The organism is Shinella zoogloeoides, assembly GCF_020883495.1.
GTDB lineage: Bacteria > Pseudomonadota > Alphaproteobacteria > Rhizobiales > Rhizobiaceae > Shinella > Shinella zoogloeoides.
The window spans coordinates 3,934,210-3,988,335 of sequence record NZ_CP086610.1; the positions used below are offsets into that span (position 1 = coordinate 3,934,210).

Below are 54,126 nucleotides of genomic sequence, written 5' to 3' on the forward strand. Positions count from 1 at the left end.
AGGCCACGGCCGACGGCGGTGCGGCCACGCCGTTCTCGATCTCGCTGCAAGGTTTCGGCACGGCCCTCGACCGCGTGGCGGCACTGGCACGTTGAGGGCAAACGAACCCTCACGGCGAGCACCGCCTTTCATATCCTCCCAGGGATGGCTTCCGCGATCCGCCTGCTTCGGTCGGCGTCGCGGGAGCCGCCGCTGACGCCATTTCGGAGGCGGTCATGCGGCGCCTCAACAAACTCTCGGAGACATGGCAGTCGCCGTCACGGCTCGGCGCACGCATTCCGATGATCTCCCTCATCCAGACGCTCGCAGTCGCCGAGTATCTGAACTTCCGCCATGCCGCGAATTTCCTCGGCGTCAGCGCCTCCAGCGTCAGCGCGCGGATCAAGACGCTGGAAGAAGATCTCGGCATCCTCCTCTTCGAGCGCCACGCCCGCGGCGTCCGGCTGACCGAGGCGGGCCGTCATTTCGTCGATGGTGTCTCCACAGGCATCGACCATCTCGAACATGCCGTCAAAACCGCCGGGGCCTTCGCGCAAGGCGATCTCGGCCTCCTGCGCGTCGGCGTCTATGCGCTGACCTTCGGCAGCTTTCTGGACGAGCTGCTCACCCGTTTCCGCAAGGAACATCCCCAGGTCGCCATCGAGATTACCGAGGGCACCGCGCGCGACATCATCGTCCAGCTTCGCGCCGACCAACTCGACATCGCTTTTGTCGCCGGTGCGCCCGATCTCCCCGACTGCCACTCACGCCGTATCTGGTGCGAGCCGCTTATCGCCGTTCTGCCCGCAGATCACCCGCTGACGGAACAGGACAGCGTGACGTGGGACGACCTCACGGGCGAATCCTTCCTCGTTCGCCACGGCGGCACCGGCCCGCAAGCCTATGACCATATCGTCTTGCGTCTCGCCGGCCGCTGGCAGGCCGCACCGTCGATCCTGCGTTGCGACGTCGAGCGATGCACCTTGTTGCAGATGATCGCGCAGGGGTTCGGCGTGTCGATCGCTGGACAGGCGACCGCATTGGCCGAGATTCCGGGCGTCGCCTTCCGTCACTTCCATGACGAGCCAGAACCGGTCCCATTCTCGGCCGTGTGGTCGCCCTATAACCAGAGCGCCACGCTGCGCAATCTGCTCGACCTCGCCGGCGTCATAGGCCGGTCCTTACCTCGCGCCTGATCGCTTCAGCGCCTCGGCAGCCAATCTCGTGGCGCCCGCAACTGGACGTAACGCCGATCTGCCTAGAGCGGCCGCTCGAACAGGATTTCACGGGAGTCGGCGTCGGTGACGCTCCAACCAGCGCGCCGATAGAAGGCTTCCGCCCGCGTGCTCGCGCCTGTCGAGAGTCTGGCCCGGACATGTCCGCCCGCCCTCAATATCTCGCAGGCTTCGGCAAGCAGCGCCTTGCCAATTCCGCGCCCCTCATATTCGGGCAAAACGAACAGCGCCCATATGCTGCCGTCTCGCGGATCGGCGGCCGAAAAGCCAACGATCCTGCCTTGGTCTTCCCATTTGTGAAGACCGGGATTGCTGATGAACCATTCGTAATGGGCATCCGTGACCTTGGACGGGTCACGTAGAATATTCTCGGAGACCGCCCCTCGGACATGCTTCAGCGCCGGAATATCCGCAATGGCTGCTTTCGATAACAAACGGCGCCTCCCCATCGCGGCGGATCATGCTCCGTTGGACCTGTTCCCCGCCGCCACGTCTTACATTCGGCGAGCAGGTTTGTGAAATCTCTCGATGGCAGGAGGAGCTGTTCTCTCCCCTCCTATCCAGAGCGTTGCAGCAGTTCGCCAGGCTCGACGCCGAGCGCATCGGCGATCTGTCCGAGAACCGTGACGCTGGCCGATACGGCGCCGCGTTCGATTGCGCCGATATAGCGCATGCTCAGGCCGGCACGATCGGCCAGCTCTTCTTGCGTCAGCTTTTTATCATGACGTATCCGACGCAGATTCGTCGCCATGATCTCCTTAAGATCCATAACGAAAGCCGAACCAGTATAGGAACGATCATTCTAGGAACGATCATTCCCATTCGTTGACTCCGGTGCTATTCTTGCGCTCGTCGGCATTGCCGGCATTTCTTGCATCGCCTTGTCCGGAAGGATGCGTTCATGCGCGTGCAGCCCGAGCTTGATCCCGACGTGGCGGACGAAGCGCCGACCGGTCCCGACATCACCCTCTACGACGAAGTGCATTTCATCACCTACCTTCGCCTGCTCGACGCCGAGGCGGACGGCGCGGATTGGACCGAGGTGGCGAGGATCGTCCTGCACCGTGATCCGGCTCAGGACGAGGTGCAAACCCGGCACTGCTGGGCGAGCCATCTCGCCCGCGCGCAGTGGATGACCAAGATCGGCTATCGGCGCATTCTCGAACAGGCAGCGCAGGACGAGCGACGCAAGCGCCTGCACTGATCCGCGACCGTCCTATTCGCCGCCGTTTCTATCCGACGGCCCTCCGTCATCGGCTTGGCTGTTGCCCTTCCCAAAAAGCCCCATTCTCTGATCGGCTCCGACATTTTTGCCGATTGGGAGCCTGTATGCGTGGAGGCCGGATTCTCTGGGGTCAGATCGTTGTTGTTCTGACCATTGTTCTCATCACGACCTGGGCGGCGACCCAATGGACCGCGTGGCGGCTCGGGTTTCAGCCGCAGCTTGGCGAGCCGTGGTTCGAGCTGGCGGGCTTGCCCGTCTATCATCCGCCCGTCTTCTTCTGGTGGTGGTTCTCCTATGACGCCTATGCGCCGGCGATCTTCACGGAAGGCGCAATCATCGCCGCGTCCGGCGGCTTCATCGCCATCGCCGCCGCCATCACCATGTCCATCATCCGGTCGCGCGAGGCGCGCAACGTCGCGACCTATGGTTCGGCGCGCTGGGCCGAGGACAAGGAAATCCGCAGCGCTGGCCTCCTCGGCCCCGATGGCGTCCTGCTCGGAAAATATGACCGCGACTATCTGCGCCATGACGGTCCCGAGCATGTCCTGTGCTTCGCACCGACCCGTTCGGGCAAGGGCGTCGGCCTCGTCGTGCCGACCCTGCTCACCTGGCCGGGCTCGGCCATCGTCCACGACATCAAGGGCGAGAACTGGACTCTGACCGCGGGATTCCGCTCCCGTCACGGCCGCGTGCTGCTGTTCGACCCGACCAATGTGAAATCCTCCGCCTACAATCCGCTGCTGGAGGTCCGGCAAGGGGAATGGGAAGTCCGCGACGTCCAGAACATCGCCGACATTCTGGTCGATCCGGAAGGTTCGCTCGACAAGCGCAACCACTGGGAAAAAACCTCCCATTCGCTGCTGGTCGGCGCGATCCTGCATGTCCTCTACGCCGAGCCGGAGAAGACGCTGGCGGGGGTCGCCAACTTCCTCTCCGATCCGCGTCGCCCGGTCGAAGCCACCCTGCGCGCCATGATGGAGACGCCGCATCTCGGCGAGGCCGGCGTGCATCCTGTTATCGCCTCGTCGGCGCGCGAGCTGCTGAACAAATCCGACAACGAGCGCTCCGGCGTCCTATCGACCGCCATGTCGTTCCTGGGATTGTATCGCGATCCCGTCGTGGCTCGCGTCACGGCGCGCTGCGACTGGCGCATCGCCGATCTCGTCGGGGCCAAGAAGCCCGTCAGCCTCTACCTTGTCGTGCCGCCGTCCGACATCAACCGCACCAAGCCGCTGATCCGCCTGATCCTCAACCAGATCGGCCGCCGGCTGACCGAGGAACTGACTTCATCGGGCAAGCGCCATCGCCTGCTCCTGATGCTCGATGAGTTTCCGGCGCTCGGCCGTCTCGATTTCTTTGAATCAGCGCTCGCTTTCATGGCGGGCTATGGCCTCAAGGGCTTCCTGATCGCCCAATCGCTCAACCAGATCGAGCGGGCCTATGGGCCGAACAACGCCATCCTCGACAACTGCCATGTCCGCGTCAGTTTCGCCACCAATGACGAGCGCACCGCCAAGCGCGTGTCGGATGCGCTGGGCACCGCGACCGAGATGCGCGATTCCACCAACTATGCCGGCCACCGCCTGTCGCCCTGGCTCGGGCACCTCATGGTCTCGCGGCAGGAGACGGCCCGGCCGCTGCTGACGCCCGGGGAAATCATGCAGCTCCCGCCCAATGAGGAAATCGTCATGGTGGCGGGCACCCCGCCGATCCGCGCCACCAAGGCCCGGTATTTCGAGGACGCGCGCTTGCAGGAGCGCATCATCGCGCCGCCCGAGCTGGTGGCCGTGCCCGCGAACGCCCCCGCAACCGATGACTGGTCAGGCCGCGTCGTCGCGGCGGCGGGCCAGATGGGCGGAGCCGGCGGCGGTGATGACGGCGGAGATCCCGCCAACGCCGGCATCCGCCGCGAGCCGGAATTGCCCGAGCATGAAGAAATCCTGCCGCCACCACCGTCGGCCGCACAGGAATTCGACTTTCTGGACGACGAACCCGACGTGGACGCCGCCAAGGCCAACGCCATGCGCGCCCGGATGCGGATGACGGCGCGGCAAGCCGCGCTCGACCCCGGCGATGGCATCGAGCTTTGAGGAACCGCCCATGACTCCGCGTACCCGCATGAACGTCTATTTCGATCCGGCGCTGCTCAAACAGGTTGAGGCGCTGGCGCTGCGCCGGAACATCTCCAAATCCGCCATCGTCGAGGCGGCCGTCGCATCCTTCCTCTCAGGCGACACGACCGAGAAGCTGGAAGCCGCCATGTCCCGCCGTCTCGACCGGCTCGGCCGTCAGGTCGGGGCGCTCGACGAGGATCTCGCCGTGCTCGGCGAAACCCTAGCGCTCTTCGTCCGCTTCTGGCTGACCTTCACCCCGCCGATGTCGGATACCGCCCAGGCCGCGGCGCGCGCCAAGGGTGCGGAGCGGTTCGACGGCTTCATGCAGACACTCGGCAAGCGATTGGCGACGGGTGACAGGTTCCTGAAAGAGCTTTCGCGCGACGTCGACTCGCTAGCTGGAGACGACCAGATGGAGGCTTCAAAGCCGAGTGGCGACCCTGCCTGAATATCCGGGTCCGTCCTATTCGCCGCCGATAGCCGCCGACCGCCGCACGGCCTTCGATACTTGTTGAACAGGCCCGATTTCGGGCTCTTTTAATCGACCCCGATCGGGGAACTCTCTGCTGCGTCCCCTTGGCTTGGGGACGGTATGACTTCTTCTTCTCATCAGAAACCGGAGGCGATCCAGCGCGGTGCGCGCATGTTGCGCACCGCGCTCGGTCCCGCCATCGCGCGCTTTCTCGAAGACCCCGCCGTCGTCGAGGTGATGCTGAACCCGGACGGGCGCATCTGGATCGACCGGCTTTCCCAAGGACTGTCCGATACCGGCGAAACCCTCTCGCCCGCAGACGGCGAGCGCATCGTGCGCCTGGTCGCCCACCATGTCGGCGCGGAGGTTCACGCCCGAAGCCCGCGCGTCTCGGCCGAACTGCCCGAGACGGGAGAACGGTTCGAAGGGCTTCTTCCTCCCGTCGTGGCCGCGCCAGCCTTCGCGATCCGCAAGCCCGCTGTCGCTGTCTTCACCCTCGACGACTATGTGGCCGCCGGGATCATGTCGGCGGATCAGGCCGTGACCCTGCGCGAAGCCGTCGCATCGCGGGCCAACATCCTCGTCGCGGGCGGCACCTCTACCGGCAAGACCACGCTGACCAATGCGCTCCTGGCCGAAGTCGCCAAGAGCGGGGATCGCGTCGTCATCATCGAGGACACGCGCGAGCTGCAATGCACCGCCCCGAACCTCGTCTCCATGCGCACGAAGGAAGGCGTCGTCACGCTCTCCGATCTCGTCCGCTCGTCGCTGCGCCTGCGCCCCGACCGCATCCCCATCGGCGAGGTGCGCGGTTCTGAGGCGCTCGACCTCCTCAAAGCCTGGGGCACCGGCCATCCCGGCGGCGTCGGCACCATCCACGCCGGCACCGGCATCGGCGCACTGCGCCGTCTCGAACAGCTCATCCAGGAAGCCGTCGTCACCGTCCCGCGAGCCCTGATCGCCGAGACGATCGACCTCGTGGCCGTCCTTTCCGGCCGCGGCTCCGTGCGCCGGCTCGCCGAACTCGCCCGCGTCGAAGGGCTCGGCCCCGACGGGGACTACCGCGTCACCGCAGCCACCCCCAGCAACACAGGAGACCCTTCATGATCCGCATGTCCATGCGCGTCCGTCGCACCGTCGCGACCGCCGCCGCCTTCGCCTATGTCAATCTCGTCCTCGTTCCCGCCGCACACGCGTCCGGCTCCTCCATGCCGTGGGAAGCGCCGCTTCAGAAAATCCTCCAGTCGATCGAAGGCCCGGTCGCGAAGATCGTGGCCGTCATCATCATCATCGCGACGGGCCTGGCGCTCGCCTTCGGCGACACGTCGGGCGGCTTCCGCAAGCTGATCCAGATCGTGTTCGGCCTGTCGATCGCCTTTGCCGCATCGAGCTTCTTCCTGTCGTTCTTCTCGTTCGGCGGCGGAGCGCTCGTCTGATGGCGGTCGCTTTCGAGCAACTCGACGTGCCGGGATTCACCGTCCCGGTTCACCGCGCGCTGACCGAGCACATCCTGCTCGGCGGTGCGCCGCGCTCCATCGCGATCCTGAACGGGACGCTCGCCGGGGCCGTTGGCCTCGGCCTGCGCCTCTGGCTGGTCGGCCTCCTCATCTGGGCCGTCGGTCACTTCGCGGCGGTCTGGGCGGCCAAGCGCGATCCGCTCTTTGTCGAGGTCGGAAGGCGCCATCTGCGCGTCCCCGGCCATCTCGCGGTCTGAGGGAGGCGACGCACATGATGAACCTCGCCGAATATCGCCGCACCGCCAGCAGGCTTGCCGACTATCTGCCCTGGGTCGCGCTCGCCGACGAAGGCGTCGTGCTCAACAAGGATGGCTCGTTCCAGCGCACCGCGCGCTTTCGCGGTCCCGATCTCGACAGCGCCGTCGCCGCCGAGCTGGTCGCGGTCGCCGGCCGCATCAACAACGCCTTCCGCCGTCTCGGCTCCGGCTGGAGCATCTTCGTCGAAGCGCAGCGCCATGCCGCCGAGACCTATCCGGCGAGCGAGTTTCCCGATCCGGCCTCCGGCCTGGTCGACGCCGAGCGCAGGGCCGATTTCGAGGAAGCCGGGGCGCACTATGTCTCCGGCTATTATCTGACCTTCCTCTATCTGCCCCCGGCCGAGGAAGCCGCCCGCACTGAGGCCTGGCTCTACGAGGGCCGCGAGCGCAGCGGCGTGGACCCGGACGAGATCCTGCGCGGCTTCATCGACCGCACCGGCCGCGTGCTGGCGCTGCTCGACGGCTTCATGCCGGAATGTGCCTGGCTCGATGACGCCGAGACGCTGACCTATCTGCACTCCTGCGTTTCCACGAAACGCCACCGCGTCCGCGTGCCGGAAACCCCGGTCTATCTCGATGCGCTGCTCGCCGACCAGCCGCTCACCGGCGGGCTGGAGCCGCGCCTTGGCGATCAGCATCTGCGCATCCTCACCGTCATCGGCTTTCCGACCGCGACCACGCCGGGCCTGCTCGACGATCTCAACCGGCTAGCTTTCCCCTATCGGTGGAGCACCCGCGCGATCCTGCTCGACAAGACCGACGCCACGAAGCTGCTGACCAAAATCCGCCGCCAGTGGTTCGCCAAGCGCAAGTCGATCGCCGCGATCCTGAAGGAGGTGATGACCAACGAGGCGTCCGCCCTCGTGGACACCGATGCCGCCAACAAGGCGGCCGATGCCGACATGGCCTTGCAGGAGTTGGGTCAGGACGTGGCGGGCATGGCCTATGTCACGGCCACCATCACCGTATGGGACGCCGATCCGCGTCTTGCCGACGAGAAGCTGCGCCTCGTCGAGAAGGTCATCCAGGGCCGCGACTTCACGGCCATGATCGAAACCGTCAATGCCGTCGATGCCTGGCTCGGCTCACTCCCCGGACATGCCTACGCCAATGTCCGCCAGCCGCCCATCTCGACGCTCAATCTCGCCCACATGATCCCCCTCTCTGCCGTGTGGGCGGGGCCGGAACGGGACGAGCATTTCGGTAGCCCCCCCTTGCTGTACGGCAAGACCGAAGGCTCGACCCCGTTCCGGTTATCCCTTCATGTCGGCGACGTCGGGCACACGCTCGTCGTCGGCCCGACAGGCGCGGGCAAGTCCGTGCTGCTCGCCCTTATGAGCCTGCAGTTCCGGCGCTATGAGCGGTCCCAGGTCTTCGCCTTCGACTTCGGCGGCTCGATCCGGGCCGCGGCACTCGCCATGGGCGGCGACTGGCACGATCTCGGCGGCGGGCTGACCGAAGGCTCGGACGCTTCGGTCTCGCTCCAGCCGCTCGCTCGCATCCACGATTCCTACGAACGCGCCTGGGCCGCCGACTGGATCGTCGCGATCCTGAACCGCGAGGGCGTGCCCGTAACCCCGGAGGTGAAGGAGCATATCTGGACAGCGCTAACCTCGCTCGCCTCGGCCCCGGTCGAGGAACGCACCATCACGGGCTTTGCAGTCCTGCTCCAGTCCAACGACATCAAGCAGGCGCTCCGGCCCTACTGCGTCGGCGGGGCCTATGGCCGGCTGCTCGATGCCGAAGCCGAACATCTCGGCTCCGCTGCCGTCCAGGCGTTCGAGATCGAGGGGCTGGTCGGGACCGGCGCGGCTCCCGCCGTTCTTGCCTACCTGTTCCATCGCATCGGCGACAGGTTGGACGGGCGGCCGACGCTGCTCATCATCGACGAGGGCTGGCTGGCGCTCGACGATGAAGGCTTCGCGGGCCAGCTCCGCGAATGGCTGAAGACGCTGCGCAAGAAGAACGCATCCGTCATCTTCGCCACGCAGTCGCTTTCCGACATCGACAATTCGAGCATCGCGCCGGCCATCATCGAAAGCTGCCCGACGCGCCTGCTGCTCCCGAACGAGCGCGCGATCGAGCCGCAGATCACGGCCATCTATCGCCGCTTCGGTCTGAACGACCGCCAGATTGAGATTTTGGCCAGAGCGACACCGAAGCGCGACTATTACTGCCAGTCCCGGCGCGGCAACCGCCTGTTCGAGCTGGGCCTTAGCGAAGTCGGCCTCGCGCTCTGCGCCGCATCCTCCAAATCCGACCAGACCTTGATCGCCAACCTCGTCGCCGAACACGGCCGCGAAGGCTTTCTCGCGGCCTGGCTCAAGGTACGCGACGCCGGCTGGGCCGCCGATCTCATCCCGACTTTCCCTACCCCCCAAGCTGAAAAGGAGACTTTGTCATGAAAACCCGTCTTATCCGCTCGCGCGGTGCGGTCCTGGCCGCAGCCATCTTCGCCGTGCCGCTCGCCGTCTCGCCCATGCTGGCGACGCAGGCCCATGCCCAGTTCGGCTTTGGCCGCATTGTCTACGACCCGACCAACTATGCGCAGAACGTGCTGACCGCCGCGCGCACTCTGGAGCAGATCAACCACCAGATCACCTCGCTTCAGAATGAAGCGCAGATGCTTATCAATCAGGCCAAGAACCTCGCCAGCCTGCCGTTCTCTGCCCTCCAGACCTTGCAGCAGAACGTCCAGAAAACCCAGCAGCTTCTCGGCCAGGCGCAGAACATCGCCTTCGACATCCAGAAGGTCGATCAGGCGTTCCAGAGCCAGTATGGCAATGTCTCGCTGTCGGCGACCGACGCCGAGATGGTCAAGGGCGCGCGCGACCGCTGGAAAAACACCGTCGGCGGCCTTCAGGACGCGATGCGCGTGCAGGCGGGTGTCGTCGGCAACATCGACACGAACCGTTCGCAGATGTCGGCGCTGGTTGGCCAGAGTCAGTCGGCGTCCGGCGCCCTGCAGGCGACGCAAGCGGGCAACCAGCTTCTCGCTCTCCAGTCCCAGCAACTTTCCGACCTCGTCGCGCTCCTCGCCGCCAACGGCCGCGCGGGCGCGCTCACCGAGGCCGAGCGTGCCGCCGCCGCCGAACAGGGGCGCGAGCAGCGCCGCCGCTTCTTGACGCCGGGGACCGCCTATTCGCCCGGCAACGCGCGGATGTTCGGCAACGGCAACTGAGGCCGGAAGGGAGGAACGTCATGGACGGCAAGATGCTGGCCCGGTTGGGCGCCATCGTCTTCGTCGCGGTCGCCATCACGGCGACCGCGATCGAGATGACCCGCAAGAAAGAGGCTCCGGCGCCCGCGCCGGCCAGCCTTCAGGAGCCCGCGCGCGATCCGCTGCGCGAAGGACAACGCCGGTGCCAGCAGCTTGGGCAGAAGGCGGCCGAGGATAGCGAGTGCATGCGTGTCTGGGCCGAAACCCGCGACCGCTTCCTTGGCCGCGCGTCCGCGCCGGCCGCCCCCGAAGGGCGGTGAGCCATGGGCGGCGCAGGCGTCATCGACAACTTCCTCGGAACCTTCACCCGCTACATCGACTCAGGCTTCGGCCTGCTCGGCGGCGAGGTGGCGTTCATCGCCACCACCCTCATCGTCATCGATGTGACGCTCGCCGCCCTCTTCTGGTCCTGGGCCGCCGATGACGACATCATCGCGCGGCTCGTCAAGAAGACGCTGTTCGTCGGCGTCTTCGCCTATCTCATCGGCAACTGGAACAATCTCGCCAAGATCGTCTTCGAGAGCTTCGCCGGCCTCGGCCTGAAGGCGAGCGGCACCGGCTTCACCGCGCAGGATCTGATGCGCCCCGGCAAGGTCGCACAGACCGGTCTCGACGCCGCCAGGCCGCTGCTCGAATCCATCTCCGACCTGATGGGCTGGGTCGCCTTCTTCGAGAACTTCATCCAGATCGCCTGCCTGCTCTTCGCCTGGGCGCTGGTCATCATCGCCTTCTTCATTTTGGCGATCCAGCTCTTCGTCACCTTGATCGAGTTCAAGCTGGCGACGCTGGCGGGTTTCGTGCTGATCCCGTTCGGCCTCTTCGGCAAGACCGCCTTCATGGCCGAAAAGGTGCTCGGCAACGTCATCTCGTCGGGCATCAAGGTTCTCGTCCTCGCCGTCATCATCGGCATCGGCTCGACGCTGTTCTCGCAGTTCACGCAAGGGTTCGGCGGTCAGACCCCGAGCATCGACGACGCCATGGCCGTCGTGCTCGCCGCGCTCTCGCTGGTCGGTCTCGGCATCTTCGGCCCTGGCATTGCCAACGGCCTCGTCTCCGGCGGCCCGCAGCTCGGCGCTGGCGCGGCGATCGGCACCGGCCTTGCGGTCGGCGGCGCGGCCATGGCCGCCGGCGGCGGTGCGATGCTGGCCGCAAAGGGCGGCGGCGCCATGCTCTCCGGCGGGGCCGCGGCCGCTCGTGGCGGCGCGACCGCGGCGGGCGCAGCCTCCTCGGCCTATTCGCTCGGCTCGCTCGGCAAATCCGGCGCGGGCGGCGTCGCCTCAGGCATGGGCGCGGTCGCGCGCACAGCCGGGTCGGCCGCCGTCTCGCCCTTGCGCCGCGCTGCCGCGCAAGCGTCCGAAAGCATGAAATCCAGCTTCTCCGATGGCGCGAAGGCAGGCTTCGGCGCGACCGGCGGTTCCTCGACCATGGGAACGATCGGCGGCGGTGCGGAAGCCGCATCCACCCCGACGGCCACGGCCACGACGGGCGGGGCTCCGGATTGGGCCAAGCGCATGAAGCGCGGCCAGCATCTCTCCCACGGCGTCAGCGCCGCCGCCCACGCCATCCGCTCCGGCGACAGCCACGGCTCCGGTTCCTCCATCAACCTTTCTGAAAGTGACCGCTGATGAACCCCTTCAAAAGACCCGCCGCCCATTACGGCAAGCCTCCCGAACCCGAGACGCCCTACCAGAAGGCCGCCCAGGTCTGGGACGAGCGCATCGGCTCGGCCCGCGTCCAGGCGAAGAACTGGCGCTACATGGCCTTCGGCTCTCTGATCCTCTCGGCGGGCTTCGCCGGCGCGCTCGTCATCCAGTCGGCGCGCGGGACCGTCGTGCCCTGGGTCGTTCAGGTCGACAAGCTCGGCCAGCCGCAGAGCATCGAACCGGCGACGGCCGAATATCGCCCGACCGATCCGCAGATCGCATGGCATCTCGGCCGCTTCATCGAGCAGGTCAGGAGCATCCCCGCCGATCCCATCGTCGTCCGCCAGAACTGGCTTCGCGCCTATGAATGGACGACCGATCGCGGCGCTGGCGCGCTCAACGACTATGCCCGCACCAACGATCCCTTCGCCAAGGTCGGCACGCAGCAGATCGCCGTCGACGTCTCCAGCGTCATCCGCGCCTCGCCGGATTCGTTCCGCGTCGCCTGGACCGAGCGGCAGTTCGAGAATGGCGCGCTCGCCTCGACCCAGCGCTGGACCGCGATCCTGACGATCGCGCTTCAGCCGCCGCGCGACGCCGAGCGCCTGAAAGCCAATCCGCTCGGTATCTACGTCAACGCCATCAACTGGTCGCGGGAGATGGGCCAATGAACCCGGCAATCCGCAAATCCGCCGCCTTGGTGGTCCTCCTGTCCGCGACGGCTCTGGCGGGCTGCGCCACCTTCAAGCCCCCGGAAATCAGCTACGACGCCAGCGTCCCGCCGCTGCCGGAAGTCCCCGTCACCGTGACGGACGAACGGCCCAAGCCCCTGAACGTGCCCCCGGGCTGGACCGTCGCGCGCGGCGGCGAGACCGCCGGCACCCCGACCGGCCGCGTCGAGAACGCCAATGCCGCCGCTCGCGTGCAACCGCGCCGCGAGGGCTATTACAACGCCATCCAGGTCTATCCGTGGTCAGAAGGCGCGCTCTATCAAGTCTATGCCGCTCCGGGTCAGATCACCAGCATTGCGCTCGAACCCGGCGAGGCCCTGACGGGCGCCGGGCCGATCGCCGCCGGCGATACCGCGCGCTGGATCATCGGCGATACCGAATCCGGCTCCGGCGTGAGTCGTCGCGTGCTGGTTCTGGTGAAGCCCTCGCGCGCCGACATCACCACGAACCTCGTCATCACGACTGACCGGCGCACCTACATGATCGAGCTGCGCTCGGGCGAGAAGCCCTATATGCCCGCCGTCTCCTGGGCCTATCCGCAACCGGCAGGCGGCGGGCGGCAGACGCTTCCGGCAACGCCGGTCATTCCGGCCGTGGCCGCGCGCAACTATCGCTACGGTCTCACCGGCGACACGCCGCCATGGAAGCCGGTCGCGGTCTATGACGATGGCCGCCGCGTCTATGTCGAGTTCCCGCGCGGCATCGTGCAGGGCGAAATGCCGCCGATCTTCGTCATCGGCCCCAATGGCGAAACCCAGGTCGTCAACAGCCGCATCCATCAACACATCCTGATCGTCGATCGCCTGTTCGGCGCGGCCGAGCTGCGTCTTGGCGCGGGCGACCGCCAGCAGACCGTCAGGATCGTCCGCACCGACGGGAGACCGCAATCATGAGTGAGACCGAGACCAGCACCAACCCCATGCGCCTGCGCGCCGAAACGCCGCGCGTCACCCGCCTGTCGCGCAAGATGCTCGCCGGCGTCGCCGCCGTCGCCATGGTCGGCATCGGCGGGGCACTCATCTATGCACTCCAAACCCGCGGGCCGGGCGATGGCGGCGAGGAACTATACTCCACCAACAACCGCCAGACCGCCGATGGCCTCGCAGGCCTGCCCAAGGACTATGCCGGCCCGGTCCTCGGCCCGGCTTTGCCCGGCGATCTCGGCGGCCCCATCCTGAGCGCGCAGAACGCCGGCCAACCGGTCGTGTCGCCCGTCGTGCCGACACCCGGCGTCGACGAGGCAGAACAGCGCCGCCGCGCCGAGGAAGAAGCCGCGCGCCTCAGCACCGTCTTCTTCCAGTCCCGTCAGGGATCGACCGCCCCGGCGACAGCGGGCGCGATGCCGGGCCTCGATCTCGGCGGTGCGGGTGGACAAGCCTCAACCGCGCAGGACAAGCAGCTCGCCTTCCTCAACGCGGCGGCCGACCGGCGCACGGTCACGCCCGATCGCGTGACGCCGCCGGCGTCGCCCTTCGTGCTTCAGGCCGGCGCGGTGATTTCAGCCGCGCTCATCACCGGCATCCGTTCCGACCTTCCCGGCCAGATCACCGCGCAGGTCACGGAGAATATCTACGATAGCCCTACGGGCCGCATCCTCCTCGTGCCGCAGGGCACGCGGCTCATCGGCCAATATGACAACAGCGTCCAGTTCGGGCAGCGCCGTGTCTTGCTGGTCTGGAACCGCCTCATCATGCCGAACGGCCGCTCTATCGTTCTCGAGCGCCAGCCGGGCGCCGACACGCAAGGCTATGCCGGTCTTGAGGATGGCGTCGATTACCACTGGTGGGATCTCGCCAAGGCCGCCGTCCTTTCGACCTTGCTCGGCGTCGGCACGGAACTCGCTACCGACGACAATGATCGCCTCATCGCTGCCATTCGCGGCGGCGCACAGGACACCGTCAATCAGGCGGGGCAACAGGTCGTCCAGCGCCAGTTGCAGGTCGCGCCGACGCTGACCATCCGGCCGGGCTTTCCGGTCAGGGTCATCGTGACCCGCGACATCGTATTCGAGCCCTACAGGAGCTGATCCGTGACCAAACTCAAACTCGGCCCCATCGCCAACGACAAGCCCGTCAGGGTCGCGCTGGAGTTGCCCGCTGCACTCCATCGCGACCTGATCGAATACGGCCGCCTTCTCGCAGAGGGCGGCGCACCGATCGAGCCCGCAAAGCTCATCGTGCCGATGTTGGAACGCTTCATCGCCACCGATCGCGGCTTCGCCAAGGCGCGGCGCACGACGGGCTGACCGCTCAAACCGGCAATGTCCTCCAGGCCATCCAGCGGGCGCGTTAATCGCCGCATTCAGGGCGAAGCCGGCTTGGCTGGGGTGCCGCGCGCGAGTGAGCGTGAATTCGGCACGCTACCGGCCACCGATCTTTCGCCATGGTTCGCCAGACGCCGGGAAAGCAGCCACGTCGCTGCTCCGGCCGCGTTGAAGAAACGAGGTTTGGCATGAACATATCGAATGGCGGGATCGCACGCGGCGGGGATGGACGATGAACCAGCCGCCCCCTCTCAGCAAACGCACCATCCGCAGACACCAGCTTCGCGAGATCGTCCCTCTGGCCGACACCACCATCTACGATATGGAGCAGCGGGGCGACTTCCCGCAACGCTTCTACCTGACGGCCCGAACAGTCGTGTGGGATCTAGCAGAGGTGGAGGCTTGGCTGGATGAACGCCGCCGAGCCTCCAAAGCGAAAACCATCAAGCGGGCGCCGTCCCCTGACGTGGCGCTCCGGAAAACCCGGCCCATCAAAGGTTAGGCTCGGGGACCAGCAGGTCCATTGAGGCCGGATAGAGCGTCGGGGTGTATTTCTGACCGGCCACCCATGCGTCGATGAGTTTGGCCCATTCCTGCATCATATGGCGGCGCTGGTGCTCATACTCCGCCTTGTTGTAGATGCCACGCGACGAACGCCCATCCTCATGCGCCAGGCACTTCTCGATCCAGTCGCTGTTGAACCCCAGCTCGTTGAGCAGTGTCGATCCTGTGCGGCGCAGGTCATGCACCGTGAACGGTTCCAAGGGCAGTCCCGCCTTCTTGGCCTGCTCGACCACCGCATAGGTGACGCGATTGAAGGTCGCGCGCGACATCGGCGCATCCGCGTCGTAGCGCGACGGCAGTAGATATCGCGAATTGCCGGCGCAGGTCTTGAGCGCGATGAGGATGTCGATCGCCTGTTCGCACAGATAGACGTTGTGCGGCTTGGAGCGCTTCATCCGTTCTTTCGGAATCGACCACACCGCATTTTCGAAGTCGATCTCATCCCAGGTCGCGTCCTGCAGCTCGCTCTTGCGAACCATGGTCAGCAGGAACAGCTTCATTCCGAGGCGGATCGTCGGCAGCGTGGCCACATGCTCAAGCTGCCCAAGCATGACCCGGATTTCGGCGGGCGATAGCGAGCGGTCCTTGGGAACGAACGTCGCGATCGAGGAAGGTCCGACTTCATCAGCCGGGTTCGGCACCTTCTCCCCGTGCAGGATCGCGAAGGAATAAACCAGCTTCACGATGTCACGGACATGGACCGCAGTGGCCGGCGCTCCACGGGCCTTCACCTTCGCGCACATCGCCCGGAGATCCTCGGGGCTGATTTCCGTCAGCAGCCGATTGCGAAACGTCGGATGGATATCCCGCTCGTAGATCGTGCGGCGCATCGCGCGGGTGCTTTCGGCCATCCGGTGCTCTTGCAGCCAGCGTTCAGCAAACTCGCCGAAGCTCTTTGCTTCCTTGATGCGACGCTTCTCACGCTGCTTTTCCTGGGCGGGCGACCGCCCTTCCTGAATCGAGCGCTGCGCGTCGATCAGTTTCTCCCGCGCACGCGCCAGAGACAGGCCGGCGGACCCGTACCGACCGAGCGTCAAGGTCTCTCGCCGGCCGTTCATGCGGTAGTCGTACCGGAAGACAACCGACCCCGAGGGCTGGACCACGACGTACATACCGTCACGGTCAGCAATCTTGTATAATTTATCTTTTGGTTTCAGTGCCTTAATGGCGGCGTCAGTAAGCATTGGACCCTCCGAAATCGTTCAAAAAACGCGAGAGAGCCACCAAATATACCGTCAGGCCAAAATCAGCCTCTCTTGACGGCAAATTTCCTTTTATTCTCAATGGAATAATGTCGAAAAAAATACCGTCACAAGCTCTCTTAGCCCTGACGGTATATGCAATCTGACGATGTCACAAGAGTCCCCATACCGTCAGCCATACCGTCGATCGCGAGGCTTGCCCGGCGATAGACGGCGATAGCTTCGGTTTGGATTATTGTTTGTTTTCAGTGTATTATGGAGGGTTATAGAGGGCAATCGGCGGCGTTCGGATAGGCCTGAATCATTCCCACTCGATCGTGCCCGGCGGCTTCGACGTCACATCATAGACGACGCGGTTGATGCCGCGGACTTCGTTGATGATGCGGGTGGCGGCGCGGCCGAGGAAGTTCATGTCGTAGTGGTAGAAATCCGCCGTCATGCCGTCGACGGAGGTGACGGCGCGAAGGGCGCAGACGAATTCGTAGGTGCGGCCGTCGCCCATGACGCCGACGGTCTGGACGGGGAGCAGCACGGCGAAGGCCTGCCAGATCTTGTCGTAGAGGCCCGCCTTGCGGATCTCGTCGAGATAGATGGCGTCGGCTTCGCGCAGGATCTCCAGCTTGTCGCGGGTGATGCCGCCCGGGCAGCGGATGGCAAGGCCCGGACCCGGGAAGGGATGGCGGCCGATGAACGAGTCTGGCAGGCCGAGTTCGCGGCCGAGCACGCGCACCTCGTCCTTGAAGAGTTCGCGCAGCGGCTCGACGAGCTTCATGTTCATGCGCTCGGGCAGGCCGCCGACATTGTGGTGCGACTTGATCGTAACCGAGGGGCCGCCGGTGAAGGAAACGCTTTCGATGACGTCCGGATAGAGCGTGCCCTGGGCGAGGAATTCCGCGCCGCCGAGCTTGCCGGCCTCTTCCTCGAAGACCTCGATGAACAGGCGGCCGATGATCTTGCGCTTGGTCTCCGGGTCGGAAACGCCTTCCAGCTCGCCGACGAAGCGGTCGACGGCGTCGACATGGATGAGATGCAGGTTGTAGTGCTCGCGGAACATGGCGACGACGTCGGCCGCCTCGTTCTTGCGCATCAGGCCGTGGTCGACGAGGATGCAGGTGAGCTGCGCGCCGACCGCCTCATGGATGAGGAGGGCCGCGACGGAACTGTCGACGCCGCCCGAAAGGGCGCAGATGACGCGCTTGTCGCCGACCTGCTCGCGGATCGCTTCCACCGCGCGGGCGCGGTAGGCGGACATCGACCAGTCGCCCTTGATGCCGGCGATCTTGTGCACGAAGTTGGAGAGCAGCTTCGCGCCGTCCGGCGTGTGCACCACTTCCGGGTGGAACATGGTCGTGTAGTAGCGCTTCGCCTCGTTGACGCAGATGGCGAAGGGGGCGTTTTCCGAAACGCCGATGATCTCGAAGCCTTCAGGTGCGACGGTGACGCGGTCGCCGTGGCTCATCCAGACCGGGTATTTGTTGCCCACTTCCCAGAAGCCTTCGAAGAGCGGGCTCTCCTTCAGGATTTCCACATCGGCACGGCCGAATTCGCGGGCATGGCCACCCTCGACGGTGCCGCCGAGCTGGGTGGCGAGCGTCTGCTGGCCGTAGCAGATGCCGAGGATCGGCAGGCCGGAATCGAAGACGATCTGCGGTGCGCGGGGGCTGCCCTGATCGAGGACCGAGGCGGGGCCGCCGGAAAAGATGATCGCCTTCGGCTTCATGCGGTGGAAGGCTTCTTCCGCCGACTGGAAGGGGATGATCTCGCAATAGACGCCTGCTTCGCGCACGCGCCGCCCGATGAGCTGGGTCACCTGGCTGCCGAAATCGATGATGAGAACGCTGTCGGGATGAGCTGTCTGGGTCATGGCGAGCCTTTAAAGAATATCCGCGCGGCGCGCAACGGGGGAAAGCCGGATTTTCAGCCGTTGCGAACCACGGTCCCGCTGGCGATGGCCGCCTCCAGGAGATCGACGGCGGCGGCGAGCTTTTCGTCGATCACATGCAGGTATTCCGTCCAGTCGCCGATATGGGTGAGCTCGGCCTTGCCGTCGGAAATGCCGCGAAGGCCGATGAGCGGGACGTTGAAGGCCTGGCAGGCGCGCAGCTCCGCATAGGTCTCCATCTCCACCATGTCGGCGTCGATATCGGCATAGGCCGCGCCGGAGACGATGTTGGCGCCCGTCGAGAGCCGCGCCGCCGGAATGCCGGGAATGGTGAAGGGCAGGGCGACTTCCACGGGCAGGTCGAGGAAGGGCGTCGCGCCCTTGGTGAAGCCGAGGGGCGAGGCGTCCATGTCGCGATAGGAGACCGATGTCGCCTGGTAAATGGCGGTCTGCTCCAGCGTGGCGGAGCCGGCCGAGCCGAGCGAGACGACGTAATCGGGAAGGTTCCCTCCCGCTTCCAGATGGCAGAGGGCGAGCGTCAGTTGCACGGCGGCCTCGACCGGGCCGACGCCCGTCATGAAGGGCGCGATGCGGGCTTTCAGGTGCGGGCCGTATTCGGCATCGGCGGCCATGACATAGAGGATGCGCTTGTCCGCGACGGTCTTGAGGGTAAAGCTCATTCGGCGATGTCCTCGCGGCCGCGCACGACCATCATCGTGCCGGTCATGGAGGCGATCAGCTTGGCGGGGCCGTCGGAGATGGCATAGCCGCGCCCGTCGGCAACGATGATGTTGCTGCCGGGCTTGGTGACCTCGCCGCGGAAGAGGAAGCGCTCGCCGCGCCCCGGCGACATGAGGTTCACCTTGAACTCGATGGTGAGGATCGAGGCATCCGCATCGATGACGGAATAGGCGGCATAGCCGCAAGCTGTGTCCAGCGCGGCGGAGATGACGCCGGCATGCAGGAAACCGTGCTGCTGCGTCAGCTTGTCGTCGAAGGGCAGCTCGATTTCCACCGTGCCGTGGGAGACGCGGGTCAGTTCCGCGCCGATGAGCCGCATGGCGGCCTGCCGCTCGAAGCTCCTTGCGATGCGGCCGGCGAAATCCGCCGAGGGAATGCCTGTCATGATGTGCCCGTGTCCCAGCCCTGTTTCGGCGGAGGTTTGCACGGCGCATGCTGCACTGCAAGCGTCCCCGTCAGTTCAGGGCGATAATCGCCCCGTTGAGCGCGGTCGCGAAGGCGACCCAGGCGAGATAGGGCAGGAAGAGCAGCGCCGCCGCCCGGTCCTGCCGCCGGGACGCGGCGATGAAGCCTATCACGCAGACGAGGAGGGCAAGGATGACGATCAGCGCGGAAGTGGGGTCCTTCAGGCCGAAGAAGACTGGCGACCAGGCGAAGTTGAAGACGAGCTGGGCGAACCACAGCCGCATCGCCATGGAATGGCGCAGGGTGAGCCATGTCCGGGCGCCGACCACGCCGATGAGGACGTAGAGGAGGCTCCAGACCGGCGCGAAGACCCAGTTCGGTGGGTTGAACGAGGGTTTTGCCAGCGATTGATACCAGTCGCCGGGCATGTTGCCGGCGCCGATCAGCAGGCCGCCGCCGAGAACGAGGATGATGAAGGTGAGATAGACGAGGGGCTTGTTGCTCATGCCGGGGAGGTAGCGCACCCCGGCGCGTCGTCCAGAGGTGAAAATCAGCGGGGTCTCAGGCTGGCAATGTGCTGGTCCCAGGCGACGTCTTCGCGCCGGCCGGCAAAGCGTCCGTCATAGGAGGAGACGGCAAAGCCGTTTGGCGCTGCGGCGATGCCCGCGGCATCCGCGACGGTTTCTTCCCTGAGGACGCGGCCGGTCCGGGCGTCGAGCATGACGAAGCGTCCGCCGTTCGGCGAGGTGAGGCCGACGAGGCCTTCGCGCCGGTTCACCGCGATGGCGCCGACATAGTTGGCAAGGCCGATGGTCGTCTCTTCGGGCAGCGAGAGGAAGGTGAGGTCCTCGCCCTTACTGAGCCGGCCGACGAGCGGCGGCAGGTCGTTGCGCGGGCCTTCATACTGGCAGGCGAACCAGATGCGGCCCTTCTCGTCGAGATCGACATGGCGGGTGGAGAGCTGGCGCAGTTTTTCCGGCAGCGCATGCCGCTCGATGAGTGCGCCGGTCGCCGCGTCGATCAGGGCGAGCGAGGGTTCCATATGGTCGAGGTTCAGCTTGGTGCGCCCGAAATCCGGGTGGGTCTCGATGCCGCCATTGGCGGCGATCAGCAGACTGCCGTCGTCGCTGACGGAGAGATCGTGCGTGCCGATACCGAAGGTCGAATATTCGCCGATGCGGCGGTAGCCGTCGCGGGCGTCGTAGAGGCCGATGACGCCCCTGTTGGCGTCGAAATCGTTCTCGCTGGCGTAGAGGATCCTACCGTCCGGCGCAAAGCAGCCGTGGCCGAAGAAATGCCGGTCCTCGGCGGCAGCGATGGTGACGGGCGCGGCTTTGCCGGAACGGTCGATCACCAGCGCGAAGGTGCCGGGACGGCGGGCGAAGGCGACGAGGTGGTTCGTGATGGGAGAAAAGGCCATGCCGTGGCTGCGGGCCGGCAGCGGCGTGCGGTCGATGATCCTTCCGTCTTCGGCGAGGACCGCGATGCCGAAGCTGCCGTCCGGCTCCCGGTAGCCGGAGGCGAAGACGGCGTCGGTGCGCGACAGCGCGAAGGCCGGGCGGGCGGCAAGCGACGCCGCCCAGGCCGTGCCCGCCATGCGCAGGAAGGCGCGGCGGTCGAGGGACGCGCTGGGCCGGGCCGTCATCAGTCGCCGTCCGCGAAGGAGAAGCCGGCGCCAAGGCCCATGGCGCCGCCATATTCGCCGTTGAGGCGCAGGATCAGGTCGCGCGTGTTGACGAGCAGGAAGGCGATCTTCTGCTGTTCCTCGGGTGTCGTGACGGCCTTTTCGATATCGGTGTCGACGGTGGGAGTGACGCGTTGCAGAGATTTCAGCACGAAATCGATATTGCCGCCGATGGAGGCGAAGTTCGGATCGATGAGGCCGATCATGCCGGATTTGTCGAAGAGCGTGCGCAGGCCCTCGATATTGGCGTCGATCGAGATCCAGGTGTTACCCGAGCGCCAGAACACCGCCGATTTCGGCCGCGCCGTGCCGCCGTGGCGGTAGAAGGTCTCGATGCGCTGGTCGCGGACCGCTTCCGCGCCGTGGACGAGAATGCCGAGAAGGGCGGTAACGGCTTCCTTGCCGGTGCGGAAGACCGGGTTCTGCGGGCCGGGATGTTTCCAGTCATGCTGCACGCCGTCCGGCGCGTCCCAGGCGGCGGCGAGCGCGACCGCCGTGCTGTGGATATGGGCGGCGACGGCGGCGGCGTAGCGGCAGCGGAAGCTGTCCGGCTTTTCCATCAGCGTTTCGGAGCCGGTGCCGTAGAGCGCGAATTCGAGCGCGCCAAAACCCTGGATGGCGACGCTCTTGCCGCCCATGGTCGCGGCGTCGGTATCGGCCTCTTCCTGCTTTTGCAGCAGCGCCTGCACCTGCTTCAGGCCGGTGCCCTTGCGGTCGGGGTAGAAGAGGATGCGTTCGAAGCGGTTGTCGTCGAGGACCGGGCCGACGCGCACGATCTCGATGCGGCCCCAGTCGGCGACGGCCTGCCGGAAGGCCTCGTCCACCGCCTTGCGGGAGGCTTCGGACGGGGCCTTGCAGAAGGCGGCGGTCGCATCGGCGAGCGTGCCGGCGGAAGCCTCGAAGGCGCGGTAGCCGGGGCGGATGACCTCATCGACGGCGCGCGTCATCACGTCGACGACGCTTGCGTCGGTGAGACTGGGCGGTACGGGCACCGAGCCTTCCTGTGCCAGCGCCGGCGGGGCGGCGGAAAGGAGAAGGCTTACCGCAAGAAGCGCGGGAAGCCGCAGGAGGGGAAGGCGCCGGGTGGTCATCAGAGGCTCTCCAGGAAGGTCAGAAGGGCGTCGCGGTCGTGTTTTTCCAGCGCGGCGAAGCGGTCGCGCGCCGCCTTGGCCTCGCCGCCGTGCCAGAGGATGGCCTCGGTGAGGTTGCGGGCGCGGCCGTCATGCAGGAAGAACGTATGGCCGTTGACGGTTTTTGTAAGGCCGATACCCCAGAGCGGCGGCGTGCGCCACTCCCGGCCGCTCGCGACCCCGACGGCCTGTCCGTCGGCAAGGCCTTCGCCCATGTCGTGCAGCAGGAAATCGGAATAGGGCCAGATGAGCTGGAAGGCATGCGCCTTGTTTTCGGCATCGCGCCGGGTCACGAATTTCGGTTGATGGCAGGAAGCGCAGCCCGTCTCGTAGAAGACGCGCTTGCCGGCCAGCGTCCCGGCAAAGCTCGCCTTGCGCCGCGCGGGCACGGCAAGGTTTTCCGCGTAGAAGGTTACGAGGTCCATGACGGGCGGCGGCGCTTCGGCATCGCCGAGCCGTTCCTGAACGCCGTCCGGGCGTTCGAGGCAGGCGGTTTGAGCGGGCGTGCAATCACCCTGATGCAGCGGCACTTCGGGCGTGGAAATGCCGATGTCGAAGGCGAAGGCCTCGGCGCTCTGCTGGCGCACGGTCGCCGACTGCGCCTTCCAGCCGAAGCGGCCGAGCGCCTGCCTGCCGGTCTTCGGATCGATGGCGACGGCGGCCTTGCCGCTGATGCCGTCGCCGTTGGCGTCGTCGGGGTCGGCCAGCGCAAGGATATCCGCCTCGTGGATCGCCTGGATGAGGCCAAGGCCGAGCATCGGCTGGGTGACGCGCGGCGAAAGGGTCGTCGTCGGGTCGAGGTCGCCATAGGCGAGGTTCGCCACGGAATAGGCCGGGCGGCGCAGGTGGACGACCTCGCCGCCGGCCAGTGTCACCGGCTCCTCGGTATAGTCGATCGCCATGCGCCCCTCGGCCTTGAGGCCGGGAACGCCGCGGTCCTGAAGCTGGCGGCCGTAGACCGGGTCCGGCAGGCTCATTTCGGAAAAGTTCTTCAGGGCTGCCTCGTCGTCCGGCGTCTTCGCGGCGCGGGCAAGGCGCAGGAACATCGAGGTCGCGTCCTGCGCGCCCTCCGGCGGATGGCCGCGGCCGTCCTTGATGTGACAGGTCTGGCAGGAGCGGGCGTTGTAGAGCGGGCCGAGGCCGTCGGAGGCCTGCGTGGAGGAGGGGGAGGAGACCCAGAGCTTCTGGAACAGCGCGTTCCCGAGCTTGAACGTCTCCCGTTCCTCGAAGGTGATGTTTTCGGAAAAATGGGAAAAGCTGTCGATGTCGATTTTCGCGAGCGACGTCGCCGCGCCGCCGGACATCGCCTCGTATTGCTCCGCCCTGGAGAAGTCCGTCGCCAGCGCGGTGACGGCCGCAACACGCTTGCGGTCCTTCGCGGAGAGATCGTCCCGTTCCAGCCCGGCGGAATGGGCATGGCCGAGAACGAAAACGCCCGCCGCGACGGTGAACGCGGTCGAAACCGCGAGCAGACGACGGGCAGGGCGTTCTGTCATATAGGGATCGGGCCGCCGTCCCGAAGGGAGGCGGCCCGCCTTCCTGCTTATTTGAAGACGGCGCTAGGATTATCCAGGCTGTCGGAGCCTTCAAGCTCGATCTTGCCGAGGTCCAGCGACCCGATGACGCGCTCGATGGTCTTGGTCTGGTCGATCAGGCTGTCGATGGCGGCCTGGACGACCTTGTTGCCCTCTTCGTTGCCTTCGCCGATCATCTGGTCATAGGCCTCGCCACCCTCGGCGCGGTCCACCAGCGCCTTGAAGGCCGCATGGCTGGCGTCGAGCTTGCCCTTCAGTTCCGTGTCGAGCGCGGCGTCCTTTTCCGCGACCAGTTCGGAGAGCGACGGGCCGGTCATCTTCGTGCCGTCCGGGCGGGTGTATTCGCCCGTATAGACGGTCTGGATGCCGACGACGTCGTAGTAGTGCGAGTTGTGCGTGTTGTCGGAGAAGCAATCGTGCTCCTCTTCCGGATCGTGCAGCAGCAGGCCGAGCTTCATGCGCTCGCCGGCCAGTTCGCCGTAGGAGAGCGAGCCCATGCCGGTCAGCATGGCGGTGATGCCGGCCTTCGGATCGGCGGTCACGTTCTTGGTGGCGTCGCCATCGGCGGCCCAGGCCTTCACCATCTCCTCGAGATCGGTGACGAGCAGGGACGAGGCGGACTTCAGGTAGGCGGCGCGGCGGTCGCAATTGCCGTTGGTGCAATTGGCCGTATCGTAGTCGCTCGCCTGACGGTTGCCCGCGCCCTTGCCGGTTCCGTTGAGGTCCTGGCCCCAGAGCAGGAATTCGATGGCGTGGTAGCCGGTCGCGACATTCGCCTCGACTTCGCCGGCCTTGTGCAGTTCCTGGAGAACCGCCGGGGTGATCGTCGTGGCGTCGATGGTCTTGCCGCCGATCTCCAGCTTCGGATTGGCGATGACATTGCCGACGAAGAGGGCGTTTTCGTCGCTCTCCGTGCCGTAGCTCGGGTCGACATAGTCGATCAGGCCTTCATCGAGCGGCCAGGCGTTCACCTTGCCTTCCCAGTCGTCGACGATCGGGTTGCCGAAGCGGTAGGCTTCCGTCTGCTGGTAGGGAACGCGGGACTTCAGCCACGCTTCGCGGGCAGCCTTCAGCGTTTCGTCGCTCGGCTTGGCGATGAGGGCGTCGACCGCCGCATCGAGCGCCTTGGCGGCGTCGAGGGCGTCGGAATATTTGGCATGGGCGATCTCGGCATAGTGCTTGACGATCGCAGCCGGATCGGCGGCCGCATGGGCGGAACCGATGGCAAGGCTGGACGCGGCGGCAGCAAGCGCAAAGGCGGCCGCGCGAAGGAAGGAAGTGGTCATGACGTCTCCTGGTGTCCTGTTTGACGTGTCCCCCCGACACCGGGGCAGCGAGAGGACGCTGCCCGGATGGCCCGGCAGGCCGCCGGGCTCGGGATTATTCAGGCCTTGCTGTCATGGACCAAATAAAAACTGGTGTCAAAGTGTATAGTTTAGAACGGTTTCAAGCTGTTGCCGCGCTTTTTGACAAAGCGCAGCCGGATCAGCCCTTGCGGCTCATCGCGCAGAAGAAGAAACCGTCCGTATCCGTGGAGGCGGGCGTCAGCGTGACGGTCCTGCCGTCGCGCGAGCGGGGCTTGGGCTTGTCCGCGCCGAAGAGCCTGCTCCAGGTTTCCGCGACCGGCTGGATTTCGAAATCGGGATTGGCCTTGCAGAAGCCGTGAACCTGCTCCTCGTTCTCCTGCGGCAGGATGGAACAGGTGACATAGAGCAGGAAGCCGCCGGGCCGCACGAAGGCGCTGGCATTGGCGAGCGCTTCCTGCTGCTGGGTCAGGCGTTCCTCAAGATTCTTCTCGGTAAGGCGCCACTTGGTATCCGGCCGGCGGCGCCAGGTGCCGGTGCCGGTGCAGGGGGCGTCGACCAGCACGCGGTCGAAGCGGCCCGAAAGCGGCGAAAGGCTGGAAAGGCTTTCGTGGACCTGCACGTTGCGGGTGCCGGCGCGCTTCAGTCGCTCGATGATCGGGGCGAGGCGCTTGCGGTCCGTGTCATAGGCGTGGACCTGGCCTTTGTTGTTCATCGCCGCCGCCATGGCGAGCGTCTTGCCGCCGCCGCCGGCGCAGAAATCGAGCACCTGTTCGCCCTCCTGCGGCACGACGAGGTCGGCGACGATCTGCGAGCCTTCGTCCTGCACCTCGAACCAGCCTTTCTGGAAGGCGAGGTCGGCGGTGACGTTCGGCAGGCGCGAGGGGCCTTCACCGGCGGGAATGCGGATGCCCTGACGCGCGATGGCGGAGGCGACGGCGGCGTTGCGCTCCAGTGCCTTCAGCACCTTGTCACGGCTTGCTTTCAGCGTGTTGGCGCGCAGGTCCAGCGTCGGCCGGTCGGCGAGCGCCTGCGCTTCTGCAAGCCATGCATCGGAAAAGTTCGTCTCGAAGGCGGGCTGGATCCATTCGGGAATGTCGCCCTGCACATGCGGGGCGGCCTCATCGAGATTACGGGTATGGAAGGCGGCGAGCTTTTCGGCGGAAAGCGCCTGCGGGGCGAAGCGGTCGCCGTCGAATTCGGCGGTGAGGGCTTCCGGGGAAAGGCCCCACTGGCGCAGCAGCACGGCGTAACCGAGGGCGGTCGGGCTGTCGTCATCCATCAGGAAGGCGTGCGACAGCTTCATGCGCAGCGCGTCATAGACGATGTTGCCGATGGCGGCGCGGTCGCCGGAGCCGGCGAACCGATGGGACAGGCCCCAGTCCTTGAGCGCATCGGCGACGGGGCGCCGCCGCGTCTCGATATCCGTCAGAACCTCGATGGCTCCCGAGAGCCGCCCACCCAATCGCATCCGTTTTCTCCGTTTTGCGTCGTGGTAGCGGCGGAATGCGCCGAGAGCAAGCCGGCGCAGTCAGATTTGCTGGAGGCTCAGCCGATGACTTCGTAGCAGATCTTGGCGTGGCCGGAGCGGATCATGCCGATGTTGGAGGCGGCCGCCTTGGACAGGTCGAGCACGCGGCCGCGGACGAACGGGCCGCGATCGTTGATGCGCACCACGACGCTCTTGCCGTTGTTCGCGTTGGTGACCTTCACCTTGGTGCCGAAGCGCAGGCTGCGATGGGCAGCCGTCATGAGGTTCGGATTCATGCGTTCGCCCGAAGCGGTGCGCGAGTGCAGCGCATACCACGAGGCGCGGCCGCAGCCGGCGGCCTGAGCTTCGGAAAATGTAACGAAGGTGGAGGAAAGGGCGACGAGCGAGGCAAGCGCGAGAGTGGAGGACTTGAGCATCATGTATCGGATGACCTTCCGGGAAAGTTGTGAATTTCCGCTGTGCTGGTCGCCCTATGAAGAAGCAAAGATGGCGAAAACGTGCCTCAACCGACCGCAATTGCTGTCGGAGCGCTGCCGGATATACAGTCCATCGCCAGCGATGGATTTTTAATCTTCGTTAATGGGTCCGAAAAGAATCTTGCGAATCAGTGACTAAACTGGATCGACTTCAAAGCTGGAATGGTCGTGCGACGTTCCTGCAAATTTTCGGAAAAAACTTTCAATATTAGCAATTTCTACGCAGTAATTCGGCGGCAAAAATGAGGCAGATAAATTATAGGTTGCGTTAAATCGCAAAAACGGGGCCGGCCGGCCCCGCCCCTCAGCCTCGCCAACGGCCCGAGGAATGGAGTTCTTCAAGCGATTGGCGATAGTTCGGGAAGCGGAATGCGAAGCCCGCGGCCTTCAGTTTCGCGTTCGAGACGCGCTTGTTCTCTCCATAGAAAGACCGCGCCATGGGAGAAAGTTCCGCCGTCTCGAAAGGAATGTCGGGCGGGGTCGGCAGGTCCATCAGCCGGGCGGCTTCCGCCACCACGTCCTGCGGCGGGCCGGGTTCGTCGTCGGTGATGTTCCAGACGCCGCCAAGACCGCTTTCGGCGAGGAAGAGCGCGGAGCGGCCGATATCCTCGACGCGGATGCGGTTGAACACCTGATCCTTCTTGATGAGCCGGCGGGCGGTGCCCTCTTCCATGTTGCGCAGCGCGTTGCGGCCCGGCCCGTAGATGCCGGCAAGGCGCAGCACGGCGACGGGCAGGCCGGACGCCTTGCCGAAGCCGAGCCAATGGTCCTCCGCTTCCACCCGTTCGACGGAGCGGGTGGAAACCGGGTTCAGCACCGTCTCCTCATTCACCCAGCCGCCCTTGTGGTCGCCATAGACGCCGACCGTGGAGAGATAGCCGGCCCATTCGAGCTTCGGCATCAAGACGGAGAGAGCGGCCATGCCGGGCCGGAACAGCGGGTCGCCGTCCCTGCCGGGGGCGATGGACTGCACGATATGGGTGGCACGCGCCATGGCGGCGGCAAGGGCTTCGGAGATGGCGCCGCCATCATAGATGATGGGTTCGATACCGCGTTCGCGCAGGCTCGCTGCCTTTTCCTCCGACCGCGTCGTGCCGGAAACCGTGAAGCCGGCCTCCCGGAAGACATCGCCGATGGCCTTGCCGGAAAAGCCGGCGCCGAGGATCAGGAGGTGCTTGCTCATCGCTCTGTCTTCGCTCTTTCATATTCCGCGCGCACGTCCTCGTCCGCGTCGTCCGTCCTTCCTGCCGCAAATTGGCGGAATTCGGAAGCCGTCATCAGGCGGGAGAGCGCCCATGCGGCCATGCCGCGCACCACGGGCGCGATATCGTCGGCAAGGCGGGTGCAGGTCTCCATGAGGCCCCGGTCGCCGGAATTGCCGGCAGCGATGAGCACATTGCGCACGAAGCGGTCCCGGCCGATGCGCTTGACGGGCGAGCCGGAGAAGTGGGCGCGGAAACCGGGATCGTCGAGCGTGAGCAGGTCGGCGATGGCGGGCGCTTTCAGTTCCTCGCGCGCGACGAGTTTCATTTCGGAGGCCGCGGCGGCGAACTTGTTCCAGGGGCAGGCGGCAAGGCAATCGTCGCAGCCATAGATGCGGTTGCCGATCTTCTCGCGCAGGCTAGGATCGATCGGGCCCTTGTGCTCGATGGTGAGGTAGGAGATGCAGCGCCGCGCATCGATCTTGTAGGGCGCAGGAAAGGCGTCGGTCGGGCAGGCGTCGAGGCAGGCGCGGCAGGAGCCGCAATGGTCGCGCTCCGGCTCGTCGCGGATGAGATCGGCCGTGGTGAAGAGGCTGCCGAGGAAGAGCCAGGAACCATGCGTGCGGCTGACGAGATTGGTGTGTCTGCCCTGCCAGCCGAGGCCGGCGGCGGCGGCAAGCGGTTTTTCCATGACGGGGGCGGTATCGACGAAGACCTTCACATCCGCCCCGCCGCGCGCGGCAAAGCGCGTCGCCACTTCCTTCAGCCTGCCCTTGATGATGTCGTGATAGTCGCGGTTCTGCGCATAGACGGAGATCGCCGCACGATCCGGCATGGCGAGAACGGCGCGCGGATCGTGCTCCGGGCCGTAGTTCATGGCGAAGACGACGATGGAGCGTACCTCGCTCCACAGCACGCGCGGATCGGCGCGCCGTGCCTCGGTCTCGGCCATCCAGTCCATCGTGCCGTGATAGCCGGCGGCGAGGAAGTCAGCGAGCCTTGCCGGGGCCTGCGGAATGGAATCCGGCCCCGTGATGCGACAGAGGTCGAACCCCTTGTCGGCGGCCTCGGCCTTCAGGAAATCCGTCAGGCGGCGGCGTTGCCTGTCGTCGCCCGACATGGTCCCGTCCTCAGAAATCGAGGTCCGCGTAGTGCGAGACCGGCGTGACGCCGCGCACGCGCTCGGCCAGCAGCGGACGGAAGGAGGGGCGCGATTTCAGCCGCTGATACCATTCCTTGGCCTGCGGGGCCTCCGCCCAGTTGATCTCGCCCATATAGTCGAGGACCGAAAGACAGGCCGCGGCGGCAAGGTCGGCATAGCTCAGCCGGTCGCCGGCAAGATAGGTGCGCGAGCCGGCAAGCCAGGAGAGATACTTCATGTGTTGACGGATATTGGCGCGCGAATTGCGCAGGATCTTGCTGTCTGGCGGGCCGCCGCCCTGATCCGAGGTCATCTGAAGCTTGAAGATGCGCTCGCGCACCAGCGGGCGCGTCACGTCCTGCTCCATCTTCTGCAGGAACCATTCCGTCAGGCGGCGGATTTCCGCGCGCTGGAACGGGTCTTCGGCCAGCAGTCGCCGGTCGCGCTTCAAGACGCCATGGGTCTCGTCGAGATATTCGGAGATGATGCTCGCGCCGCACAGCGCCCGCATGCTGTCATCGACATAGACGGGCAGCGTGCCGGCCGGGTTGAGCGCCAGGAAGTCGCGGCGGTTCTCCCAGGGCTGTTCTTCGGCAAGCTCCGTCTGGAACCCGTATTCGGCCAGAATCAGCCGGACGAAGCGGGAGGCGGCGGACATCGGGTGATGATAGAGTGTGGGCATGAACGCTGCTTTTCGACTGACAGGCGGAAAGGGATTGCCGGGCCGGCCGCCTCATGCGGAACTGATTTGGCCAAGGCTGATTTGACGAACCTATAGAAATTTGGTGGTACAAACACAAGCGAATCGGGCTTTTTGCCGTATGCCCGCATTCGCGATGTGCCTTTCCTTCTCTTTTCCCCCAGGAACCCTCCATGGCAGACCAGTCCATCGTCAGCGCCCTCATCCTCGGTCTAATCGAGGGCCTGACCGAATTCATCCCGGTATCCTCCACCGGCCATATCCTGCTTGCCGGGCATTTCCTCGGCTTCAAATCGCCGGGCAATACCTTCGCGGTCCTGATCCAGCTCGGCGCGATCCTCGCGATCCTGTCGGTCTATGCCGCAAAGCTGCTGCGTATCGCCTTCGCGCTGCCCTCCAGCCCGGAGGCGCGCCGCTTCGTGATCAGCGTTCTCATCGCCTTCCTGCCGGCGGCCGTCATCGGCGCGCTGGCGCATGATTTCATCAAGACCGTGCTCTTCGAGACGCCGATGCTGATCTGCATCGTGCTGATCGTCGGCGGCGTCATCCTCTATGTCATCGACCGCCTGCCGCTTCAGCCGCGTTATACGGATGCGATGAAATACCCGCCGTCGCTCGCCTTCAAGATCGGCCTTTGCCAGTGCCTCGCCATGATTCCCGGCACCTCGCGCTCGGGTGCGACGATTGCCGGCGCGCTGCTGATGGGCACGGACAAGCGTTCGGCGGCGGAATTCTCGTTCTTCCTGGCGATGCCCACCATGGTCGGCGCCTTCGCGCTCGATCTCTACAAGAACCGCGATGCGCTTTCGTCGGACGACCTTCTGGTCATCGGTGTCGGCTTCATCGCCGCCTTCATCGCGGGTCTCTTCGTCGTGCGTTCGCTGCTCGACTTCGTGTCGCGTCGTGGTTTTACGCTCTTCGCCATCTGGCGAATCGTCGTCGGCACGCTGGGCCTGATCGCCCTTCTGATCTGGGGTTGAAAGGCCGGCTGCGGCCGGCCCGTCAGGGTCGGCCGGGGCTTACTCGACCGATGCGGTCGTGCAGGGATCGACGCCGTAAGCCGGCGAGCAGCCGTGCTTGCTGGCGGAGACCGTCGAGGGGGCGGCAAAGGATCCGATCACGATGATCAGAGCCGAAAATCCGAAGAAGATTGCAATTGCCTTGCCCATTTGCGCCGAAAGCCTCTCAAAGTGCTGAAATGCGCCGCTTCTGTCTCTTGTGCATGACGCGGCGCGGGCGGTGTTTATTCTCTGACCCGGTGACAATCAATATCGTGACATGCTGAATCGCGCGTAAATGCCGCAACGCTTTTTTTAAGCGCTGCATAAGTGCAACAGCGTAGCCAAAGCGCTTTTGGAAAAACGAACCGGCCGCCGCGGGATTGCCCCAGCGACGGCCGGTTTCGATGCCGTGAAAAAGATCAGGCCGTGCGGTCGATCTTGGTGAACTGGCCCTGCGGGCGGTAGCGCACGAGATAGCTCGGCAGGATCGCCTCGACGAGGACCGGTTCGATGCCGAGACCCTCCAGCGTGCGGCCTTCCTTGCGGGCGTCTTCGGAGACAACGTTGTCCGAGCGCAGCAGCTTGACCTGGTCGGAGGTCAGCGGCGGCTTGACGAAGGGGATGAGCGAGGCGACGGAACCCATCAGCGAGGCGATGCCGAAGGGCAGCGAGACGAGCGGGTTCTTGCGGTCGACGACGCGCAGCATGGTCTCCAGACACTGGCGGAAGGTCAGCACTTCCGGGCCGCCGAGTTCGTAGACGCGGCCGCGCTCCAGCGCGCCGTCCACCGAACGGGCGACGGCTTCGGCGACGTCGTTGACATAGACCGGCTGGAACTTCGTGTGGCCGCCGCCGATCAGCGGCAGGACCGGCGCATAGCGGGCCATGGTGGCGAACTTGTTGAAGAAACCGTCTTCCGGGCCGAAGACGATGGACGGGCGCAGGATGACGGCGTCCGGCACCGCGCGCAGCACGGCGGCTTCGCCGCGCGCCTTGGTGCGGGCATAGGCCGAGGCGGAATTCTCATCCGCGCCGATGGCCGAGATGTGGGTCAGCGGTGCGCCGATGGCACGGGCGGCTTCGGCAACGGCGCGGGCGCCGAAATCCTGTACGGCGTCGAAGGTGTTGCGACCGGTCTCGAAGAGGATGCCGACGCAGTTGATGACATGGTCGGAGCCTTCGACAGCGCGATCGACCGACTGGCGGTAGCGCAGGTTCGCCTGGACGAAGGAAATCTGGCCGACGCCGCCGATCGGCTGCAGGAAGCCGGCGAGATCCGGGCGGCGAACGGCGACGCGGATGCGGTAGCCGCGGCGCGCCAGGGCACGCACCACATGACGCCCGACGAAGCCCGAACCACCGAAGACGGTGACGAGCGGCGGAAGGTTGGACAAGGTCATGAGGCTGCTCCTGAAGACTAGGATAGGTAGGTGTGGCCTACATAGCCCAAACAACCGGCAAGGTGAAGCGCGGCGAAGCGTCTCTCATGCCGCTTTTGCAAGGGCTTGCGGCTTTGCGGTCAAAGGCCTTCGACGACCACCATTTCGGCGTCCGCCACCTCATGGCGAATGGCGGCGGCGATCTGGTATTCCGGCGAGTTGTAACAGTCGACGGCGGCCTGGAGCGAGGGGAACTCGATGATCACGTTGCGGGCGCGCACGCGCCCCTCGAGCTGCGCGAAGGCCCCGCCGCGGGCGATGAAATTCGCGCCGTATTTCTCGAAGGCCGGCTTGGCGGCGGCGACGTAATCCTTGTAGCGCTCGGGGTCGCGCACATCGACCTGTGCAATCCAGTAGCCCTTGGGCATGTCTTTCTCCCTCTTTAAGCTGTGAGCGCGCCGTCCATCTCGGAAAGGATCGCCCTGGCGGCGGCGAGCGGATCGGCGGCCTTGACGATGGGGCGGGCAACGACGAGGTGGCTGGAGCCAGCCTTCAGCGCATCGGCCGGCGTCATCACGCGCTTCTGGTCGCCCGCATCCGAGCCGACCGGGCGGATGCCGGGCGTGACGATGGCCATGTCGGGGCCGAGAATCTTGCGCACGGCGCTCGCCTCTTCCGCCGAGCAGACGACGCCGCCCATGCCGGCGATGCGGGCCTGTTCGGCGCGGCGCAGCACCAGCGTATGCGGGTCGTATTCATAACCGGCGTCGATGACGTCCTTGGCGTCCATGGAGGTCAGCACCGTGACGCCGAGAAGGCAGAGGTCCGAGCCCTTGGCGGCGGAGACGGCGGCGGCCATCGCCTTCGGATAGGCGTGCAGCGTCAGCATGGACATGCCCATCTTGACGATGTTCTCGACGCCCTTGGCCACCGTGTTGTCGATGTCCAGCAGCTTCATGTCGAGGAAGACCTTCTTGCCGTCCTTGGCAAGGTCGCGGGCAAATTCCAGCCCGCCGGCAAAGACGAGCTGGTAGCCGATCTTGTAGAAGAGCGCGGTGCTGCCGAGCGTCCGGACCACCTTTTCCGCCTCCGCGATGGTCGGTACATCGAGGCCAACGATCAGGCGGTCGCGCGCGGACATGGTCACATCCCTTTCCAAGATTTCCTTGCCGTCCAGTCGCATGAGACGCGACGGTCCGCAAGACGGAAAGCGAAAAGATCGCCGCCGCTCAATGCGTGCGGCGGTAGGTCCAGAGCTGGGCCGGCGGGATGTTGCGCACGATGAAATCGAGATGGCTGATCTGGTAGCGATCCGGCATGGCGACGACGGGGGAGAGCGGGCCATAGGAGATCTGCACGACCGGGCGGCCGACGGGGATGCGGGAAAGCAAGTCCTCGATCAGCGAGACGCGCTGGTGCATGGGGAAGTTCAGCAGCGGCACGGCGGAGATGACGCTGTCGAAGGTGGCGCCGCTGAGGTCGCCCAGCGTCTTGTCGAGGTTGAAGGCGTCGCCGTTGATGAAGTTGACGCCGTGGAAGCGCTCGACGAGGTGATTGTAGAAATCCGTCGAAAATTCCACCGAGGTCAGCTTTTCAGGCGCAAGGCCGGTCTGAAGGATCGCCTTGGTGATGACGCCGGTGCCCGGGCCAAGCTCGAGGACGGGCAGGCCGGAGGCCGGGTTGACGACGCTCGCCATGCGGCGCGCGGTGACGGAGGAGGTGGGGATGATGGAGCCGACGGCCCGCGTGTTGCTCATCCAGCCCTTGAAGAAGCGGATCTCGTCGTCGAACTTCTTGCCCAGCCGTTCCTTCACCTTCACACGCAACGTCATGCCATCCCCCTTCATGGTCGCTTCCTCGGCCGGCGACGGGTGTCATGCCCGTCCGCGTTGTTCGGCGCTTGCGAATATGTGACGCGGTTTGCGTCAAAAACAAGTCTGATTGCGTCGCCGCCGGCAAGTTTCTCGCGCGCGGCATCGCTTCCTGCAAAAGAACCCGCCGGGCGGCCGGCGGGTTCCTCAAGGGTTTCCCGATGCCGCGGAGGCGCGTTTACACGCGCATCGGCATGAGCACGTAGAGCGCATCGTCGCCGGCAAGGTCGCGCACCAGCGTCGGCGAGCCCGGATCGGCCAGCATGAAGACGGCTTCCGTGCCGGAAAGCTGCGCGGTGATGTCGAGCAGGTATTTCGCGTTGAAGCCGATTTCGAGCGGGTCGTTCTCGTAGCCGACCGCCAGCTCTTCCGTCGCGCTGCCCGAATCCGGGTTGTTGACGGTGAGCGTCAACTGGCCCTCGGTCAGCGCCAGCTTCACGGCACGGCCGCGCTCGGAGGAAATGGTGGAAACGCGGTCGACGGCCTGGGCGAAGGACTGGCAGTCGATCTTCAGTTCCTTGTCGTTGCCCGCCGGGATCACGCGCTGGTAATCGGGGAAGGTGCCGTCGATCAGCTTGGAGGTCAGCACGATGGAGCCGATGGTGAAGCGGATCTTGGCGTCCGACACTTCGACGGTGACGACGAGATCCGGATTGTCCACCAGCTTCTGCAATTCGCCGACCGTCTTGCGCGGGATGATAATGCCCGGCATGCCTTCCGAGCCCGACGGGGCCTCGACGTCGGCGCGGGCGAGGCGGTGACCGTCGGTCGCGACGGCGCGCAGCTTCAGGGCGCCCTTGCTCTCGATCGTGTGGATGAAGATGCCGTTGAGGTAGTAGCGGGTCTCCTCGGTCGAGATCGCGAACTGGGTGCGATCGATCAGCATCTTGAGGTCCGTCGCCTTGAGGCGGAACGTGTGCGAGAAGCTGCCGGCGGTGAGGTCCGGGAAGTCGGATTGCGGCAGGCATTGCAGCGAGAATTTCGAGCGGCCCGAGGCAACCGTCATCGACGCGCCGTCGGCGCTCGTCGCCAGCAGCACTTCCGAACCGTCGGAGAGCTTGCGCACGATGTCGTAGAGGAGATGGGCGGGAACGGTCGTCGCGCCGGCCTGCTCGACCTGCGCGGGCGTCGCCTCGGTGATTTCGAGGTCGAGGTCGGTCGCCTTCATGTCGAGGCTCGCGCCATCGGCCCGCAGCAGCACGTTCGAGAGGATCGGGATCGTGTTGCGCCGTTCGACCACGCGATGGACGTGGTTCAGCGACTTCAGAAGATTGGACCGCTCGAGAGTAATGCGCATGGAACTTACCGCTTTCGACCGCTAGCACGCCGGAAGCCGGCGCGGCATTGCCTTGAAGGTCCGGCAGGCGCCGGAAGATGTGGACGGGCAAAATGGCAGAAGTTCCAGCAGGATTGCAAGTGCTAACGGCGCGGGATGCACGATAGTCGGCCGCCGGACCTTGCGAGGCCATCCGCGCTCGCCCATAAGGAGGGAAAAGTGCGGCCATTCGTGGCCGGAAAGGGACTGACGATGCGGGATGAAGGCGTGGCAAGCGGGGCAGGGGACGGCGCAAAAAGCTTCCGCCTCCACAATGCCGTTATCCCCGCCCGGCCGCTGGAACCGGCGCTCTATCTCGTCGCCACGCCCATCGGCAATCTCTCCGACATCACGCTGCGCGCGCTGGAAACCCTGGCCGGCGCCGATGTGCTCGCCTGCGAGGACACGCGCGTCACCCGCGTGCTGCTCGACCGCTACGGCATCGTCAACCGACCCTATGCCTATCACGAGCACAATGCGGACGAGGCCGGTCCCCGTCTCATCGCCGCGCTCGAAGCCGGCAAGTCCGTCGCCCTAGTCTCCGATGCCGGCACGCCGCTCGTCTCCGATCCCGGCTATCGCCTCGCGCTGCTCGCCATCGCCGCCGGCCTCCGCGTCGTGCCGGTTCCCGGCGCGTCCGCCCCGCTCGCCGCGCTCGTCGGCTCGGGCCTGCCGAACGACGCCTTCTTCTTCGCCGGCTTCCTGCCCTCCAAGGACAAGGCCCGGCGCGACCGCCTCGCGGAACTGGCGAATGTCCCGGCGACGCTGCTCTTCTTCGAGTCGCCGCACCGTATCGCCGCGACGGTCACGGCTGCCGCCGATGTGCTTGGCGAGGCGCGCGCGGCCTGCGTCTGCCGCGAGTTGACGAAAACCTTCGAGGAGTTCCGCCGCGGCACGCTCGGCGAACTTGCCGCTCATTACGGCGACGGGGCGTCGGTGAAGGGCGAGATCGTCTTCGTCATCGGCCCGCCGGGAGAGGCGCCCGCGCCCGAGGCGGAAGATGTGGACCGGCTGCTTTCCATGCTCGCCAGGGACATGTCGACCGGCAAGGCGGCGACCGAGGCCGCCCGCCAGACCGGCCTGCCGCGCAAGGACCTCTACCAGCGCCTCCTCGACCTGAAGGACGCCGATGCGGGATAGGCCGGCGGACCCGAACCGGCTCAGGGCCTTCCGCCGGGGATATGTCTCCGAATATCTCGCCGCGCTCTATCTCCTCGCCAGGGGCTACCGCATCCGCGCCATCCGCTACCGCACGAAGCTGGGCGAGATCGACATCGTCGCCCGGCGCGGCGATCTCGTCGCCTTCGTCGAGGTGAAGGCGCGCCGCGACGTGGACAGCGCCGTCTTCGCCGTCACCGGAACCGCCGAGCGGCGCATCCGCGCGGCAAGCGAAATCTGGCTCTCCCGCCAGCCCGACGCCCACCGCCTGTCGGCGCGCTACGATATCGTCGCCGTCCGGCCCTGGCGGCTTCCCACGCATATCGAGGATGCGTTTTGACCGGAACGGCCCCGCCATGGTCGTTGCCATGGCGCGCGGCGCATCCTAAATGTGTCGGGCATTTCTCAGGGGATTTTTCATGGCAAAGATCAAGAACGTCGCGGTCCAGATGGACCATGTGTCGACCATCAACATCGCGGGCGATTCCACCTTCGCCATGAGCATCGAGGCGCAGAGCCGCGGCTACAGGCTCTTCCACTACACGCCGGACCGCCTGAGCCTGCGCGACGGCACGGTCTACGCCACCGTCGAGCCGATGGAGCTGCGCGACGTGAAGGGCGATCACTACACGCTCGGCGCGCCCGAGCGCGTCGACCTTTCCACCATGGACGTGGTGCTGCTGCGCCAGGACCCGCCCTTCGACATGTCCTACATCACCTCCACGCATCTTCTGGAGCGCATCCATCCGAAGACCCTCGTCGTCAACGATCCGGCCTGGGTGCGCAACTCGCCGGAGAAGATCTTCGTCACCGAATTCGCCGACCTGATGCCGGCGACCCTGATCACCCGCGACCCGGCCGAAATCCGCCGCTTCCGCGACGAGATGGGCGACATGATCCTGAAGCCCCTCTACGGCAATGGCGGCGCGGGCGTGTTCCATTCCACGAGGGACGACCGCAACCTTTCCTCGCTGCTGGAAATGTTCGGCCAGATGTTCCGCGAGCCCTTCATCGCCCAGCAATACCTGCCGGACGTGCGCAAGGGCGACAAGCGCATCATCCTCATCGACGGCGAGCCGGTCGGCGCGATCAACCGCGTGCCCGCCGAGCACGACGCCCGTTCCAACATGCATGTCGGCGGCCGCGCCGAGGCGACGGAACTGACCGCGCGGGAGAAGGAAATCTGCGCCCGCATCGGCCCGGCCCTGCGCGAGCGCGGCTTCATCTTCGTCGGCATCGACGTCATCGGCGACTACATGACCGAGATCAACGTGACGTCCCCCACCGGCATTCGCGAGGTGAAGAAATTCGGCGGCGCCGACATAGCGGCGCTGCTCTGGGACGCCATCGAGAAGAAGCGCTGATCCGCTTTTCCAATCCGGCAAGGCCTTCAGGGACGTCCGTTCGCGGACGTCCCTTTTTCGTTCCGCCGATACAACCAGATGCAACCGATACGCGGAAAATTCCATCGATAGTTCTATAATTGTTCTTGTTTCATTCCAGGTTCCATGCCAGATTTCCAGATACAACCCGCTGAGGGGCTGCGGGGCTATCTGTCAGGGCGAGTGGGGCGGTCATGGTCGCGCGGGTCGGTACGATTGCGTTTCAGGGCATCGAGGGCGTGCCCGTCGATGTGCAGGTCATGGTCGCGCCCGGCAAGGTGGGCATGCAGATCGTCGGCCTGCCGGACAAGGCGGTGGCCGAAAGCCGGGAGCGGGTGCAGGCCGCCCTGCACGCCTCCGGTCTGTCGCTGCCGCCCAAGCGCGTCACCGTCAATCTCGCGCCGGCCGATCTTCCCAAGGAGGGCAGTCACTACGACCTCGCCATCGCGCTCGGCCTCATGACGGCGCTCGGCGCGGTGCCGGGCGATGCGCTGGAAGGCTATCTCGTCATCGGCGAACTCAATCTCGACGGCACCATCGCTCCTGTCGCTGGTGCGCTTCCCGCCGCCATGGGGGCCAATGCGCTGGGCAAGGGCCTGATCTGCCCGGCGGAAAACGGGGCGGAGGCGGCCTGGGCCGGCGGCGGGCTGGATGTGCTCGCACCGCGCAGCCTCATCGCGCTCGCCAATCATTTCAAGGGCACGCAGGTCCTCTCGCGCCCCGCGCCGGCCATCCGCGCGCCGGCGGGCGATCTGCCGGACCTTGCCGATATTCGCGGACAGGAAAGCGCCAAGCGCGCGCTGGAAGTGGCCGCCGCCGGAAACCATAATCTGTTGATGGTCGGCCCGCCGGGATCGGGCAAGTCCATGCTCGCCGCGCGCCTTGCCGCCATCCTGCCGCCGCTCGCGCCGGTGGAGTTGCTCGAAGTCTCGATGATCCATTCCATCGCCGGCCAGCTTTCCGGCGGCCGCCTCTCCGATCGCCGGCCTTTCCGCACGCCGCATCATTCCGCCACCATGGCCGCCCTCGTCGGCGGCGGGGCGCGGGCAAAACCCGGCGAGGCGTCGCTGGCCCATCACGGCGTTCTCTTCCTGGACGAGCTGCCGGAATTCTCGCCGCAGGTGCTGGATGCCCTGCGCCAGCCGCTCGAAACCGGCGAATGCATCATTGCCCGCGCCAACCACCGGGTCAGCTATCCCGCCGCCGTGCAGCTCGTCGCGGCGATGAACCCCTGCCGCTGCGGCATGGCGGGCGAGCCGGGCCGCACCTGCGCCCGCGGCCCGCGCTGCGCAAGCGAGTACCAGGCCCGCGTCTCCGGCCCGCTGCTCGACCGTATCGATATCCGCATCGATGTGCCGGCCGTCACGGCGGCGGACCTCATCCGTCCCATGGCGGGCGAAGCCAGCGAGACCGTCGCCCGCCGCGTCGCCCGGGCGCGCAGCCTGCAGGTCGATCGCTTCGCCCGCCTCGGCATGGGCGCGGTGACGAGCAATGCCCGCGCCTCGACGGCCCTTGTCGAGAAGATGGCGGAACCGGACCCCGGCGGTCTCCAGCTCCTGCGGGACGCGGCGGAGAAGATGCGGTTTTCCGCCCGTGGCTATCACCGCGTCCTCAAGGTCGCCCGCACGCTCGCCGATCTCGATGAGGCCCCGATTGTGGGCCGCATCCATCTGGCGGAGGCGATTTCCTACCGCATGGCCGGCGAGCGGCTGGCGGCGATGGCCTGAAAGCCGGAGGCAGGCGGGTTTGCATGAGGCGCGCGTGTTCGGGACATTGTTGGAGGGGCCGCCGCCCGTGCCGCTGCGGCACGGTTTTCAGCGGGGCCGGCCTCAGGGGGCTGCCGCGTTCCTCCGGGAAGGAGGGGCACCCTCTCTTTTTGGGCGCTCATTTCCGAACGTAAGGCCTGTGCGGGCTTGCAAATGCTCCGGTCTGTTCAGGCCGATCCCTTGAAGACGGCTTCCAGCCGATGCCCATCGGGATCGACGATGAAGGCCGCGTAGTAGGTCGGGCCGTAGCGGCGGCGCAGGCCCGGCGGGCCATTGTCGGTGCCGCCCGCCGAAAGCGCGGACTTGTGGAAGGCGTCGACCGCCTGACGGTCCGGCGCGGCGAAGGCGATATGGAAGCCGGGGCCGGGGGCGCTTGCGGCATCGCCATGCTGCTTGAGGGCAAGCTTGTCGCCGCCGCCGGGCGGGCCGTAGCCGACAGACTGGTCCGGTTCGCCGGGCCGGATATCCGACCAGACGCGCTCATAGCCGAGCGGTGCGAGCGCGGCGTCGTAGAAGGCGGCCGCGCGCGCGATATCCGAGACGCCGAGGGAAAGGTGGTGGAGCATGGTCGTGCGATGGGATTGAGCGGAGCCGCCCGCCGCGCGAATGCCTGCGCGACGGGCCGGTTGGAGCGAGTGCGGTGGGTGCGCGCAGCGAGCTTGCAGCCAGCATCGCGCAGAAACCCGGCATCGTGCGAAACCACGGGTGGAGCGTTTCCGCGCTTCAGGGAAAAGCGGAAACGCTCCGGATTCAGCCGCCGAGGCCCTCGAAGAGCGCGGTGGACAGATAGCGCTCGGCGAAGGAGGGGATGATGACGACGATGGTCTTGCCGGCGTTTTCCGGTCGGCTGCCGACCTTCGCGGCGGCGGCCAGCGCCGCGCCGGAGGAAATGCCGACCGGCACGCCTTCGAGACGGGCGACGAGGCGGGCGTTCTCGAAGGCCTCGTCATTGGTGACGGTGACGACCTCGTCATAGATCGCCGTATCGAGGATTGCCGGCGCAAAGCCCGCGCCGATGCCCTGGATCTTGTGCGGGCCGGGATTGCCGCCGGACAGGACCGGGCTGTCGGTCGGCTCGACCGCGACGACCTTGAGGCCGGGCTTCCTTGCCTTCAGCACCTGGCCCGTGCCGGTGATGGTGCCGCCCGTGCCGATGCCGGAAACGAGGATATCGATCGCGCCGTCCGTATCGTTCCAGATTTCCTCCGCCGTTGTCTTGCGGTGGATTTCCGGGTTGGCCGGGTTTTCGAACTGCTGGGGGATGACCGCGCCGGGAATGGATGCGGCCAGTTCCTCTGCCTTGGCGATGGCGCCCTTCATGCCCTTCGGCCCTTCGGTCAGCACCAGTTCCGCACCGAGCAGCGCCAGCATCTTGCGCCGCTCGACCGACATGGTCTCCGGCATGGTGAGGATGAGGCGGTAGCCCTTGGCGGCGGCGGCGAAGGCGAGCGCGATGCCGGTATTGCCCGATGTCGGCTCCACCAGCGTCGACTGGCCGGGCACGATCTTGCCCGCCGCCTCCAGCGCGTCGATCATCGCCACGCCGATACGGTCCTTCACCGAGGCGATTGGATTGAAGAACTCGAGCTTGGCGAGGAGATTGGCGCCGACGCGCTTCTCTTTCGCGAACTTGTCGAGCCGCACGATCGGCGTATCGCCGATGGTCTCCGTGATGGAAGCGTAGATACGGCCGCGGCCGGGCTTGCGGGTTTCGGTCATCGGGTGCTCCTCTGTTCTCCTTGCGGCAGACTGTAGGAGGGAAAACGGCCTTAGACGAGTCCGGATTTCGCGGGGAATGCCCCGAATGTGGAATATTCCGCCCACCGTCCGGAAATGCCGCACGCAGGATGCGGCCGGTCAGAACTCCGCCATCGGCGGCAAGGCGAAGGGCCGTGTAGGCCGCTGGCTGCTTTTCGCCCGCAGCATCAGCACCATGTCACCCGCATCGGGCAGGGCCTCGCCCTCCCAGGACAGGCGATCGGGCGCAAAGTGAACGGCGGCGTGCGACGGCGGAAGCCGGAGGCTGGCGAAAATATCGGCAAGGCTGGGGATGCGCGCGCCGACGATATCCAGCAGCTCGAAGCGGCCATCTTCTCCCGGTTGCCACGCGATCACGATGTTCCCGTCCATCAGGTCGAGCCGCAGGCCCGGCATGAGGCGGGCATTGAAGAGGAACATTTCCTTCTGCCGGCGCGGGGCGAAACGGTCGGATACCGGCTGGCGGCCATCGAGAAGCCGGTGCAGCAGGGCGATATCGGCCGCCTCGGCCATGTCCAGCCTCCGTATCGGCCGTGCCGTTCCGCCGGATGGCGCAGCCCCGGCGAAACGGTGTTGCGCCAGCGCCTCGAAGCCATGGCGGCGGTAAAGTTCCGGCGTGTCGGTCAAAAGCGCGACGGCTGCAAAACCCTCGGCATCGCAATGATCCAGCGCCGCTTTCATGAGGTCGCGATAAAGGCCTTGTCCGCGATGGTCCGACCGCACCGCCCCCGATTGCAGGCCGGCCGCACGGACCTCGCTCCCCTCGATGACGAGCGGCAGGGAAAAAGCGGTGATGTTGGCGACGCACCTGCCGGCCGTATCGAACCAGCCGAAGGGAACGCCGGTCGGGTCCGGCCCGCCGAGTCGGTCCAGCGCCGTGATATCGATGCTGAAGACGTCGTCCAGCAGTCCGGCAAGCGCCCGCCAGGCGGCCGGGTCGTCAAGATAATGCGAGCGAAAGGAAAGACCTTCGCGCCGAGGCATCACCTCAGCGCACGCCGGTGGAGCCGAAGCCGCCCGCGCCGCGCGTGGTTTCGCTTGCCTGCGTGGCCTCGCGCACCGCGACCTGCGTCACGGGGGCGATCACCATCTGGGCGATGCGCATGCCGCGCTCGATGACGAAGGGTTCCTCGCCGAGATTGGCGAGAATGACCTTCACTTCGCCGCGGTAATCGCTGTCGACGGTGCCGGGCGAATTGAGGCAGGTGATGCCGTTCTTGAAGGCAAGGCCGGAGCGCGGACGGATCTGCGCCTCGAAGCCGTGCGGGATTTCGAAGACGAAGCCGGTCGGCACCAGCGCGCGCTTGCCGGGCTCCAGCGTGAGCGGCGCATCGGCCGCCACGGCGGCGCGCAGGTCCATGCCGGCGGCGCCGGCGGTCTCGTAGGCGGGAAGCTCGATCCCTTCGCCATGCGGCAGGCGGACGAGGGAGAGCAGGGGCTGGGAGGGGGCGTGTGCGTTCATGCGCCCATAAGCCGGTCCACGGCCCGCCCCGTCAATTGCATCTTCCCGGCGGAGCCTGTAAAGACGCCGGCAACTCACAGGATATTGCAGAAAATGGCCGAAACCCTTGCCGAGGCGGTCTCCCGCCGCCGCACCTTCGCGATCATCGCGCACCCGGACGCCGGTAAAACCACACTCACCGAAAAACTCCTCCTCTTCGGCGGCGCCATCCAGCTCGCCGGCGAAGTGAAGGCGAAGAAGGACCGCATCCAGACCCGTTCGGACTGGATGAAGATCGAGCGCGAGCGCGGCATCTCGGTCGTGACCTCCGTCATGACCTTCGAATATGACGGCAATGTCTTCAACATCCTCGATACGCCCGGCCACGAGGACTTCGCGGACGACACCTACCGCACGCTGACGGCGGTGGACGCGGCCGTCATGGTCATCGACGCCGCCAAGGGCATCGAGCCGCGCACGCTGAAGCTGTTCGAGGTCTGCCGCCTGCGCGACATCCCGATCATCACCTTCGTCAACAAGATGGACCGCGAGAGCCGCGACCCGTTCGAAATCCTCGACGAGGTGGAAGAAAAGCTGGCGCTCGACACCGCCCCGGTCACTTGGCCCGTCGGCCGCTCGAAGACCTTCTGCGGCTCCTATCACCTTGCCGACCGCACCTTCCGCGGGTCTGATACGCAGGTCCAGCCGATCCGGATGGACGAAGCCGCCGAAGTCGCAAAACACCTGCCGGAGAACGAGCGCCAGGCCTTCATCGACGAGATGGAGCTGGCCCGCGAGGCCTGCAGGCCGTTCGACCGCGAAGCTTTCCTCGAAGGGCACCTGACGCCGGTCTTCTTCGGCTCGGCTCTGCGTAATTTCGGTGTGCGCGACCTCATCAACGCGCTCGGCGCCTTCGCGCCGCCGCCGCGCGACCAGGTGGCGGATGTGCGCAAGGTCCATGCCGCAGAAGACAAGATGACGGCCTTCGTCTTCAAGATCCAGGCCAATATGGATCCGAACCACCGCGACCGCATCGCCTTCGCCCGCGTCTGCTCCGGCATGCTGGAGCGCGGCATGAAGGTGCGCCTTGCCCGCACCGGCAAGACCATCGGCCTTTCCGCCCCGCAGTTCTTCTTCGCCTCGCAGCGTCAGCTTGCCGATACGGCCTATGCCGGCGACGTGGTGGGCATCCCCAACCACGGCACGCTGCGCATCGGCGATACGCTGACGGAAGGCGAGGCGCTGGTCTTCGAGGGCGTGCCGAACTTCGCGCCGGAAATCCTGCGCCGCGTGCGTCTGGAAGACGCCATGAAGGCCAAGAAGCTGAAGGAAGCGCTCCAGCAGATGGCGGAAGAGGGCGTCGTGCAGCTCTTCTCGCCGGAAGACGGCTCGCCCGCCATCGTCGGCGTCGTCGGCGCGCTGCAGCTCGACGTTCTGAAGGAGCGGCTTTCGGCCGAATACGGCCTGCCGGTTTCCTTCGAAATGTCGCGCTTCTCCGTCTGCCGCTGGATTTCCTCCGACAGCGCGGCCGAACTCGACAAGTTCGTCACCCAGCGCCGCGGCGATATCGCCCGCGACCTCGACGGCGACCCGGTCTTCCTCGCGCAGGACGCCTTCTCGCTGCGCTACGAGGCCGAGCGCTACCCGGCGATCAAGATGGTCGCCATCAAGGAGTATCACGTCACCAAGGCGTGAAGGCCCAGCGCAGGCCCCTCATCCGGCCTGCCGGCCACCTTCTCCCCGCAGGCGGGGAGAAGGGGATATGCCGCGCTGTTTTCCCGATCAATAACCGTTCGTGGGGCAAGTCCCCTCTCCCCGCCTGCGGGGAGAGGGTTAGGGTGAGGGGCAACCGCCGGGGCTCACTTTCGGCGTGACAGGCACGCCATCATTTGCGACAACCATCCCGAGACAGGGGCGTCCGCCGGAAGGCGGGCTGAGAAGCACCCTTTGAACCTGAACCGGATCATGCCGGCGGAGGGAGTCGAACGGCGCTGCATCCCTGCTGCCCGAAGACCGCCTCCGCCCGAAGGAGGCGAGATGGCTGAAACGATCGCAAATATTCTCTCGATTGCGGGCTCCGACCCGTCGGGCGGGGCGGGCGTCCAGGCCGATCTCAAGACCTTTGCCGCGCGGGGCGCTTATGGCATGGCGGTGCTGACGGCGCTGACGGCGCAGAACACGCAGGGCGTCTCCGGCGTGCATCTCGTGCCGCCGGCCTTCGTCGCGGCGCAGATTGCGGATGTGTTCGGCGATATCCGAGTGGATGCGGTCAAGATTGGCATGATCGCCTCGGCTGACATTGCCGAGGCCGTGGCGGGTGCGCTTTCGCGCCATCGTGGCCCGCCTGTCGTGCTCGATCCCGTCATGGTGGCCAAGGGCGGGGCATCGCTGCTTGCGCGCGAGGCTGTCGAGGCTCTGACCCGCCGCCTTCTGCCGCTCGCGACGGTCCTGACGCCCAACCTGCCGGAAGCCGCTGCGTTGCTCGGCGAGCCCGAGGCTGCCGACCGGGCCGCCATGGAGGGGCAGGCGAAGCGGCTGCTGGCACTGGGGCCGAAGGCGGTGCTGCTCAAGGGCGGCCACCTGCCGGGCGGTGAAAGCCCCGACGTGCTGGCCACCCCGGATGGGGTGCGCTGGCACGAGGGCGTGCGGGTGCTGACGCGCAACACCCATGGCACCGGCTGCTCGCTGTCGAGCGCCATCGCCGCCGAACTCGGCAAGGGCAGGCCGCTCGCGGAGGCCGTGGCGGCGGCCAAGAGCTTCATCGCCGGTGCGGTGCGCAGCTCGGATGCGCTTGCCGTCGGCTCCGGCCATGGGCCGCTCCATCATTTCCACGCGCTCTGGGCCTGATCCTCAGCGGTCCGCCAGCGCCAGCCGCAGCCCCATCACGCCGAGGGCGGCGGCGAAGCTGCGCTGCGTCCACACTATGATCTTCGGCCGGCTCAGGACCTGCCGGCGCAGGCCGGCGGCAAGCCCGGCATAGATGGCGAAGACGAGGAAGGTCAGGGCCATGAAGACGCCGCCGAGGAGGAGCATCCGCGCGGTGGCGTCCGGTGCGTTGGCGGGAATGAACTGCGGCAGGAAGGCGAGGAAGAACAGCGAGAGCTTCGGATTGAAGATGTTCGTGAAAATGCCTTTGCGCACGATGCGCAACGCCTTTTCCGCGGGCGCCTGCTCGGGTCCGAGATCGAGTGCATTGCTCTCCTTCAGGAGGCTCCAGGCGATGAAGAGCAGATAGGCGACGCCGATGTAACGTAGGACCTCGAAGGCAAGCGCGCTCGCATGCAGCACGGCGGCAAGGCCGGCGACGCTGGCGAGGATATGCGGCACGATGCCCAGCGTGCAGCCGAAGGCGGCGAGCAGGCCGGCGCGCAGACCGCCGCTGATGCCGAGCGCCAGCGTATAGATCACGCCCGTTCCCGGAAGCAGGATGACGACGAGCGACGTGATGAGGAATTCAAGGGTCATGGGAGGCTCCGTGCGGCTTGGAAGCGGCAGGAGACACCGGGAAACCCGCCCCGGTCTTGAACGAAATTGCGGAAAGCGTCAGGCGCGGGCGGCGAGCCAGGCGCCCGGCGTATAGCCGTAGCGGCGCGTGAAGTTGCGCGTCATGTGGCTCTGGTCGGCAAAGCCCGCCGCCATGGCGGCTTCGGCGAGCGGCGTGCCGGTCGCGATCAGCCGGCGGGCAAGCTCCGTGCGCCGCTGGAGCTGGTAGGCATGGGGCGTCAGGCCCGTGCTGCGCGCGAAATCGCGTACCAGCCGGAAGCGCCCGATCCCGCATTCGGCGGAAAGGTCTTCGAGGCTCGCGACCGAAGCCGGGTCGCTGTCGAGTTTTTCGCGGGCGCGGACGACGGCTGGTGTGGCGACGCCTTGACGCCGCGGCGCTTGTTCCCGCAGCAGCGCGGCCAGCAGCAGGAGAAGGCGTTCCTCCCGCGCGAGGGCGGTCGCGTCACGATCCATGAGTGCGGCGAGCGTTGCCGAAACCATCCCGGCCATCCGCCCGTCCTCCAGCACCGGCGCGTAAAATTCCTCGCGCGGCTTCCCCTCGAAAATATCCCGCGCCGCCGCCGCGACGACGGCGGGCTGCAGGTAGAGCATGCGCCAGGCGCGCGGTTTGTCGCCGATGGGCGCGCCGTCATGCACTTCGCCGGGATTGACGGTGATCGTATGGCCGGCCCCGGCCTCGACCATGCCGCGCCCGCTCGCCGATTTCTGCGCCCCGCGCTCGATCACGCCGACGCCATAGGCGTCATGGGTGTGGCGGGCGAAGGAATGCCGGCTGTCGGCGAAGACGGCCTCGATGCCGTCCATGCCCGTCCTGAAAATCTGGAAGCGCCTGGCCGTCACGGTTCAGTCCCCCGGCACGCCGGGAAGCGCCGCGGTCTCGCCGACCCAGTCGGCGGCGGATCTGCACCAGAACTGCCGTGTCGGTTTCAGGGCCGCGCGCTGGTTGATGCTGCCCCAGCGGATGCCCCAGGTCCCGGCACCCTCGCCGGTGCCTGTCGTGAAGAGCGGTGAGCCGCATTCCGGGCAGAAATATTGCAGCCGCTGGCGACCGTTCTCGGCGATCCTGACATAGAGTGTCGGCGGGTTTCCGGTCAGCCTGACGGCGGTCTCGGGCACGATGGCGGTGACGCGGTAGGGCGAGCCGGTCAGCCGCTGGCAATCCGTGCAATGGCAGATCAGAACCTCGTCCGGGTCGATCTCCGCCTCATAGGTCACGAAACCGCAATGGCATTGTCCGTCGATCCGCATGAAATGTCCTTCCGCCGCAGGATACGGCGGAAGGATAGGGGCTTGTGGCCGCGCGTCAATGCGCCGGCTTGATGAAGGTGCCGTTGCGAAGCTCGCGCATCGCCTGCTGCAACTCTTCCTGCGTGTTCATCACGATGGGGCCGTGCCAGGCGACCGGCTCCTGGATCGGCTTGCCGGAGACGAGCAGGAAGCGGATGCCCTTCTCGCCGGCCTGCACCGTCACCTCGTCGCCGGTGTCGAAGACGACCAGCGTGCGGTTGCCCGAGAGGTCGCGGATGTTCAGTTCCTCGCCCTGATATTCCTTCTCCACCTTCACGCCGAAGGGCTTGGAGGCGTCGCGGAACGTGCCGGAGCCGGCGAAGATATAGGCGAAGGCTGAGCGGTAGGTATCGACCGGCAGGCGCTTCGTCTTGCCCGGCGGCACGGAGATGTCGAGATAGACGGGCTCGGCGGCGATGCCGTCGACCGGGCCTGTCTTGCCCCAGAAGCTGCCGGCGATGATGCGTGCGGCCGCGCCGTCGTCATCGACGACGACGGGAATGTCGGCGGACTTGATGTCCTGGTAGCGCGGTGCGGTCATCTTCAGCGACGAGGGCAGGTTCGCCCAGAGCTGGAAGCCGTGCATCTTGCCGGCAAAATCGCCGCGCGGCATTTCCTGATGCAGGATGCCGCTGCCGGCGGTCATCCACTGGACGTCGCCGGCGCCCATCACGCCATGATTGCCGAGGCTGTCGCCATGCTCGACGGAGCCGGCCAGCACATAGGTGATGGTCTCGATGCCGCGATGGGGATGCCACGGAAAGCCGCGGATATAGTCCTCGGGTTCATCGTTGCGGAAATCGTCCATCATCAGGAAGGGATCGGTCATCGACGGATCGCCGAAACCGAAGACCCGGTGCAGCTTGACGCCGGCGCCTTCCATGGCGGGGCGGGCGATGCTTTCATGTTTTACGGGGCGTATGGACATGGTTGGGTCCTTTCGACTGGGTTGCTTGGGGCCCTTATACGCCTCGGCCATTGTTCACGAAATCGGGCCGGATTGAAACGCAGTGTTCACAAAAGAGGATTGCACGCGCGGCTGTCGCCACCATGACACGCATGGTTTCGCCCCGTTTATGTTCGTTAACGCCTTGTTACCCATTTTCGTTGAAAATCCGGTGCGTGCCATGGTTAATGCGTCGGGTTCGGCACCGGTTCGCGCCGGTCTCTTCAAAGCGGGAAAAGCATCATGTGCCGTTGGGCAGCCTATCGCGGAGAACCGCTTTTTCTTGAGGAACTCGTGTCCTCGCCTGCCCATTCGCTGATCGAGCAATCCCACTGCGCCACCCGCGCCAAGACGGCCACCAATGGCGACGGCTTCGGCATCGCCTGGTATGGCGACCGCCCGGAGCCGGGCCGCTACCGCGACATCCTGCCGGCCTGGTCGGACTGCAACCTGCGCAGCATCGCCCGGCAGGTCCGCTCGCCGCTCTTCCTCGCCCATGTCCGCGCCTCGACGGGTGGCGGCACGCGGCGCGACAATTGCCATCCCTTCGTACACGGCATCTGGTCCTTCATGCACAACGGTCAGATCGCCGATTTCGATCACCTGCGCCGTCCGCTCGAAACCATGCTGGACAACGACCTCTACAATGCCCGCACCGGCTCGACGGATTCGGAGCTGCTGTTCCTGCTGGCCCTGCAATTCGGGCTGGAGCGCGATCCGCTCGGCGCCATGGCCGAGGCCATCGCCTTCGTCGAGCGGCTTGCCGCGCATCTGGAACGCAAGGTGCTGGTGCGCATGACGGCCGCCTTCTCCGACGGCGACCAGCTTTACGCCGTGCGCTACGCGACCGACTTCAAGGCGCCGACGCTCTATGCCGCGCCGATGGGCGAGACCGGCGGCTACTGCCTCGTTTCCGAGCCGCTGAACGACGATACGGAAGCCTGGGTGGAAATCCCCGACGGCAGCGCCGTCGTTCTGGGGGAGAACGGCGTCGACATGCGCATCTTCTCGCCCGCCGGGCGGCCGGCGAGCGCCATGGACGCGAAGATCGCTCTCGTCAAATAAGGCGCGCCGCGACCCAGTCGGCAAGGCGTCCGGCGACCTCGTCCTTCGAAAGATCGGGCCATTGCTCCACGCCGGCGGCGGTGATGAGCTTCACGCTATTGCGCGTGCCGCCCATGATGCCGGTTTCGGGGGAGACATCGTTGGCGACGATGACATCCGCCCCTTTCTTCTGGAGCTTCACCCGGCCGTTGTCCTCGACATCCTGCGTCTCGGCGGCAAAGCCGACGACGACCTTCGGGCGCTGCGCGTGGTGGCCGATGGTCTTCAGGATATCCGGGTTTTCCGCCAGCATCAGCGGCGGCGGGCCTTCGCCCGGCTTCTTCTTGATCTTTTCCGTGTTCTCCGTCGCCACGCGCCAGTCAGCCACGGCGGCGACCATGACGGCGATATCGGCCGGTAGCGCGCCGAGAACGGCCTCCAGCATCTCCTCCGCCCGCTCGACATGGATCACCTTGACGCCGCGCGGATCGGGCAGCGTGACCGGGCCGGAAACCAGCGTCACCTCCGCGCCGAGCTTCGCAAGGGCGGCGGCGATGGCATGGCCCTGCCGGCCGGAGGAACGGTTGGCGATGTAGCGCACGGGGTCGATAGGTTCGTGCGTCGGGCCGGATGTGACGATGGCCCTGCGGCCGGCAAGCGGCTTCCCGCCGCCGTCGAGCAGGTCTTCCACGGCCGCGACGATTTCCAGCGGCTCGGCCATGCGGCCGAGGCCGGCCTCGCCGCCCTCCGCCATCTCGCCGGCATTGGGGCCGATGAAGGCAAGGCCGTCGCGGCGCAGCGTCTCGACATTGCGGCGCGTTGCGGCATGGGACCACATTTTCGGGTTCATGGCGGGCGCGACGAGCACGGGCCGGTCGGTGGCGAGCAGCACGGTCGAGGCGAGGTCGTCGGCAAGGCCGTTCGCCATCTTGGCCATCAGGTCGGCGGTCGCGGGGGCGACGACGATGAGATCGCAGTCGCGCGCAAGGCGGATATGGCCGACATCCTGCTCGTCCTCGCGGGAGAAGAGGTCCGTATAGACATGGCCGGAAGAGAGCGCGCCGACGGCGAGCGGCGTCACGAATTGCTGCGCGCCCGCCGTCATGACGGGCCGCACCTCCGCGCCACGTTCGCGCAGGCGGCGGATGAGGTCGAGGCTCTTATAGGCGGCGATGCCGCCCGAGATGATGAGGAGGATGCGTTTTCCTGCAAGCGACATGGCAAGTCCCGGCTCTTATGGCGGCCGAAGGACCGCCGGTCTGTCCTATCCCGTCGAAAGCGCTTTTCCAAGCCGTTTCGGCTCACGCGCCCTCGTCGGGAATGTTCAGCACATGCCCGCAGGCCTTGCAGTGCACGGCGTCCGCCTCGTGGCGGGAAAGGCCGCATTGCGGGCAGGGGAAATGCACCTTGTAGGGCCGCACGATCGCCTGCGCGAGCCGCACGAAGAGCGAGATGCCGATGATCATAGTGACGATGGCGGTGAGCTTGCCGAGCGTGCCGGGCAGCACGATGTCGCCGAAGCCCGTCGTGGTGACGGTCGCGACGGAGAAATAGAGCGCATCGACGAAACCCTCGAACCCTTCCGCGCCGTAGAAGAAGTTGCTGTAGACGAAGCCGGTGACGAGGAAGAGGAAGACGAGGAAATTGGCGCAGGCCTGGATGACGTCTTCCCTGTCGCCGTTTCCCGTCCGGCGCAGCATCAGCGTCAGGAGCTTGCTCTGGCTGATCGCCCAGATGCGCAGCACGCGCAGGAAAGCGAAATTGTGCAACTGGTTGGGAAAGAGCAGGGTGCCGAGGATGACGATATCCACCCAGGTCATCGGCCGCAGCAGCCAGTAGCGCAGGTTCGGCGCAATCAGCGCCCGCGCGCCAAGCTCGAAGGCGATGACGGCCGCGATGAGATAATCGACGATCACATAGGCCGGGCCGGTGCGCAGATAGGGGCCTGCGACGAAGAAGGCGAGAATGGCGATATCGATGAGCAGCATCGCCACCTGGAAGCGGATCGCCTCCCGGTCGCGCCCGAAATAGAGGCCGCGCAACTGCCGGCGCAGCCTTTCGAAAAAGGGTTGCGGTTCGGTGGCGCTCACGGGCTCTTCTGTCATGGAGCAGAGACTAGCGCCGGGCGGGCGCTGGTCAAGCAAGACCGTTTAGCTGAGCTTCCAGGCGATGTAGACGAGCGTGGCGGCGATCACCCAGAGCGCGAGGCGGCCGGACCGGCTGTGCCGCGCCTCGGAGCGGCCGATGGCTTCGGCCGTCTCGGCGTCGAAGCGCAGGCCCTTTTCCGCCATGGCGGTGAGGTCGTGCGAGAATTTCTCCGCCTTGGCGGCGATTTCCGGCGCGGCCTCCGCCAGCCTGAGCGCGGCATGCGCGCCGTCGCGCAGGTCCGCCAGAAGGCGCTTGGGGCCGAGATTATCGCGGATCCAGTCGCCGACGACGCCCTCGGAGGCCTTCCACATGTTGAAGCGCGGGTTCAGCGTGCGCGACACGCCTTCCACCACCACCATGGTCTTCTGCAGCATGACGAGTTCGGTGCGGGTCTCCATGTCGAAGAGTTCCGTCACCTCGAAGAGCAGCGTCAGGAGCTTGGCCATCGAGATCGTCTCGGCCGGCTGGCCGTGGATCGGCTCGCCGATGGCGCGGATCGCCTGCGCGAAGCTCGCCGTGTCGTGATGGGCGGGCACGTAGCCGGCCTCGAAATGCACGTCGGCGACGCGCTGGTAGTCGCGGGTGATGAAGCCGTAGAGGATTTCGGCGAGGAAGCGGCGCTCCTTCTTGCCGAGTCGCCCGACGATGCCCATGTCGACCGCGACGATGACGCCCTCAGGGTCGACGAAGAGATTGCCCTGGTGCATGTCGGCATGGAAGAAGCCGTCGCGCAGCGTATGGCGCAGGAACGACTGGATCAGCGTATCGGCCAGCTTGTCGAGATCGTGGCCGGCGGCGCGCAGGCCCTCGACATCCGACATCTTGATGCCGTCGATCCATTCCATGGTGACGACGTCGCGGCCCGTGCGCTCCCAGTCGACCGTCGGCACACGGAAGCCGGGATCGTCCTTGGTGTTCTCGCCCAGTTCGGAAAGCGCGGCCGCTTCCAGCCGCAGGTCCATCTCGACCTTGGTCGTCTGCTCCAGCGTCCGCGTCACCTCGACGGGTTTTAGCCGGCGCGTGTTGGGCAGAATCTTCTCCTGCAGGCGCGCGGCCGCATACATGGCGTCGAGGTCGTGGCCGAAGCGCTGGCGCACGCCGGGACGGATGACCTTCACCGCGACCTGCTTGCCATCGCGCACCGTTGCGGGATGGACCTGCGCGATGGAGGCGGCGGCGATGGGATCGCCGAAGCTGGTGTAGAGATCGGTGAGCGAGCGGCCGAGCGAGCCTTCCACCGTCGCGACGGCCGCTTCTTTCGGGAAGGTCGCCATGCGGTCCTGCAGGGCCGAAAGCTCGACGGCGATTTCCGCGCCCACCACGTCCGGGCGGGTCGCAAGGAACTGGCCCATCTTCACATAGGAGGGGCCGAGGCGCTCGATGGCGCGGGCAAGGTTGTCGCCACGCACGCCCTTGGCGGCCTTGCGGCGCTCGAAGAGGCCGGCAAAGGCATGGGCGGTGCGGGCAAGCGTCGGCATGCCCTCGGTCGGCAGCGCCGAGACCACGCCTTCGCGCACGAGGACCCAGCCCACGCGGGCAAGGCGGAAATAGGCGCCGACTACGCTCATGCGGAAAGGCCGTCCTTGCTGGGGAAGAGGGCCATGCTCAGAGCTTCCAGCCCGAATGCAGCGCCGCGATGCCGCCGGTATAGTTGGTGTAGGTAACGCGCGAGAAGCCGGCGTTACGGATTATCGCGGCAAAGTCTTCCTGATTGGGGAACTTGCGGATCGATTCCACCAGATACTGGTAGGGTTCGGCGTCGCCCGTGATCATCTTGCCGAATTGCGGGATCGCCTTGAACGACCAGGCGTCATAGACCTTGTCGAGCAGCGGCATTTCCACCTCGGAGAATTCCAGCACCAGCAGCCGCCCGCCGCGCTTCAGCACGCGGTAGGCTTCCGAAAGCGCGACATCGATGCGCGGCACGTTGCGGATGCCGAAGGCGATCGTATAGGCGTCGAAGGTGCCGGCCTCGAAGGGCAACTCTTCGGCATTGGCCTCGACGAAGTCGA

At 66.1% G+C, this 54,126-nt stretch carries 59 protein-coding genes and 1 riboswitch (2 of these 60 cut by a window edge); of the genes, 25 read left to right on the forward strand and 34 right to left on the reverse strand.

Annotation, left to right across the window (positions count from 1 at the left end):
* Both K8M09_RS19330 and K8M09_RS19335 read left to right on the forward strand, forming a co-directional pair.
* Positions 1-95: the final stretch of an invasion associated locus B family protein gene (locus tag K8M09_RS19330; RefSeq protein WP_229342030.1), read on the forward strand. 619 nt of this gene lie to the left of the window's left edge; the window shows 95 of its 714 coding nt (coding positions 620-714); its start codon lies beyond the left edge, outside the window; it ends in the stop codon at positions 93-95.
* A 120-nt stretch (positions 96-215) separates the two neighbouring features.
* Positions 216-1,175, forward strand: coding sequence for a LysR family transcriptional regulator (locus K8M09_RS19335; RefSeq protein ID WP_324256104.1), 960 nt, complete (start codon positions 216-218; stop codon positions 1,173-1,175).
* 62 nt (positions 1,176-1,237) lie between these two features.
* On the opposite strand, the gene K8M09_RS19340 is transcribed toward K8M09_RS19335, so the two are convergent.
* Entirely contained in the window at positions 1,238-1,663 is a 426-nt protein-coding gene (locus tag K8M09_RS19340) for a GNAT family N-acetyltransferase (protein WP_160786698.1), read from the reverse strand.
* Positions 1,664-1,770: 107 nt separating this feature from the next.
* Complete coding sequence (locus K8M09_RS19345; protein WP_160786697.1) at positions 1,771-1,983, reverse strand: helix-turn-helix domain-containing protein; 213 nt, start codon at positions 1,981-1,983, stop codon at positions 1,771-1,773.
* A 132-nt stretch (positions 1,984-2,115) separates the two neighbouring features.
* On the opposite strand from K8M09_RS19345, the gene K8M09_RS19350 reads away from it, so the two are divergent.
* The 15 genes from K8M09_RS19350 (at position 2,116) to K8M09_RS19420 (ending at position 15,158) form a co-directional block, all read left to right on the forward strand.
* The gene (locus tag K8M09_RS19350; RefSeq protein ID WP_160786696.1) at positions 2,116-2,418 is read left to right on the forward strand and encodes a DNA -binding domain-containing protein; all 303 of its coding nucleotides are present in this window, start codon (positions 2,116-2,118) and stop codon (positions 2,416-2,418) included.
* 125 nt (positions 2,419-2,543) lie between these two features.
* Positions 2,544-4,529, forward strand: a complete 1,986-nt coding sequence (locus K8M09_RS19355) for a conjugal transfer protein TraG (RefSeq protein ID WP_160786695.1) — start codon at positions 2,544-2,546, stop codon at positions 4,527-4,529.
* A gap of 10 nt (positions 4,530-4,539) precedes the next feature.
* The gene (locus tag K8M09_RS19360; protein ID WP_160786694.1) at positions 4,540-5,001 is read left to right on the forward strand and encodes a ribbon-helix-helix domain-containing protein; all 462 of its coding nucleotides are present in this window, start codon (positions 4,540-4,542) and stop codon (positions 4,999-5,001) included.
* 144 nt (positions 5,002-5,145) lie between these two features.
* On the forward strand, positions 5,146-6,132 hold the full coding sequence (gene trbB, locus K8M09_RS19365; RefSeq protein WP_160786693.1) for a P-type conjugative transfer ATPase TrbB: 987 nt from the start codon (positions 5,146-5,148) through the stop codon (positions 6,130-6,132).
* Complete coding sequence (locus K8M09_RS19370) at positions 6,129-6,461, forward strand: TrbC/VirB2 family protein (RefSeq protein WP_018426647.1); 333 nt, start codon at positions 6,129-6,131, stop codon at positions 6,459-6,461. The genes trbB and K8M09_RS19370 overlap by 4 nt, the downstream gene beginning before the upstream one ends.
* Positions 6,461-6,739: a VirB3 family type IV secretion system protein gene (locus tag K8M09_RS19375; protein WP_018426646.1), complete on the forward strand. Its 279-nt coding sequence runs from the start codon at positions 6,461-6,463 to the stop codon at positions 6,737-6,739. Before K8M09_RS19370 ends, K8M09_RS19375 begins: the two co-directional genes overlap by 1 nt.
* Before the next feature lie 14 nt (positions 6,740-6,753).
* Entirely contained in the window at positions 6,754-9,204 is a 2,451-nt protein-coding gene (gene trbE, locus K8M09_RS19380) for a conjugal transfer protein TrbE (protein ID WP_160786692.1), read from the forward strand.
* Entirely contained in the window at positions 9,201-9,980 is a 780-nt protein-coding gene (trbJ, locus tag K8M09_RS19385; protein WP_160786691.1) for a P-type conjugative transfer protein TrbJ, read from the forward strand. Before trbE ends, trbJ begins: the two co-directional genes overlap by 4 nt.
* 20 nt (positions 9,981-10,000) lie before the next feature.
* Positions 10,001-10,279, forward strand: coding sequence for a putative entry exclusion protein TrbK-alt (gene trbK-alt / locus K8M09_RS19390; protein WP_160786690.1), 279 nt, complete (start codon positions 10,001-10,003; stop codon positions 10,277-10,279).
* Positions 10,280-10,282: 3 nt separating this feature from the next.
* Positions 10,283-11,644, forward strand: coding sequence for a P-type conjugative transfer protein TrbL (gene trbL, locus K8M09_RS19395; RefSeq protein WP_160786689.1), 1,362 nt, complete (start codon positions 10,283-10,285; stop codon positions 11,642-11,644).
* Positions 11,644-12,333 carry a conjugal transfer protein TrbF gene (gene trbF, locus K8M09_RS19400; RefSeq protein WP_160786688.1) on the forward strand — a complete coding sequence of 230 codons (690 nt, stop codon included), beginning with the start codon at positions 11,644-11,646 and terminating at the stop codon, positions 12,331-12,333. The genes trbL and trbF overlap by 1 nt, the downstream gene beginning before the upstream one ends.
* A complete protein-coding gene (gene trbG / locus K8M09_RS19405) occupies positions 12,330-13,286 on the forward strand; it encodes a P-type conjugative transfer protein TrbG (protein ID WP_160786687.1) in 957 nt (318 codons plus the stop codon). The genes trbF and trbG overlap by 4 nt, the downstream gene beginning before the upstream one ends.
* A complete protein-coding gene (locus K8M09_RS19410; RefSeq protein WP_160786686.1) occupies positions 13,283-14,419 on the forward strand; it encodes a TrbI/VirB10 family protein in 1,137 nt (378 codons plus the stop codon). The genes trbG and K8M09_RS19410 overlap by 4 nt, the downstream gene beginning before the upstream one ends.
* A 3-nt stretch (positions 14,420-14,422) precedes the next feature.
* Positions 14,423-14,638, forward strand: coding sequence for a DUF2274 domain-containing protein (locus K8M09_RS19415; RefSeq protein ID WP_160786685.1), 216 nt, complete (start codon positions 14,423-14,425; stop codon positions 14,636-14,638).
* A 250-nt stretch (positions 14,639-14,888) separates the two neighbouring features.
* A complete protein-coding gene (locus K8M09_RS19420; RefSeq protein WP_160786684.1) occupies positions 14,889-15,158 on the forward strand; it encodes a helix-turn-helix transcriptional regulator in 270 nt (89 codons plus the stop codon).
* Here K8M09_RS19420 and K8M09_RS19425 read toward each other — a convergent pair.
* From K8M09_RS19425 to K8M09_RS19490, 14 genes are all read right to left on the reverse strand, one after another.
* A complete protein-coding gene (locus tag K8M09_RS19425) occupies positions 15,148-16,404 on the reverse strand; it encodes a tyrosine-type recombinase/integrase (protein ID WP_160786683.1) in 1,257 nt (418 codons plus the stop codon). The genes K8M09_RS19420 and K8M09_RS19425 overlap by 11 nt on opposite strands.
* Positions 16,405-16,723: 319 nt before the next feature.
* Complete coding sequence (gene guaA / locus K8M09_RS19430; RefSeq protein ID WP_160786682.1) at positions 16,724-18,286, reverse strand: glutamine-hydrolyzing GMP synthase; 1,563 nt, start codon at positions 18,284-18,286, stop codon at positions 16,724-16,726.
* Positions 18,287-18,339: 53 nt separating this feature from the next.
* Entirely contained in the window at positions 18,340-18,984 is a 645-nt protein-coding gene (locus K8M09_RS19435; protein ID WP_160786681.1) for a 5'-methylthioadenosine/S-adenosylhomocysteine nucleosidase, read from the reverse strand.
* Complete coding sequence (locus K8M09_RS19440) at positions 18,981-19,430, reverse strand: PaaI family thioesterase (RefSeq protein WP_160786680.1); 450 nt, start codon at positions 19,428-19,430, stop codon at positions 18,981-18,983. The genes K8M09_RS19435 and K8M09_RS19440 overlap by 4 nt, the downstream gene beginning before the upstream one ends.
* A 70-nt stretch (positions 19,431-19,500) precedes the next feature.
* Positions 19,501-19,956 (reverse strand): TspO/MBR family protein, encoded by a 456-nt coding sequence (locus K8M09_RS19445; RefSeq protein ID WP_160786679.1) that lies wholly within the window; start codon positions 19,954-19,956, stop codon positions 19,501-19,503.
* 44 nt (positions 19,957-20,000) lie between these two features.
* Positions 20,001-21,095, reverse strand: coding sequence for a DUF1513 domain-containing protein (locus K8M09_RS19450; RefSeq protein ID WP_160786678.1), 1,095 nt, complete (start codon positions 21,093-21,095; stop codon positions 20,001-20,003).
* A complete protein-coding gene (locus K8M09_RS19455) occupies positions 21,095-22,225 on the reverse strand; it encodes an imelysin family protein (RefSeq protein ID WP_160786677.1) in 1,131 nt (376 codons plus the stop codon). Before K8M09_RS19455 ends, K8M09_RS19450 begins: the two co-directional genes overlap by 1 nt.
* Positions 22,225-23,760, reverse strand: coding sequence for a di-heme oxidoreductase family protein (locus K8M09_RS19460; protein WP_160786676.1), 1,536 nt, complete (start codon positions 23,758-23,760; stop codon positions 22,225-22,227). Before K8M09_RS19460 ends, K8M09_RS19455 begins: the two co-directional genes overlap by 1 nt.
* Before the next feature lie 47 nt (positions 23,761-23,807).
* Positions 23,808-25,085: an imelysin family protein gene (locus K8M09_RS19465; protein ID WP_160786675.1), complete on the reverse strand. Its 1,278-nt coding sequence runs from the start codon at positions 25,083-25,085 to the stop codon at positions 23,808-23,810.
* A gap of 199 nt (positions 25,086-25,284) precedes the next feature.
* The gene (locus tag K8M09_RS19470) at positions 25,285-26,574 is read right to left on the reverse strand and encodes an RsmB/NOP family class I SAM-dependent RNA methyltransferase (protein WP_160786674.1); all 1,290 of its coding nucleotides are present in this window, start codon (positions 26,572-26,574) and stop codon (positions 25,285-25,287) included.
* Positions 26,575-26,651: 77 nt separating this feature from the next.
* The gene (locus K8M09_RS19475) at positions 26,652-27,011 is read right to left on the reverse strand and encodes a septal ring lytic transglycosylase RlpA family protein (RefSeq protein WP_229342420.1); all 360 of its coding nucleotides are present in this window, start codon (positions 27,009-27,011) and stop codon (positions 26,652-26,654) included.
* A gap of 364 nt (positions 27,012-27,375) precedes the next feature.
* Entirely contained in the window at positions 27,376-28,254 is an 879-nt protein-coding gene (locus K8M09_RS19480; RefSeq protein ID WP_160786672.1) for an SDR family oxidoreductase, read from the reverse strand.
* The gene (gene queG, locus K8M09_RS19485) at positions 28,251-29,393 is read right to left on the reverse strand and encodes a tRNA epoxyqueuosine(34) reductase QueG (protein WP_160786671.1); all 1,143 of its coding nucleotides are present in this window, start codon (positions 29,391-29,393) and stop codon (positions 28,251-28,253) included. Before queG ends, K8M09_RS19480 begins: the two co-directional genes overlap by 4 nt.
* Before the next feature lie 10 nt (positions 29,394-29,403).
* Positions 29,404-30,096 carry a glutathione S-transferase family protein gene (locus K8M09_RS19490; protein WP_160786670.1) on the reverse strand — a complete coding sequence of 231 codons (693 nt, stop codon included), beginning with the start codon at positions 30,094-30,096 and terminating at the stop codon, positions 29,404-29,406.
* 191 nt (positions 30,097-30,287) lie between these two features.
* On the opposite strand from K8M09_RS19490, the gene K8M09_RS19495 reads away from it, so the two are divergent.
* On the forward strand, positions 30,288-31,094 hold the full coding sequence (locus K8M09_RS19495) for an undecaprenyl-diphosphate phosphatase (protein ID WP_160786669.1): 807 nt from the start codon (positions 30,288-30,290) through the stop codon (positions 31,092-31,094).
* 39 nt (positions 31,095-31,133) lie between these two features.
* Here K8M09_RS19495 and K8M09_RS19500 read toward each other — a convergent pair whose 3' ends face one another.
* The 6 genes from K8M09_RS19500 to dnaN all read right to left on the reverse strand — a co-directional run bounded on the left by K8M09_RS19500 (position 31,134) and on the right by dnaN (position 35,662).
* A complete protein-coding gene (locus K8M09_RS19500; RefSeq protein WP_229342033.1) occupies positions 31,134-31,283 on the reverse strand; it encodes a hypothetical protein in 150 nt (49 codons plus the stop codon).
* A gap of 251 nt (positions 31,284-31,534) precedes the next feature.
* Positions 31,535-32,515, reverse strand: coding sequence for a complex I NDUFA9 subunit family protein (locus K8M09_RS19505; protein ID WP_160786668.1), 981 nt, complete (start codon positions 32,513-32,515; stop codon positions 31,535-31,537).
* Positions 32,516-32,634: 119 nt separating this feature from the next.
* Positions 32,635-32,922, reverse strand: coding sequence for a DUF1330 domain-containing protein (locus K8M09_RS19510; protein ID WP_160786667.1), 288 nt, complete (start codon positions 32,920-32,922; stop codon positions 32,635-32,637).
* Positions 32,923-32,936: 14 nt separating this feature from the next.
* Complete coding sequence (pyrF, locus tag K8M09_RS19515; RefSeq protein WP_160786666.1) at positions 32,937-33,635, reverse strand: orotidine-5'-phosphate decarboxylase; 699 nt, start codon at positions 33,633-33,635, stop codon at positions 32,937-32,939.
* An 88-nt stretch (positions 33,636-33,723) separates the two neighbouring features.
* Entirely contained in the window at positions 33,724-34,326 is a 603-nt protein-coding gene (gene pmtA, locus K8M09_RS19520) for a phospholipid N-methyltransferase PmtA (RefSeq protein ID WP_160786665.1), read from the reverse strand.
* Between the two features lie 217 nt (positions 34,327-34,543).
* Entirely contained in the window at positions 34,544-35,662 is a 1,119-nt protein-coding gene (dnaN, locus tag K8M09_RS19525; protein ID WP_160786664.1) for a DNA polymerase III subunit beta, read from the reverse strand.
* Between the two features lie 231 nt (positions 35,663-35,893).
* Between dnaN and rsmI the strand changes: the two genes are divergently transcribed.
* The 4 genes from rsmI to K8M09_RS19545 all read left to right on the forward strand — a co-directional run bounded on the left by rsmI (position 35,894) and on the right by K8M09_RS19545 (position 39,947).
* Entirely contained in the window at positions 35,894-36,820 is a 927-nt protein-coding gene (gene rsmI / locus K8M09_RS19530; RefSeq protein ID WP_160786707.1) for a 16S rRNA (cytidine(1402)-2'-O)-methyltransferase, read from the forward strand.
* Positions 36,810-37,178, forward strand: coding sequence for a YraN family protein (locus tag K8M09_RS19535; protein ID WP_160786663.1), 369 nt, complete (start codon positions 36,810-36,812; stop codon positions 37,176-37,178). Before rsmI ends, K8M09_RS19535 begins: the two co-directional genes overlap by 11 nt.
* A gap of 79 nt (positions 37,179-37,257) precedes the next feature.
* Positions 37,258-38,202, forward strand: a complete 945-nt coding sequence (gene gshB / locus K8M09_RS19540) for a glutathione synthase (RefSeq protein ID WP_160786662.1) — start codon at positions 37,258-37,260, stop codon at positions 38,200-38,202.
* A gap of 212 nt (positions 38,203-38,414) precedes the next feature.
* The gene (locus K8M09_RS19545; protein WP_160786661.1) at positions 38,415-39,947 is read left to right on the forward strand and encodes a YifB family Mg chelatase-like AAA ATPase; all 1,533 of its coding nucleotides are present in this window, start codon (positions 38,415-38,417) and stop codon (positions 39,945-39,947) included.
* Positions 39,948-40,153: 206 nt separating this feature from the next.
* Here the strand turns inward: K8M09_RS19545 and K8M09_RS19550 are convergent, their stop codons facing one another.
* The 4 genes from K8M09_RS19550 to dut all read right to left on the reverse strand — a co-directional run bounded on the left by K8M09_RS19550 (position 40,154) and on the right by dut (position 43,206).
* Positions 40,154-40,552: a VOC family protein gene (locus K8M09_RS19550; RefSeq protein ID WP_160786660.1), complete on the reverse strand. Its 399-nt coding sequence runs from the start codon at positions 40,550-40,552 to the stop codon at positions 40,154-40,156.
* A 184-nt stretch (positions 40,553-40,736) separates the two neighbouring features.
* Positions 40,737-41,705 carry a cysteine synthase A gene (cysK, locus tag K8M09_RS19555; protein ID WP_160786659.1) on the reverse strand — a complete coding sequence of 323 codons (969 nt, stop codon included), beginning with the start codon at positions 41,703-41,705 and terminating at the stop codon, positions 40,737-40,739.
* 138 nt (positions 41,706-41,843) lie between these two features.
* The gene (locus tag K8M09_RS19560) at positions 41,844-42,728 is read right to left on the reverse strand and encodes a GNAT family N-acetyltransferase (RefSeq protein WP_160786658.1); all 885 of its coding nucleotides are present in this window, start codon (positions 42,726-42,728) and stop codon (positions 41,844-41,846) included.
* A 4-nt stretch (positions 42,729-42,732) separates the two neighbouring features.
* The gene (gene dut / locus K8M09_RS19565; RefSeq protein ID WP_160786657.1) at positions 42,733-43,206 is read right to left on the reverse strand and encodes a dUTP diphosphatase; all 474 of its coding nucleotides are present in this window, start codon (positions 43,204-43,206) and stop codon (positions 42,733-42,735) included.
* A gap of 93 nt (positions 43,207-43,299) precedes the next feature.
* On the opposite strand from dut, the gene K8M09_RS19570 reads away from it, so the two are divergent.
* Positions 43,300-44,880 carry a peptide chain release factor 3 gene (locus tag K8M09_RS19570; protein ID WP_160786656.1) on the forward strand — a complete coding sequence of 527 codons (1,581 nt, stop codon included), beginning with the start codon at positions 43,300-43,302 and terminating at the stop codon, positions 44,878-44,880.
* Positions 44,881-45,085: 205 nt separating this feature from the next.
* Positions 45,086-45,182: riboswitch (TPP riboswitch) on the forward strand.
* A gap of 40 nt (positions 45,183-45,222) precedes the next feature.
* The gene (gene thiD / locus K8M09_RS19575) at positions 45,223-46,032 is read left to right on the forward strand and encodes a bifunctional hydroxymethylpyrimidine kinase/phosphomethylpyrimidine kinase (protein ID WP_160786655.1); all 810 of its coding nucleotides are present in this window, start codon (positions 45,223-45,225) and stop codon (positions 46,030-46,032) included.
* A gap of 3 nt (positions 46,033-46,035) precedes the next feature.
* Here the strand turns inward: thiD and K8M09_RS19580 are convergent, their stop codons facing one another.
* The 4 genes from K8M09_RS19580 to K8M09_RS19595 all read right to left on the reverse strand — a co-directional run bounded on the left by K8M09_RS19580 (position 46,036) and on the right by K8M09_RS19595 (position 48,904).
* Positions 46,036-46,650 carry a LysE family translocator gene (locus K8M09_RS19580; RefSeq protein ID WP_160786654.1) on the reverse strand — a complete coding sequence of 205 codons (615 nt, stop codon included), beginning with the start codon at positions 46,648-46,650 and terminating at the stop codon, positions 46,036-46,038.
* A 78-nt stretch (positions 46,651-46,728) separates the two neighbouring features.
* On the reverse strand, positions 46,729-47,529 hold the full coding sequence (locus K8M09_RS19585) for an AraC family transcriptional regulator (RefSeq protein ID WP_229342036.1): 801 nt from the start codon (positions 47,527-47,529) through the stop codon (positions 46,729-46,731).
* Between the two features lie 3 nt (positions 47,530-47,532).
* Positions 47,533-47,937, reverse strand: a complete 405-nt coding sequence (locus K8M09_RS19590) for a GFA family protein (protein ID WP_160786653.1) — start codon at positions 47,935-47,937, stop codon at positions 47,533-47,535.
* A gap of 55 nt (positions 47,938-47,992) precedes the next feature.
* Complete coding sequence (locus K8M09_RS19595) at positions 47,993-48,904, reverse strand: pirin family protein (RefSeq protein WP_160786652.1); 912 nt, start codon at positions 48,902-48,904, stop codon at positions 47,993-47,995.
* Positions 48,905-49,165: 261 nt separating this feature from the next.
* Between K8M09_RS19595 and K8M09_RS19600 the strand changes: the two genes are divergently transcribed.
* Complete coding sequence (locus tag K8M09_RS19600) at positions 49,166-49,987, forward strand: class II glutamine amidotransferase (RefSeq protein WP_160786651.1); 822 nt, start codon at positions 49,166-49,168, stop codon at positions 49,985-49,987.
* Here K8M09_RS19600 and coaBC read toward each other — a convergent pair.
* The 4 genes from coaBC to ubiE form a co-directional block, all read right to left on the reverse strand.
* Positions 49,980-51,185 (reverse strand): bifunctional phosphopantothenoylcysteine decarboxylase/phosphopantothenate--cysteine ligase CoaBC, encoded by a 1,206-nt coding sequence (gene coaBC / locus K8M09_RS19605; RefSeq protein WP_160786650.1) that lies wholly within the window; start codon positions 51,183-51,185, stop codon positions 49,980-49,982. The two genes, K8M09_RS19600 and coaBC, sit on opposite strands and share 8 nt — an antisense overlap.
* An 82-nt stretch (positions 51,186-51,267) precedes the next feature.
* A complete protein-coding gene (locus K8M09_RS19610) occupies positions 51,268-52,071 on the reverse strand; it encodes a potassium channel family protein (RefSeq protein ID WP_160786649.1) in 804 nt (267 codons plus the stop codon).
* A gap of 45 nt (positions 52,072-52,116) precedes the next feature.
* The gene (gene ubiB / locus K8M09_RS19615) at positions 52,117-53,682 is read right to left on the reverse strand and encodes a 2-polyprenylphenol 6-hydroxylase (RefSeq protein ID WP_160786648.1); all 1,566 of its coding nucleotides are present in this window, start codon (positions 53,680-53,682) and stop codon (positions 52,117-52,119) included.
* Positions 53,683-53,719: 37 nt separating this feature from the next.
* On the reverse strand, positions 53,720-54,126 hold the 3' portion of the coding sequence (gene ubiE / locus K8M09_RS19620; protein ID WP_160786647.1) for a bifunctional demethylmenaquinone methyltransferase/2-methoxy-6-polyprenyl-1,4-benzoquinol methylase UbiE. 370 nt of this gene lie beyond the right edge of the window; the window shows 407 of its 777 coding nt (coding positions 371-777); its start codon lies beyond the right edge, outside the window — the gene reads right to left on this strand; the stop codon is at positions 53,720-53,722.

Bases quoted from the DNA above. Each gene is read 5' to 3' on its own strand.
- dnaN (WP_160786664.1), bottom strand. From the start codon at position 35,662: ATGCGCATTACTCTCGAGCGGTCCAATCTTCTGAAGTCGCTGAACCAC.
- coaBC (WP_160786650.1), bottom strand. From the start codon at position 51,185: ATGTCGCTTGCAGGAAAACGCATCCTCCTCATCATCTCGGGCGGCATC.
- ubiB (WP_160786648.1), bottom strand. From the start codon at position 53,682: ATGAGCGTAGTCGGCGCCTATTTCCGCCTTGCCCGCGTGGGCTGGGTC.
- K8M09_RS19510 (WP_160786667.1), bottom strand. From the start codon at position 32,922: ATGCCCAAGGGCTACTGGATTGCACAGGTCGATGTGCGCGACCCCGAG.
- K8M09_RS19570 (WP_160786656.1), top strand. From the start codon at position 43,300: ATGGCCGAAACCCTTGCCGAGGCGGTCTCCCGCCGCCGCACCTTCGCG.
- K8M09_RS19465 (WP_160786675.1), bottom strand. From the start codon at position 25,085: ATGACCACTTCCTTCCTTCGCGCGGCCGCCTTTGCGCTTGCTGCCGCC.
- pyrF (WP_160786666.1), bottom strand. From the start codon at position 33,635: ATGTCCGCGCGCGACCGCCTGATCGTTGGCCTCGATGTACCGACCATC.
- K8M09_RS19610 (WP_160786649.1), bottom strand. From the start codon at position 52,071: ATGACAGAAGAGCCCGTGAGCGCCACCGAACCGCAACCCTTTTTCGAA.
- K8M09_RS19480 (WP_160786672.1), bottom strand. From the start codon at position 28,254: ATGAGCAAGCACCTCCTGATCCTCGGCGCCGGCTTTTCCGGCAAGGCC.
- K8M09_RS19590 (WP_160786653.1), bottom strand. From the start codon at position 47,937: ATGCGGATCGACGGACAATGCCATTGCGGTTTCGTGACCTATGAGGCG.
- guaA (WP_160786682.1), bottom strand. From the start codon at position 18,286: ATGACCCAGACAGCTCATCCCGACAGCGTTCTCATCATCGATTTCGGC.
- K8M09_RS19345 (WP_160786697.1), bottom strand. From the start codon at position 1,983: ATGGATCTTAAGGAGATCATGGCGACGAATCTGCGTCGGATACGTCAT.
- K8M09_RS19445 (WP_160786679.1), bottom strand. From the start codon at position 19,956: ATGAGCAACAAGCCCCTCGTCTATCTCACCTTCATCATCCTCGTTCTC.
- trbK-alt (WP_160786690.1), top strand. From the start codon at position 10,001: ATGGACGGCAAGATGCTGGCCCGGTTGGGCGCCATCGTCTTCGTCGCG.
- K8M09_RS19470 (WP_160786674.1), bottom strand. From the start codon at position 26,574: ATGCGATTGGGTGGGCGGCTCTCGGGAGCCATCGAGGTTCTGACGGAT.
- K8M09_RS19500 (WP_229342033.1), bottom strand. From the start codon at position 31,283: ATGGGCAAGGCAATTGCAATCTTCTTCGGATTTTCGGCTCTGATCATC.
- K8M09_RS19475 (WP_229342420.1), bottom strand. From the start codon at position 27,011: ATGCTCAAGTCCTCCACTCTCGCGCTTGCCTCGCTCGTCGCCCTTTCC.
- K8M09_RS19425 (WP_160786683.1), bottom strand. From the start codon at position 16,404: ATGCTTACTGACGCCGCCATTAAGGCACTGAAACCAAAAGATAAATTA.
- queG (WP_160786671.1), bottom strand. From the start codon at position 29,393: ATGTCGGGCGACGACAGGCAACGCCGCCGCCTGACGGATTTCCTGAAG.
- K8M09_RS19355 (WP_160786695.1), top strand. From the start codon at position 2,544: ATGCGTGGAGGCCGGATTCTCTGGGGTCAGATCGTTGTTGTTCTGACC.
- gshB (WP_160786662.1), top strand. From the start codon at position 37,258: ATGGCAAAGATCAAGAACGTCGCGGTCCAGATGGACCATGTGTCGACC.
- K8M09_RS19440 (WP_160786680.1), bottom strand. From the start codon at position 19,430: ATGACAGGCATTCCCTCGGCGGATTTCGCCGGCCGCATCGCAAGGAGC.
- K8M09_RS19550 (WP_160786660.1), bottom strand. From the start codon at position 40,552: ATGCTCCACCACCTTTCCCTCGGCGTCTCGGATATCGCGCGCGCGGCC.
- K8M09_RS19580 (WP_160786654.1), bottom strand. From the start codon at position 46,650: ATGACCCTTGAATTCCTCATCACGTCGCTCGTCGTCATCCTGCTTCCG.
- K8M09_RS19535 (WP_160786663.1), top strand. From the start codon at position 36,810: ATGCGGGATAGGCCGGCGGACCCGAACCGGCTCAGGGCCTTCCGCCGG.
- thiD (WP_160786655.1), top strand. From the start codon at position 45,223: ATGGCTGAAACGATCGCAAATATTCTCTCGATTGCGGGCTCCGACCCG.
- trbE (WP_160786692.1), top strand. From the start codon at position 6,754: ATGATGAACCTCGCCGAATATCGCCGCACCGCCAGCAGGCTTGCCGAC.
- K8M09_RS19455 (WP_160786677.1), bottom strand. From the start codon at position 22,225: ATGACCACCCGGCGCCTTCCCCTCCTGCGGCTTCCCGCGCTTCTTGCG.
- K8M09_RS19595 (WP_160786652.1), bottom strand. From the start codon at position 48,904: ATGTCCATACGCCCCGTAAAACATGAAAGCATCGCCCGCCCCGCCATG.
- trbB (WP_160786693.1), top strand. From the start codon at position 5,146: ATGACTTCTTCTTCTCATCAGAAACCGGAGGCGATCCAGCGCGGTGCG.
- K8M09_RS19505 (WP_160786668.1), bottom strand. From the start codon at position 32,515: ATGACCTTGTCCAACCTTCCGCCGCTCGTCACCGTCTTCGGTGGTTCG.
- K8M09_RS19350 (WP_160786696.1), top strand. From the start codon at position 2,116: ATGCGCGTGCAGCCCGAGCTTGATCCCGACGTGGCGGACGAAGCGCCG.
- K8M09_RS19420 (WP_160786684.1), top strand. From the start codon at position 14,889: ATGAACCAGCCGCCCCCTCTCAGCAAACGCACCATCCGCAGACACCAG.
- K8M09_RS19375 (WP_018426646.1), top strand. From the start codon at position 6,461: ATGGCGGTCGCTTTCGAGCAACTCGACGTGCCGGGATTCACCGTCCCG.
- trbG (WP_160786687.1), top strand. From the start codon at position 12,330: ATGAACCCGGCAATCCGCAAATCCGCCGCCTTGGTGGTCCTCCTGTCC.
- K8M09_RS19410 (WP_160786686.1), top strand. From the start codon at position 13,283: ATGAGTGAGACCGAGACCAGCACCAACCCCATGCGCCTGCGCGCCGAA.
- K8M09_RS19360 (WP_160786694.1), top strand. From the start codon at position 4,540: ATGACTCCGCGTACCCGCATGAACGTCTATTTCGATCCGGCGCTGCTC.
- pmtA (WP_160786665.1), bottom strand. From the start codon at position 34,326: ATGACGTTGCGTGTGAAGGTGAAGGAACGGCTGGGCAAGAAGTTCGAC.
- K8M09_RS19335 (WP_324256104.1), top strand. From the start codon at position 216: ATGCGGCGCCTCAACAAACTCTCGGAGACATGGCAGTCGCCGTCACGG.
- K8M09_RS19340 (WP_160786698.1), bottom strand. From the start codon at position 1,663: ATGGGGAGGCGCCGTTTGTTATCGAAAGCAGCCATTGCGGATATTCCG.
- K8M09_RS19460 (WP_160786676.1), bottom strand. From the start codon at position 23,760: ATGACAGAACGCCCTGCCCGTCGTCTGCTCGCGGTTTCGACCGCGTTC.
- trbL (WP_160786689.1), top strand. From the start codon at position 10,283: ATGGGCGGCGCAGGCGTCATCGACAACTTCCTCGGAACCTTCACCCGC.
- K8M09_RS19450 (WP_160786678.1), bottom strand. From the start codon at position 21,095: ATGACGGCCCGGCCCAGCGCGTCCCTCGACCGCCGCGCCTTCCTGCGC.
- K8M09_RS19370 (WP_018426647.1), top strand. From the start codon at position 6,129: ATGATCCGCATGTCCATGCGCGTCCGTCGCACCGTCGCGACCGCCGCC.
- trbF (WP_160786688.1), top strand. From the start codon at position 11,644: ATGAACCCCTTCAAAAGACCCGCCGCCCATTACGGCAAGCCTCCCGAA.
- K8M09_RS19490 (WP_160786670.1), bottom strand. From the start codon at position 30,096: ATGCCCACACTCTATCATCACCCGATGTCCGCCGCCTCCCGCTTCGTC.
- dut (WP_160786657.1), bottom strand. From the start codon at position 43,206: ATGAACGCACACGCCCCCTCCCAGCCCCTGCTCTCCCTCGTCCGCCTG.
- rsmI (WP_160786707.1), top strand. From the start codon at position 35,894: ATGCGGGATGAAGGCGTGGCAAGCGGGGCAGGGGACGGCGCAAAAAGC.
- K8M09_RS19600 (WP_160786651.1), top strand. From the start codon at position 49,166: ATGTGCCGTTGGGCAGCCTATCGCGGAGAACCGCTTTTTCTTGAGGAA.
- trbJ (WP_160786691.1), top strand. From the start codon at position 9,201: ATGAAAACCCGTCTTATCCGCTCGCGCGGTGCGGTCCTGGCCGCAGCC.
- K8M09_RS19435 (WP_160786681.1), bottom strand. From the start codon at position 18,984: ATGAGCTTTACCCTCAAGACCGTCGCGGACAAGCGCATCCTCTATGTC.
- cysK (WP_160786659.1), bottom strand. From the start codon at position 41,705: ATGACCGAAACCCGCAAGCCCGGCCGCGGCCGTATCTACGCTTCCATC.
- K8M09_RS19495 (WP_160786669.1), top strand. From the start codon at position 30,288: ATGGCAGACCAGTCCATCGTCAGCGCCCTCATCCTCGGTCTAATCGAG.
- K8M09_RS19545 (WP_160786661.1), top strand. From the start codon at position 38,415: ATGGTCGCGCGGGTCGGTACGATTGCGTTTCAGGGCATCGAGGGCGTG.
- K8M09_RS19560 (WP_160786658.1), bottom strand. From the start codon at position 42,728: ATGCCTCGGCGCGAAGGTCTTTCCTTTCGCTCGCATTATCTTGACGAC.